This window comes from Sporomusa malonica (assembly GCF_900176355.1).
Lineage (GTDB): Bacteria > Bacillota > Negativicutes > Sporomusales > Sporomusaceae > Sporomusa > Sporomusa malonica.
In genome coordinates this window covers 57672-113775 of record NZ_FWXI01000010.1, presented here as the reverse complement: position 1 = coordinate 113775, position 56104 = coordinate 57672, and the positions used below count along the sequence as shown (strand labels likewise).

68 protein-coding genes and 1 tRNA gene (2 of these 69 only partly in view) are annotated in these 56104 nt (G+C 45.1%); 58 read left to right on the top strand and 11 right to left on the bottom strand.

Annotated features, from left to right (window positions below; translation table 11 throughout):
• The 28 genes from B9A22_RS13190 to mrdA form a co-directional block, all read left to right on the top strand.
• Positions 1 to 245, top strand: partial view of a cobalamin B12-binding domain-containing protein gene (locus tag B9A22_RS13190; protein WP_084576197.1) — the 3' portion only. Its footprint begins 148 nt before the window's first position; the window shows 245 of its 393 coding nt (coding positions 149–393); its start codon lies off the left edge, out of view; its stop codon occupies positions 243 to 245.
• 45 nt (positions 246 to 290) lie between these two features.
• Positions 291 to 1229 (top strand): methylmalonyl Co-A mutase-associated GTPase MeaB, encoded by a 939-nt coding sequence (meaB, locus tag B9A22_RS13185; RefSeq protein ID WP_084576196.1) that lies wholly within the window; start codon positions 291 to 293, stop codon positions 1227 to 1229.
• 136 nt (positions 1230 to 1365) lie between these two features.
• Positions 1366 to 1809, top strand: a complete 444-nt coding sequence (mce, locus tag B9A22_RS13180; protein WP_084576195.1) for a methylmalonyl-CoA epimerase — start codon at positions 1366 to 1368, stop codon at positions 1807 to 1809.
• Between the two features lie 165 nt (positions 1810 to 1974).
• Positions 1975 to 3504 carry a methylmalonyl-CoA decarboxylase subunit alpha gene (gene mmdA / locus B9A22_RS13175; protein ID WP_084576194.1) on the top strand — a complete coding sequence of 510 codons (1530 nt, stop codon included), beginning with the start codon at positions 1975 to 1977 and terminating at the stop codon, positions 3502 to 3504.
• Positions 3505 to 3550: 46 nt separating this feature from the next.
• Positions 3551 to 3823 carry an OadG family transporter subunit gene (locus B9A22_RS13170; RefSeq protein WP_084576193.1) on the top strand — a complete coding sequence of 91 codons (273 nt, stop codon included), beginning with the start codon at positions 3551 to 3553 and terminating at the stop codon, positions 3821 to 3823.
• A gap of 40 nt (positions 3824 to 3863) precedes the next feature.
• Positions 3864 to 4265: a biotin/lipoyl-containing protein gene (locus B9A22_RS13165; RefSeq protein ID WP_084576192.1), complete on the top strand. Its 402-nt coding sequence runs from the start codon at positions 3864 to 3866 to the stop codon at positions 4263 to 4265.
• 137 nt (positions 4266 to 4402) lie between these two features.
• Complete coding sequence (locus B9A22_RS13160) at positions 4403 to 5560, top strand: sodium ion-translocating decarboxylase subunit beta (RefSeq protein WP_084576191.1); 1158 nt, start codon at positions 4403 to 4405, stop codon at positions 5558 to 5560.
• Positions 5561 to 5573: 13 nt separating this feature from the next.
• The gene (locus B9A22_RS25450) at positions 5574 to 5735 is read left to right on the top strand and encodes a hypothetical protein (protein WP_176215507.1); all 162 of its coding nucleotides are present in this window, start codon (positions 5574 to 5576) and stop codon (positions 5733 to 5735) included.
• Positions 5736 to 5861: 126 nt separating this feature from the next.
• Positions 5862 to 7163, top strand: coding sequence for an SLC13 family permease (locus B9A22_RS13155; protein WP_084576190.1), 1302 nt, complete (start codon positions 5862 to 5864; stop codon positions 7161 to 7163).
• Positions 7164 to 7486: 323 nt separating this feature from the next.
• A complete protein-coding gene (locus tag B9A22_RS13150) occupies positions 7487 to 8836 on the top strand; it encodes an SLC13 family permease (RefSeq protein WP_084576189.1) in 1350 nt (449 codons plus the stop codon).
• Positions 8837 to 9016: 180 nt separating this feature from the next.
• Positions 9017 to 10201 (top strand): CaiB/BaiF CoA transferase family protein, encoded by a 1185-nt coding sequence (locus tag B9A22_RS13145; protein ID WP_084576188.1) that lies wholly within the window; start codon positions 9017 to 9019, stop codon positions 10199 to 10201.
• 194 nt (positions 10202 to 10395) lie between these two features.
• On the top strand, positions 10396 to 10941 hold the full coding sequence (locus tag B9A22_RS13140) for a hypothetical protein (protein WP_084576187.1): 546 nt from the start codon (positions 10396 to 10398) through the stop codon (positions 10939 to 10941).
• Positions 10942 to 11321: 380 nt separating this feature from the next.
• Positions 11322 to 11747: a SoxR reducing system RseC family protein gene (locus tag B9A22_RS13135; protein WP_342747834.1), complete on the top strand. Its 426-nt coding sequence runs from the start codon at positions 11322 to 11324 to the stop codon at positions 11745 to 11747.
• Between the two features lie 50 nt (positions 11748 to 11797).
• Positions 11798 to 13123 (top strand): electron transport complex subunit RsxC, encoded by a 1326-nt coding sequence (gene rsxC, locus B9A22_RS13130; RefSeq protein ID WP_084576185.1) that lies wholly within the window; start codon positions 11798 to 11800, stop codon positions 13121 to 13123.
• Positions 13124 to 13135: 12 nt separating this feature from the next.
• The gene (locus B9A22_RS13125; RefSeq protein ID WP_084576184.1) at positions 13136 to 14110 is read left to right on the top strand and encodes an RnfABCDGE type electron transport complex subunit D; all 975 of its coding nucleotides are present in this window, start codon (positions 13136 to 13138) and stop codon (positions 14108 to 14110) included.
• 6 nt (positions 14111 to 14116) lie between these two features.
• Entirely contained in the window at positions 14117 to 14692 is a 576-nt protein-coding gene (locus B9A22_RS13120) for an RnfABCDGE type electron transport complex subunit G (RefSeq protein WP_084576183.1), read from the top strand.
• 11 nt (positions 14693 to 14703) lie between these two features.
• Entirely contained in the window at positions 14704 to 15375 is a 672-nt protein-coding gene (rsxE, locus tag B9A22_RS13115; protein ID WP_084576182.1) for an electron transport complex subunit RsxE, read from the top strand.
• Positions 15372 to 15953: an electron transport complex protein RnfA gene (locus tag B9A22_RS13110; RefSeq protein WP_084576181.1), complete on the top strand. Its 582-nt coding sequence runs from the start codon at positions 15372 to 15374 to the stop codon at positions 15951 to 15953. The genes rsxE and B9A22_RS13110 overlap by 4 nt, the downstream gene beginning before the upstream one ends.
• A 27-nt stretch (positions 15954 to 15980) precedes the next feature.
• Positions 15981 to 16835 carry an RnfABCDGE type electron transport complex subunit B gene (gene rnfB / locus B9A22_RS13105; RefSeq protein WP_084576180.1) on the top strand — a complete coding sequence of 285 codons (855 nt, stop codon included), beginning with the start codon at positions 15981 to 15983 and terminating at the stop codon, positions 16833 to 16835.
• A 227-nt stretch (positions 16836 to 17062) separates the two neighbouring features.
• Positions 17063 to 17443 carry a NusG domain II-containing protein gene (locus B9A22_RS13100; protein ID WP_084576179.1) on the top strand — a complete coding sequence of 127 codons (381 nt, stop codon included), beginning with the start codon at positions 17063 to 17065 and terminating at the stop codon, positions 17441 to 17443.
• Positions 17444 to 17445: 2 nt separating this feature from the next.
• Positions 17446 to 17988, top strand: a complete 543-nt coding sequence (locus B9A22_RS13095) for a Gx transporter family protein (RefSeq protein WP_084576178.1) — start codon at positions 17446 to 17448, stop codon at positions 17986 to 17988.
• Positions 17989 to 18090: 102 nt separating this feature from the next.
• Positions 18091 to 18381: a DUF4321 domain-containing protein gene (locus B9A22_RS13090; protein ID WP_342747833.1), complete on the top strand. Its 291-nt coding sequence runs from the start codon at positions 18091 to 18093 to the stop codon at positions 18379 to 18381.
• A gap of 12 nt (positions 18382 to 18393) precedes the next feature.
• Positions 18394 to 18963, top strand: coding sequence for a Maf family protein (locus B9A22_RS13085; RefSeq protein ID WP_084576177.1), 570 nt, complete (start codon positions 18394 to 18396; stop codon positions 18961 to 18963).
• On the top strand, positions 18960 to 19649 hold the full coding sequence (gene radC, locus B9A22_RS13080) for a RadC family protein (protein ID WP_084576176.1): 690 nt from the start codon (positions 18960 to 18962) through the stop codon (positions 19647 to 19649). Before B9A22_RS13085 ends, radC begins: the two co-directional genes overlap by 4 nt.
• A gap of 30 nt (positions 19650 to 19679) precedes the next feature.
• A complete protein-coding gene (locus tag B9A22_RS13075) occupies positions 19680 to 20714 on the top strand; it encodes a rod shape-determining protein (protein WP_084576175.1) in 1035 nt (344 codons plus the stop codon).
• Positions 20715 to 20751: 37 nt separating this feature from the next.
• Positions 20752 to 21672 carry a rod shape-determining protein MreC gene (mreC, locus tag B9A22_RS13070; protein WP_084576174.1) on the top strand — a complete coding sequence of 307 codons (921 nt, stop codon included), beginning with the start codon at positions 20752 to 20754 and terminating at the stop codon, positions 21670 to 21672.
• Positions 21669 to 22163, top strand: a complete 495-nt coding sequence (gene mreD, locus B9A22_RS13065) for a rod shape-determining protein MreD (RefSeq protein ID WP_084576173.1) — start codon at positions 21669 to 21671, stop codon at positions 22161 to 22163. Before mreC ends, mreD begins: the two co-directional genes overlap by 4 nt.
• Positions 22164 to 22199: 36 nt before the next feature.
• The gene (mrdA, locus tag B9A22_RS13060) at positions 22200 to 24032 is read left to right on the top strand and encodes a penicillin-binding protein 2 (RefSeq protein ID WP_084576172.1); all 1833 of its coding nucleotides are present in this window, start codon (positions 22200 to 22202) and stop codon (positions 24030 to 24032) included.
• Between the two features lie 122 nt (positions 24033 to 24154).
• Here the strand turns inward: mrdA and B9A22_RS13055 are convergent, their stop codons facing one another.
• Entirely contained in the window at positions 24155 to 25117 is a 963-nt protein-coding gene (locus B9A22_RS13055) for a bile acid:sodium symporter family protein (RefSeq protein ID WP_084576171.1), read from the bottom strand.
• A 174-nt stretch (positions 25118 to 25291) separates the two neighbouring features.
• On the opposite strand from B9A22_RS13055, the gene minC reads away from it, so the two are divergent.
• The 24 genes from minC (at position 25292) to B9A22_RS12940 (ending at position 44479) form a co-directional block, all read left to right on the top strand.
• Positions 25292 to 25948 (top strand): septum site-determining protein MinC, encoded by a 657-nt coding sequence (minC, locus tag B9A22_RS13050; RefSeq protein ID WP_084576170.1) that lies wholly within the window; start codon positions 25292 to 25294, stop codon positions 25946 to 25948.
• A gap of 32 nt (positions 25949 to 25980) precedes the next feature.
• On the top strand, positions 25981 to 26772 hold the full coding sequence (gene minD / locus B9A22_RS13045) for a septum site-determining protein MinD (RefSeq protein ID WP_084576169.1): 792 nt from the start codon (positions 25981 to 25983) through the stop codon (positions 26770 to 26772).
• 28 nt (positions 26773 to 26800) lie between these two features.
• A complete protein-coding gene (gene minE, locus B9A22_RS13040; protein WP_084576168.1) occupies positions 26801 to 27079 on the top strand; it encodes a cell division topological specificity factor MinE in 279 nt (92 codons plus the stop codon).
• A 209-nt stretch (positions 27080 to 27288) separates the two neighbouring features.
• The gene (gene rodA, locus B9A22_RS13035; protein ID WP_084576167.1) at positions 27289 to 28395 is read left to right on the top strand and encodes a rod shape-determining protein RodA; all 1107 of its coding nucleotides are present in this window, start codon (positions 27289 to 27291) and stop codon (positions 28393 to 28395) included.
• Positions 28396 to 28635: 240 nt separating this feature from the next.
• The gene (locus B9A22_RS13030; RefSeq protein ID WP_084576166.1) at positions 28636 to 29385 is read left to right on the top strand and encodes a M23 family metallopeptidase; all 750 of its coding nucleotides are present in this window, start codon (positions 28636 to 28638) and stop codon (positions 29383 to 29385) included.
• 136 nt (positions 29386 to 29521) lie between these two features.
• Entirely contained in the window at positions 29522 to 30403 is an 882-nt protein-coding gene (locus B9A22_RS13025; protein WP_084576165.1) for a site-2 protease family protein, read from the top strand.
• Between the two features lie 55 nt (positions 30404 to 30458).
• A complete protein-coding gene (locus B9A22_RS13020; protein WP_084576164.1) occupies positions 30459 to 32318 on the top strand; it encodes a TIGR03960 family B12-binding radical SAM protein in 1860 nt (619 codons plus the stop codon).
• Entirely contained in the window at positions 32318 to 33025 is a 708-nt protein-coding gene (locus B9A22_RS13015; RefSeq protein ID WP_084576163.1) for a TIGR03936 family radical SAM-associated protein, read from the top strand. The genes B9A22_RS13020 and B9A22_RS13015 overlap by 1 nt, the downstream gene beginning before the upstream one ends.
• 17 nt (positions 33026 to 33042) lie before the next feature.
• The gene (locus tag B9A22_RS13010; RefSeq protein ID WP_084576162.1) at positions 33043 to 34479 is read left to right on the top strand and encodes an Rne/Rng family ribonuclease; all 1437 of its coding nucleotides are present in this window, start codon (positions 33043 to 33045) and stop codon (positions 34477 to 34479) included.
• A 138-nt stretch (positions 34480 to 34617) separates the two neighbouring features.
• Entirely contained in the window at positions 34618 to 34929 is a 312-nt protein-coding gene (gene rplU / locus B9A22_RS13005) for a 50S ribosomal protein L21 (protein ID WP_084576161.1), read from the top strand.
• 9 nt (positions 34930 to 34938) lie between these two features.
• Positions 34939 to 35259: a ribosomal-processing cysteine protease Prp gene (locus tag B9A22_RS13000; RefSeq protein WP_084576160.1), complete on the top strand. Its 321-nt coding sequence runs from the start codon at positions 34939 to 34941 to the stop codon at positions 35257 to 35259.
• 22 nt (positions 35260 to 35281) lie between these two features.
• A complete protein-coding gene (gene rpmA, locus B9A22_RS12995) occupies positions 35282 to 35575 on the top strand; it encodes a 50S ribosomal protein L27 (protein ID WP_084576250.1) in 294 nt (97 codons plus the stop codon).
• 128 nt (positions 35576 to 35703) lie between these two features.
• A complete protein-coding gene (locus tag B9A22_RS12990; protein WP_084576159.1) occupies positions 35704 to 35919 on the top strand; it encodes a Spo0B domain-containing protein in 216 nt (71 codons plus the stop codon).
• Positions 35920 to 36007: 88 nt separating this feature from the next.
• Complete coding sequence (obgE, locus tag B9A22_RS12985) at positions 36008 to 37279, top strand: GTPase ObgE (RefSeq protein WP_084576158.1); 1272 nt, start codon at positions 36008 to 36010, stop codon at positions 37277 to 37279.
• 11 nt (positions 37280 to 37290) lie between these two features.
• Positions 37291 to 37599 carry a ribosome assembly RNA-binding protein YhbY gene (gene yhbY, locus B9A22_RS12980; protein ID WP_245823980.1) on the top strand — a complete coding sequence of 103 codons (309 nt, stop codon included), beginning with the start codon at positions 37291 to 37293 and terminating at the stop codon, positions 37597 to 37599.
• A gap of 22 nt (positions 37600 to 37621) precedes the next feature.
• The gene (proB, locus tag B9A22_RS12975; protein ID WP_084576157.1) at positions 37622 to 38749 is read left to right on the top strand and encodes a glutamate 5-kinase; all 1128 of its coding nucleotides are present in this window, start codon (positions 37622 to 37624) and stop codon (positions 38747 to 38749) included.
• A gap of 15 nt (positions 38750 to 38764) precedes the next feature.
• The gene (locus tag B9A22_RS12970) at positions 38765 to 40018 is read left to right on the top strand and encodes a glutamate-5-semialdehyde dehydrogenase (RefSeq protein WP_084576156.1); all 1254 of its coding nucleotides are present in this window, start codon (positions 38765 to 38767) and stop codon (positions 40016 to 40018) included.
• Positions 40002 to 40178 (top strand): hypothetical protein, encoded by a 177-nt coding sequence (locus B9A22_RS25445; RefSeq protein ID WP_176215506.1) that lies wholly within the window; start codon positions 40002 to 40004, stop codon positions 40176 to 40178. Before B9A22_RS12970 ends, B9A22_RS25445 begins: the two co-directional genes overlap by 17 nt.
• Positions 40179 to 40354: 176 nt before the next feature.
• Positions 40355 to 40969 (top strand): nicotinate-nucleotide adenylyltransferase, encoded by a 615-nt coding sequence (nadD, locus tag B9A22_RS12965; RefSeq protein WP_084576155.1) that lies wholly within the window; start codon positions 40355 to 40357, stop codon positions 40967 to 40969.
• A gap of 111 nt (positions 40970 to 41080) precedes the next feature.
• Positions 41081 to 41332 (top strand): RNA recognition motif domain-containing protein, encoded by a 252-nt coding sequence (locus B9A22_RS12960; RefSeq protein ID WP_084576154.1) that lies wholly within the window; start codon positions 41081 to 41083, stop codon positions 41330 to 41332.
• Between the two features lie 142 nt (positions 41333 to 41474).
• Positions 41475 to 42047: a bis(5'-nucleosyl)-tetraphosphatase (symmetrical) YqeK gene (yqeK, locus tag B9A22_RS12955; RefSeq protein ID WP_084576153.1), complete on the top strand. Its 573-nt coding sequence runs from the start codon at positions 41475 to 41477 to the stop codon at positions 42045 to 42047.
• Between the two features lie 42 nt (positions 42048 to 42089).
• Positions 42090 to 43094, top strand: coding sequence for an LCP family protein (locus tag B9A22_RS12950; protein ID WP_084576152.1), 1005 nt, complete (start codon positions 42090 to 42092; stop codon positions 43092 to 43094).
• A gap of 138 nt (positions 43095 to 43232) precedes the next feature.
• Entirely contained in the window at positions 43233 to 43583 is a 351-nt protein-coding gene (gene rsfS, locus B9A22_RS12945; RefSeq protein ID WP_084576151.1) for a ribosome silencing factor, read from the top strand.
• Positions 43584 to 43591: 8 nt separating this feature from the next.
• A complete protein-coding gene (locus tag B9A22_RS12940) occupies positions 43592 to 44479 on the top strand; it encodes a CvfB family protein (RefSeq protein WP_084576150.1) in 888 nt (295 codons plus the stop codon).
• 23 nt (positions 44480 to 44502) lie between these two features.
• On the opposite strand, the gene B9A22_RS26335 is transcribed toward B9A22_RS12940, so the two are convergent.
• Positions 44503 to 44637, bottom strand: coding sequence for a hypothetical protein (locus B9A22_RS26335; protein WP_281252394.1), 135 nt, complete (start codon positions 44635 to 44637; stop codon positions 44503 to 44505).
• Positions 44638 to 44692: 55 nt separating this feature from the next.
• Complete coding sequence (locus B9A22_RS12935; RefSeq protein WP_084576149.1) at positions 44693 to 44893, bottom strand: hypothetical protein; 201 nt, start codon at positions 44891 to 44893, stop codon at positions 44693 to 44695.
• Between the two features lie 152 nt (positions 44894 to 45045).
• Here B9A22_RS12935 and B9A22_RS12930 point away from each other — a divergent pair, with 152 nt between their 5' ends.
• Positions 45046 to 45234: a hypothetical protein gene (locus B9A22_RS12930; RefSeq protein ID WP_084576148.1), complete on the top strand. Its 189-nt coding sequence runs from the start codon at positions 45046 to 45048 to the stop codon at positions 45232 to 45234.
• A gap of 23 nt (positions 45235 to 45257) precedes the next feature.
• On the opposite strand, the gene B9A22_RS12925 is transcribed toward B9A22_RS12930, so the two are convergent.
• The 5 genes from B9A22_RS12925 to B9A22_RS12905 all read right to left on the bottom strand — a co-directional run bounded on the left by B9A22_RS12925 (position 45258) and on the right by B9A22_RS12905 (position 49157).
• Positions 45258 to 46136, bottom strand: coding sequence for a DMT family transporter (locus B9A22_RS12925; protein WP_084576147.1), 879 nt, complete (start codon positions 46134 to 46136; stop codon positions 45258 to 45260).
• Between the two features lie 119 nt (positions 46137 to 46255).
• Positions 46256 to 47590 carry a hemolysin family protein gene (locus tag B9A22_RS12920; protein ID WP_084576146.1) on the bottom strand — a complete coding sequence of 445 codons (1335 nt, stop codon included), beginning with the start codon at positions 47588 to 47590 and terminating at the stop codon, positions 46256 to 46258.
• A 75-nt stretch (positions 47591 to 47665) separates the two neighbouring features.
• Positions 47666 to 47995 (bottom strand): YnfA family protein, encoded by a 330-nt coding sequence (locus B9A22_RS12915; protein ID WP_084576145.1) that lies wholly within the window; start codon positions 47993 to 47995, stop codon positions 47666 to 47668.
• 55 nt (positions 47996 to 48050) lie between these two features.
• Entirely contained in the window at positions 48051 to 48638 is a 588-nt protein-coding gene (locus tag B9A22_RS12910; protein ID WP_084576144.1) for a YqaA family protein, read from the bottom strand.
• 443 nt (positions 48639 to 49081) lie between these two features.
• Positions 49082 to 49157: transfer RNA gene (locus B9A22_RS12905), tRNA-Ala, on the bottom strand.
• A gap of 216 nt (positions 49158 to 49373) precedes the next feature.
• On the opposite strand from B9A22_RS12905, the gene B9A22_RS12900 reads away from it, so the two are divergent.
• The 5 genes from B9A22_RS12900 (at position 49374) to B9A22_RS12880 (ending at position 53857) form a co-directional block, all read left to right on the top strand.
• Entirely contained in the window at positions 49374 to 50567 is a 1194-nt protein-coding gene (locus tag B9A22_RS12900; RefSeq protein WP_245823984.1) for a metal-dependent hydrolase family protein, read from the top strand.
• On the top strand, positions 50560 to 50868 hold the full coding sequence (locus B9A22_RS12895; RefSeq protein WP_217805949.1) for a SemiSWEET family sugar transporter: 309 nt from the start codon (positions 50560 to 50562) through the stop codon (positions 50866 to 50868). Before B9A22_RS12900 ends, B9A22_RS12895 begins: the two co-directional genes overlap by 8 nt.
• Positions 50852 to 51715: an AAA family ATPase gene (locus tag B9A22_RS12890; protein ID WP_084576141.1), complete on the top strand. Its 864-nt coding sequence runs from the start codon at positions 50852 to 50854 to the stop codon at positions 51713 to 51715. The genes B9A22_RS12895 and B9A22_RS12890 overlap by 17 nt, the downstream gene beginning before the upstream one ends.
• Positions 51712 to 53082: a VWA domain-containing protein gene (locus B9A22_RS12885; RefSeq protein ID WP_084576140.1), complete on the top strand. Its 1371-nt coding sequence runs from the start codon at positions 51712 to 51714 to the stop codon at positions 53080 to 53082. Before B9A22_RS12890 ends, B9A22_RS12885 begins: the two co-directional genes overlap by 4 nt.
• A 94-nt stretch (positions 53083 to 53176) precedes the next feature.
• Positions 53177 to 53857, top strand: a complete 681-nt coding sequence (locus B9A22_RS12880; RefSeq protein WP_084576139.1) for a TerC family protein — start codon at positions 53177 to 53179, stop codon at positions 53855 to 53857.
• 33 nt (positions 53858 to 53890) lie between these two features.
• Here the strand turns inward: B9A22_RS12880 and B9A22_RS12875 are convergent, their stop codons facing one another.
• From B9A22_RS12875 to B9A22_RS12865, 3 genes are all read right to left on the bottom strand, one after another.
• On the bottom strand, positions 53891 to 54787 hold the full coding sequence (locus tag B9A22_RS12875) for a hypothetical protein (protein WP_084576138.1): 897 nt from the start codon (positions 54785 to 54787) through the stop codon (positions 53891 to 53893).
• 91 nt (positions 54788 to 54878) lie between these two features.
• Positions 54879 to 55490: a 4Fe-4S binding protein gene (locus B9A22_RS12870; RefSeq protein WP_084576137.1), complete on the bottom strand. Its 612-nt coding sequence runs from the start codon at positions 55488 to 55490 to the stop codon at positions 54879 to 54881.
• Positions 55491 to 55668: 178 nt separating this feature from the next.
• Positions 55669 to 56104, bottom strand: the 3' portion of a protein-coding gene (locus B9A22_RS12865) for a metal-dependent hydrolase (protein ID WP_084576136.1). The gene runs 512 nt beyond the window's last position; only the last 436 of its 948 coding nucleotides appear in the window; its start codon lies beyond the right edge, outside the window; its stop codon occupies positions 55669 to 55671.

Genomic DNA, 56104 nt, shown 5'->3' with positions numbered 1-56104 from the left:
CAGCTCTGCAAGAAGACGTAAATGTTGTAGCTTTAAGCCTATTATCAGGTGCTCATAACCACCTTTTCCCGCGCATTGTTGAACTGAGCAAACAAAAAGGTATGAGTGATGTGCTGATTGTTGGCGGCGGCGTTATTCCTGACGCTGACATCGCAGGCCTTAAAGCTGCTGGTGTATCAGAGGTATTTACCCCTGGCACCCCGACTACCAGCATTGTTGAGTATATCAAAACCAACGTAAAGTAAGATTTGCAGTTTTATGCGACTAGCGTAACTGTGCAGGTGATAAAGATGAATATAGTTGAAGAGGTGCTGGCAGGGTCCAAACGGGCCCTGGCCCGCGCCATCACCGCTGTGGAAAACGAATATGATGAAGCAGCTGAGATCATGCAAAAACTCTATCCCCACACCGGCAAAGCCCATGTTATTGGTATTACCGGTCCCCCTGGGGCTGGCAAAAGTACCTTGACCGATAAACTGGCCAAGGAATATCGTCGTCAGGGAAAGACCGTTGGGATTATTGCGGTTGACCCGACAAGCCCTTTTTCCGGTGGCGCTATTTTAGGTGACCGTATCCGGATGAACGAGCTTACCTTGGATGAAGGTGTTTTCATTAGAAGTATGGGGACTAGAGGCAGTTTGGGTGGTTTGTCGCGTAAAACGGCAGAAGCTGCCAAAATTATGGATGCCGCTGGTAAAGACATTATCTTTATTGAAACAGTAGGTGTAGGTCAGTCTGAAGTCGATGTCATTAAAGCCGCTGATACGACAATCGTTGTATTAGTGCCTGGCCTTGGCGATGATATTCAGGCCATTAAAGCAGGTATTTTGGAAATTGCAGATATATTTGCAATTAACAAAGCCGACAGAGATGGAGTCGATCGCTTAAACACCGAAATCGAGATGATGCTTGACCTCAATCAAAATATGGTTGACTGGCGGCCCCCGGTAAAAAGGACAGTAGCCAGCAAAGGCGAAGGCATTGCTGAGCTCATAGCCGCTGTTGAAGACCATATAAGCCATCTTAAGCAATCAGGACAGCTGGCTGTTCGGCGTACCGAACGGACAAAAAATGAACTGCTTGCCTTATTGGATGAACATATTGGCCGGTATATTCTCAAACATATTACAACTGGCGGAAATTTTGACTCATTAGTAGCGTCGGTGGAAAAACGGGAACAAGATCCCTATACTGTTGTCGCCAACCTATTGCGCCAAACTCTACGATAATCCGGAATACTTATGGTGCTTAATAGGAAAAACTGATAGCAAACCGCTGGGAAAATATAGTACCTGATATTAAAATATGGTATCATGTATATAGATTGGATATAATCAATCGAATTTTTAACAGGAGGTAAAGAATATGTGCCAAGATTGTAACTGCGGCGTAAACGCCCGCAAATTTAAAGTTCTCAGAGTTGACCATATCGGCATTGCGGTAAAAGATATGGAACAAGCAAAAAAGTTTTACACTGAAGTGCTTGGTATGACTGCTATGGGCGAAGAAGTTGTCGAGCAGCAGAAAGTAAAAGTTTGCTTTATTCCTTGCGGCGACAGCGAAGTTGAGCTGCTAGAATCAACCTCCCCTGATGGCCCAGTAGCTAAGTTTATTGAAAAGAACGGCGAAGGCATCCAGCATGTCGCCCTTCGTGTAGACAACATTGAGGCTGCTCTTGCTGATCTTAAAGAACAAGGCGTTCGCCTGATCGACGAATCCCCACGCTATGGCGCTGGTGGTGCCAGCATTGCTTTCGTTCATCCGAAAGCAACCGGCGGCATCCTGCTCGAACTTTCCGAGCGCAAGTAGACATGCTCATAAACGCCCATCTGCGTTGTTGCTCCTCAGACGCTTTGCTTGTGTACGTCCGTGTACGCGGCGCTGCAGCGTCTTCCGGTGCGCCTAGCAGCTGAGCATTTCTGAGCAGTCTCATTAGGAACATTTAGTTTCCAAGTAATGGAGGTGTTTTTCTAAATGGCTACAATCCAAGAAAAAATTGCGGATCTGAAACAACGCCAGGAAAAAGTGAAATTGGGCGGCGGTCAAAAGCGTATCGAAAAGCAACATGCGTCCGGTAAGCTTACTGCCCGTGAACGCGTAGAAAAACTATTAGACCCTGGCACTTTTGTTGAACTCGACCAATTTGTTAGTCATCGTTGTACCAATTTTGGCATGGAGCAACAAGAAGCTCCAGGAGAAGGCGTAGTAACCGGCTACGGCACGGTTGAAGGTCGTCTAGTCTATGTATTTGCTCAAGATTTTACCGTAATTGGTGGATCCCTGGGCGAAATGCATGCTGCTAAAATCGTAAAAGTACAGAAATTGGCTCTTAAAATGGGCGCTCCTTTAGTTGGTATCAACGATTCAGGCGGTGCTCGAATTCAAGAAGCAGTTGATGCTTTGGCCGGTTATGGCAAAATCTTCTATGAAAACACCCTGGCTTCGGGCGTAATCCCGCAGATCTCGGTAATCATGGGACCATGCGCTGGTGGCGCCGTATATTCCCCTGCACTGACTGACTTCATCTATATGGTGAAGAACACTAGCCAGATGTTTATTACTGGACCACAGGTTATTAAATCAGTAACCGCTGAAGAAGTGACTGCCGAAGCATTGGGCGGCGCTATGACTCACAACTCAACTTCTGGTGTGGCTCATTTCGCAACCGAAAATGACGATGACTGCATGCAGCAGGTTCGTTATCTCCTCAGCTTCTTGCCAAGCAACAACATGGACGATGCTCCTATTGTTGACACTGGTGACGATGCCAACCGGATGGACGAAGGACTAAATACTCTTTTACCTGATAATCCTAACCAGCCTTATAACATGAAAGATGTTATTAAGTCTGTTGTCGATAATGGTGAATTCTATGAAGTCCTTGCTCATTATGCACAAAACATTATCACCTGCTTTGCCCGCTTTGATGGTCAGCCGGTAGGTATTATTGCTAATCAGCCTAATGTTATGGCCGGTTGCCTTGATATTAACGCTTCAGACAAGTCCTCACGCTTTATCCGCTTCTGTGATGCTTTCAACCTGCCATTGGTTAATCTTGTTGACGTTCCTGGCTTCTTGCCTGGTACTGATCAAGAATACGGCGGTATTATTCGTCATGGCGCTAAAATGCTGTACGCTTATTCTGAAGCAACTGTGCCTAAAATTACAGTTATTACCCGTAAAGCATACGGCGGTTCGTATCTGGCTATGTGCTCCCAAGATTTGGGTGCTGACCAGGTTATGGCTTGGCCTTCTGCTGAAATCGCTGTTATGGGCCCAGCTGGTGCCGCTAACATCATTTTCCGTGGCGATGCTGAAGCTGAAGCCAAAACTGCAAAATATGTGGAAGACTTCGCAACCCCATATAAAGCGGCAGAACGCGGTTTCGTTGATCTAGTTATCGAACCGAAAGAAACCCGGCCGCGGATTATTACTGCGCTCAACATGTTAGCTAGCAAGCGCGAACAGCGTCCTGCCAAAAAGCACGGCAATATTCCGCTATAATTCTCTCGCTTAAACTTTCAGAGCGGAAAGAAAGGGGATAGTTAACGTGGGCTTTTTTGACTCATTATTTGGCAAGCCTGAGCCACCTAAGGCTAAGAAAAAGAAGAAAAAAGCAGTCGCAGCAGCAACTGAAACAGCGGATGAATCTTCAATAGCTATAGAAGCTGAGGGGCTTAGTCCAGAAGTAGTTGCCGTTATTACCGCTAGCATTTATGCCATGATGGGTACCGGCAACCTAGCTGTTAGGATTACCCGTACTGGTAACCAGTGGGCCAATGTGGGACGGCAGAAGATTATGGATAGCCGTCAGTTTGCCTAAACGTATATAGAACACCATCAATGAATGGAGGTCTGTTTGAATGAAAAAATTCAATGTAACAGTTAATGGTAATACCTATGAGGTAGAAGTAGAAGAAGTAGGTGGCGCTGTTTCCGCCCAACCGCGTGCAGCAGCCCCTGCAGCAGCTCCTGCAGCCCCTGCAGCTGCTCCGGCAGCCGCACCTGCTCCAAAAGCCGCAGCCGCAGCTCCTGCACAAGTTTCTGCTGGTGATTCCCCAGTAGCCGCTCCAATGCCGGGCAAAATAGCTAAATTAGTTGCAAAACCTGGTCAGAAGGTGAAGAAGGGTGACGTCATCCTTATTCTTGAAGCCATGAAAATGCAAAATGAAATCGGCTCACCTGCTGATGGTACTGTTAAGTCCATCAACGTAACTGCCGGACAAAACGTAAAACCTGGCGAGGTTATGGCCGTTATCGGTTAATTTTTCAAGGGGAAATTGGTGCGGCTTATATAGCGCCGCACCAATTCCTAATGTTTCCTGTTGATATATTATGTAAGGTTCACTATGATTAATATGATGATTTTTCACAAACATTTATTAGGAGGTAAAAAACACACATGGAAGCATTGATTCACCAGTATCCCTGGCTTGACGAACTCCTCATGGGTTTCATTGGTCTTAGCTGGAAGCATGTCGTCATGTGGGCTGTCGGCGCCCTGCTCATCTATCTTGCCGTAAAACATGACTACGAACCGGCTCTCCTTCTCCCAATCGGTTTTGGCGCAGTTTTGGCCAATATTCCGCACTCTTCGGCAGTTTCGACTCACCCAGGTGAAGAGGGGTTCCTCATTGTTCTCTACAATGCAGGTATTGCTAACGAACTGTTCCCTGTACTTATCTTTATTGCCATTGGTGCTATGTGCGACTTTACACCGCTGATCCGTCGCCCATCGGTAATGCTGTTTGCCGCTGCTGCTCAGTTTGGCATTTTTGCTACAGCCGTTGGCGCAACTTTGGTAGGTTTCTCGTTTGAACATGCTGCATCCATCGGTATCATTGGTGCCGCTGACGGCCCTACTACCATCTATGTAGCCAGCCGTTTTGCTAAAGAACTGCTAGGACCTCTGTCTGTTGCCGCATATTGCTACATGTCACTCGTTCCGGTAATTCAGCCGCCTGTTATTAAAGCGTTGACTACTGAGAGTGAACGTAAGATTAAGATGGGTTTTGAAGGGGAAGAACCTGTTTCCCAAACCACTAAGTTCTTTTTCCCAATTATGATTGTAGTTATCGCTGGTATTGTTGCTCCTATCTCTGTTGCTCTTATCGGCAGCTTGATGTTTGGCAATCTCTTAAAGGAAAGCGGCGCTGTTGAAAACCTTTCAAACTGCGCTCAGAACGAACTTGCCAACCTTGTTACGCTTGTACTTGGTATCACTATCGGCGGTACTATGACAGCTGAACGCTTCCTGACTTTCGATGTTCTTCTGATCATGTGCCTGGGTGCTGTAGCCTTCGTGTTTGATACTGCCGGTGGCGTACTCTTCGCCAAGCTCTTAAACACTTTCAGCCCGACCAAGATTAATCCTATGATTGGTGCTTGCGGTATTTCGGCTTTCCCAATGTCTGGCCGCGTAATTGCAAAAATGGCTCTTAAAGAAGATCCCACTAACTTCATTATCCAGCATGCTATTGGGGTAAACGTAGCCGGACAGGTTGCATCTGTTGTGGCCGGTGGTTTGGTACTCGCCCTGATTCCGGCACTGGCGAAATAGGGGAGGTAAATAAATGGAAAGCGCAACTTCAAAAGCTATAACTCTAATGCTAATTGCATTGCCGACCATGTTCGCCGTTATCGGCGTTTTCATTGCAGCCACTAAGGCTCTACATGCCGCATTTCCTGCGCCGGTAGAAGATGAAGATGACGAAGAATACGAAGACGAAGAATAGGAATTAGCTTATATAAACCAGCAAACTTGCCCCGTATGCACCTGAATTTTGTCAGTTGAATTCTCTTGCTGAAGTATTAGACATAGTTTAGCTGGACTACTGTATGCAATAGGAGAGGGAAAACTTATGGAAATCAGTACCGCCGCGTTGGCGTCAATTACTGCTTTGGTTATTGTTGTTCTCATTTCTTGCTTTAAGGAAATGAATGTTGGTATTCTTGGTATCGCATCTGCGTTACTTGTTGGTATCGTGTTCTCTGGCATGAAGGTTGCAGCCATCTTTAAAGGCTGGCCAGTGGGACTGTTCATGATCTTGATTGGTGTAACCTTTATGTTTGCTTGTGCTCAGGTAAATGGTACTATGGAAAAATTTAGTGCCTATGCTGTACGGCTTGCAAAAGGCAATACTGCCTTAATCCCAATTATCCTGTTTGTGCTTATCACAATAGTGACAACTATTGGCCCTGGTAACATTGCCGCTACTGCGCTTATGGCGCCGGTAGCTATGGCCATTGCAGGTCGTATTGGTCTGCCGGCCTTTGCTATGACCCTGTTGGTTGTTGGTGCCGCAAATGGTGCAGCATTCTCGCCGTTTGCGCCAACCGGTATTATCTCAAATGGTATCATAGCCAAGATGGCTCCAGGTCTCGGTATACCAGCTGACCAGCTCAATAGTCTGGCCTGGAAAGTACATTTTAACTCGGAAATTGTGCAAGGGTTAGTAAACTTCGGCGGCTTCTTCTTACTTGGTGGCTTAGCTTGGATGCGCAAACAACGCGGTTCATCTGCACTCAATATTGATGAGATTGCACCTAAACCTGAGCCTTTTACATCTAAACAAGTAGCCACATTAGTGGGTATTGCTGCGTTAGTGCTTTCAGTAATTGTTCTTAAATGGGATGTTGGTGCGGTCGCCTTTGGTATTGGCGCAATCTTTATGCTGTTCGGCATTGCCGATGATGCTAAAGCCGTTAAGGCCATGCCGTGGGGCGTAATCCTTATGGTGTGCGGTATGTCTGTGCTGATCGATATCATGGATCAAGCCGGTGGCTTAAGCGCTCTTGTTAAGATGATTGCTATTATCTCTAACCCCACCACCGTTAATGGGGTATTAGGATTCATTACCGGCCTTATCTCCGCATACTCAAGTTCTTCAGGTGTGGTAATGCCGATGTTCCTGCCTATGGTTCCTGGCATCATTAAGCAGATTGGCGGCGGTAACCCAGTGGCGCTTATCTCGTCAATTAATATTGGGTCTCACATTGTTGATACATCACCGCTGTCAACTCTTGGCGCGCTCTGTATAGCCTGTGCAGCTGACCATGAAGACAAAGCCAAGCTTTTTAGAAATTTAATGCTGTGGGGTTTGTCAATGGCGGTAGTCGGTGCTCTGGTGTGCTATGTAGCCTTCGGTATCCTCGGGTTATAATTTAGAATAAACAAGACGGGGGAGGTTTCTCCCTCCTTCGTCTTATTATTTTTCGCCAAATTTAAAGAAAAAAATATCGAATTATGTCTGAACAAAAAGGATTATATCTTTTATTGTCGAATAACCATAAGGCGTAGAAGATACAATTTTTTTTACTCAGAATTTTTCAGATAAGTGTGTATTTACCTAATAATTGTGAAATAAGAAAATTGTTGGTGAAAGGGGGTATTGAGTTCAGGTTAGTGTGGAATAGTATAATAAATAGTTCGCGGCTTGTCTAAGTAATATCTTCAATAAATTCAAGATGCGGGGAGGAATTGTAAATGGATATTTCACTAGCAGCAATAATGTCCATTGTTGCATTGGCAATCGTTGTAATTATCAGCTGTGTCAACGAAGATCTTAACGTAGGTTTTCTTAGCATTGGTTTTGCCATAATCGTCGGCGGTTTCTGGGGAGGAACTACAGGCGCAAAGGTGCTTGGCTATTTCCCTACCAGTTTGTTTATGATTTTAGTTGGGGTAACCTTCTTATTTGGTATGGCTCAGACCAACGGTACTATGGAAAAACTAACAGCCTATTCTGTTCGCCTATGTAAAGGCAATACGGCGATTGTACCGTTGATTGTATTTGCACTTACAACTTTTGTTACAACTATTGGGCCTGGTAATATCGCAGGTACTGCCCTGATGGCTCCTGTGGCCATGGCAATTGCTACCCGGATTGGTATGCCTGCTTTCTTGATGACTTTATTGGTTGTCGGCGCAGCTAACGGTGCGGCCTTCTCGCCTTTTGCTCCTACTGGTATTATTTCTAACGGTATTATTGCCAAAATGGCTTCCGGGCTCGGAATTCCGGCTGACCAACTTAGCGGTCTGGCCTGGAAAATCCATTTTAACTCTGAAGTTGCGCAAGGTTTAGTAAACATTGGCGGTTTCTTTGCACTTGGTGGTTGGGCCTGGATTCAAAAGCAACGCGGCCAGGCTCTTAACATTGATGAACTGGCTCCTCAGCCTGAACCATTCAATAAGCATCAATGGCTGACTCTTGCCGCAGTTGGTATTCTTATCCTCTTAGTTGTACTGCCTGGTTTGCCTGCAACCAAGGGGCTGTTCTCAAAATCAGTGATGAATCTCTTATCTAATGTCGGTACTGTCGCTTTCATCCTTTCCGGCATACTTATGTTGACTGGTTCTGGCGACAGCAAAGCTGCCATCAAAGTTATTCCATGGGGCGTAATTATGATGGTGTGCGGCGTAACTGTATTGATTGAAGTTATGGATAAGTCTGGTGGCCTTAAGGCTATGGTAAAAATGATTGGCGCAATCTCCAATCCGACTACCATTAACGGTGTTCTTGGTTTCGTAACCGGTCTTTTGTCGGCTTACTCCAGCTCTTCAGGTGTTGTAATGCCGATGTTCCTGCCAATGGTTCCTGGGCTTATTAAAGAAGTCGGCGGCGGTAACCCGATTGCCATGATTTCCTCGATTAACATCGGTGCCCACCTTGTTGACACTTCACCGCTTTCCATTCTTGGCGCGCTGTGCATTGCGTGTGCCGGTGAGCATGAAGATAAGGCCAAACTATTCCGCAATCTCTTAATGTGGGGCTTAGCCATGTCGGTAGTAGGTGGTATCGTCTGCTATGTATTCTTCGGATTACTTGGCTTCTAATTAGAAGTGTGCAATAGGCCGGGATTTTACCCCGGCCTATTGTTTTTTATTGCATGTTTGCGTATTTTTTTATAGAGCATAATAGAAAAGTAGGTTTTAGTTTCGGTTGAGATTCCCATACCCAAGTACCAGCTTTTGGTAATTTATGTAGTAAAAATTACGAGCTAGGGGGATGGTTATATGAAACCGCTTCAAGATTTAATTGTTTTAGATTTGACAAGGGTACTTGCCGGCCCGTATGCTGGTATGATGTTGGCCGATTTTGGGGCTAATGTCATTAAAATCGAACCTCCTGGGATAGGAGACGATTCTCGGGCGTTTGGACCGTTTATCGGGCAAGAAAGTGCTTATTTCATGAGCCTTAATCGCAATAAGCGCTCAATGACGCTTAACTTAAAAAACCCAGGAGCGCGTGCTTTATTTCGTCAAATGGTAGAAAAGGCTGACATTGTCGTAGAAAACTACCGCCCTGGGACTATGGAAAAGTTTGGTCTTGATTACAATATGTTAAAAGCGGTTAATCCACGCATAATTTATGCGGCTTGCTCAGGTTTTGGACAAACCGGCCCTTACCGGGATAAACCGGCGTATGATGTAATTGTTCAAGCTATGGGGGGGATTATGAGTATTACCGGTCCAGCAGGGGGGCCGCCTACTCGGGTAGGTGCTTCCATTGGTGATATTATTGCCGGCTTATTTACTGTAATTGGCATTGAGATGGCGTTATATCACCGGGAAAAAAGCGGGCACGGTCAAATGATTGATGTTGGCATGCTTGACTGTCAGTTGGCCGTTTTAGAGAATGCCATAGCTAGGTATATGGTAGCAGGAATCATCCCTACTCCGTTAGGGAACCGTCATCCGTCAATTACTCCCTTTGAGGCTTTTACGGCTAAAGATGGTTCAGTTATTGTCGGTGCAGGTAATGATAAGTTGTTTGAAAAATTATGCACCCTGTTAGGTAAACCTGAGCTGGCGAAAGATCCTCTGTTTGCAACAAATGCATTGCGTACGCAAAATGCTCAACAATTAAAAGGAATTTTAGATGGTATTTTTGTGCATAAAAACATTGCTGACTGGCTTGATGCACTAGAGGCTGCAGGTATTCCGTGCGGACCCATTAATACCATTGATAAAGTGATTGGTGATCCTCAGGTCATTGCCAGAGACATGATTATGAGCACCAAGCATCCTACAGCTGGTATTGTTAAAATGCCAGGAATTCCAATTAAACTATCAGATACTCCCGGGGCGGTTGAAAAACCGGCGCCGCTATTAGGCCAGCATACTGAAGAAATTTTGCAGGAATTGTTAGGGCTAAGTATACAGGAAATCAACAAGCTTAAGGAGAATAAAGTAATATAAAGGATTACTTTATTCGATGACTAACCCGCTCTAAGACTCCACTTTCCTGTGCCCTTTAGGGTATACAAGTGGGAGTTAAAGAGCGGCTAAGTCCCTGGATAAGGGCGACTAACCTCAGGTGGGGTTAAAACCCCATCTGAAGCTAAGTCTACTTTATAGAAAAAACAAAAGTTTTTACGGAGGATTCGGTTAAGTTGGAAAAAGTAGTAGTACAATCTGAGGCCAGCAAAAAAAACTTTATTGTGATGACAATAGCCATAACGGCCTTTGCGGCTCTTGCCATTTTTTCACTGTACAAATGGTTTGTTCTAAACCTGTTTCAACCATTGGAAATCATGGCTGCATCCATGATTCTATTTGTGCTAGTCGAGCGCATGACAGCCAAGTATACCTACGAAATGGATAAAAAAGTTCTTAGACTTACCAAACGCGGCTTGTTAGGCAGTATAAGCCATGAAGTGCCGTATCGCGATATTTTTGGGGTATATCGTTATAAACCTCAGCTTATCGGCGTACTCAAATTTCGTCGCACTTACCGTTTTAATTCAGCGCTTGATGCGCGGGATGTATGGACATTAGCTTATTCTGTATCTGACAATAAGGGGAAAACACAAAATAGACGTTTTTATTTTAAACCAGGTGACAAGTTATTGGCGGCGTTGCAGTCAAAGTTACCAGATAAGGTTATGATTCCTGAGGAGCAAGTTATTAGAGATGTATTGAGTAAAGAAAAAGATTGAGATAATACTGATGGTAGAAATTACAATAGATGCCAATAATTAAAATTTGATTAATTCGTAAAATTATATATAATTGTATTAGCAAAAACCATTCCCAACATTACAAATGATGCTGAGGAATGGTTTTTTTATAATAAGGTATGTAATTTATTAGAGATTTTGTACAAAATTTCACAAAAAACTATAGTAATTTTTTTGAAAATCTGGTATTGTAATTACAGTTGGAATTTTTCAAATATACCGAATGCGGTATTTTGTCGAAAAAGTGAAAAAAGTAATTTGTGCCAAATTGAAGGTAATCAACTATTTTAGGCGAATATATTAATCCGTTTTCAGCAAGAATTTAATTATTTTATTTACCTAATCCTGCGAAGGGGGGAATAACACTGGACAAAGAGCAGGAAGGCATAGTATTAGAAGTCTACGATGGAATGGCCAAAGTAAAAGCAAGTCGGCATAGTGATTGTGAAAACTGTGGAACATGCGCAGGCAATGAAGCCATCGTGGCCGAAGTTCTCAATCCGGTGGGGGCCCAAAGAGGCCAGCGAGTAGTTATTGAAATCAAGGAAGCAAATATGCTCAGAGCGGCTTTTGTTGTATATATGTTGCCGCTCATCGCAGCTGTTGGTGGAGCATTTGTTGCTACTTATTTTACCGATCTCCATCAGGTGGCAAATCCACTGTGGTATCAGATTGGTGGCGGCTTTGCAGCCTTTGGTTTGTCTATTATGTATGTCAGGTATTATGATCGCAATGCCAAAACTGATGACAAAATGAAACCAGTCATTATCCGTATTTTGTCATGAGCCAGGCTTTGATAGGCGATTAAACTGCACCAAGCAAAAGGAGTGAAAGTATGGCAAAAAGCTTTCGCGGGGGAGTACATCCCGACGACCGCAAACGGTATACGGCTGCCAAATCGATAGAAGTGGCACCATTACCGCAAAAAGTCATCATTCCTACCAGGCAGCATCTGGGCGCGCCTTGCGCACCGGTAGTCAAGGTGGGCGATTTGGTCAAGAAAGGACAGGTAGTAGCTGAGGCCCAAGCCTTTGTCGCCAGTCCTATTCATGCCTCAACCTCAGGAAAAGTTGTTGAAATTGCCGAATACCCTCATCCGGTTTTTGGCACTTGTCAGGCAGTTGTCATTGAAAGCGATGGTCAGGATGAGTGGGTTCCTGGTTTGCCGCTGAGCCGTGATTGGCAGTCAATTGACACTAAAGAACTTAAAGAGCTTGTCCGTCTGGCAGGTATTGTGGGCATGGGTGGCGCAACCTTCCCGACCCATGTAAAAATGTCACCGCCGGCAGAAAAACCCATAGATTCTTTTATCTTAAATGGGGCAGAGTGCGAGCCGTACCTGACTGCCGACCATAGAGTCATGCTTGAACAAACCGAACGTATAATTACTGGTATGAAAATTGCCATGAAGATTCTCGGTGTTAATAAGGGCTATATCGGAATTGAAGAAAATAAACCTGATGCTATTGATGTCATGCGCAAAGCCTGTGCTGGCTCTAGCATTGAGGTAGTTCCGCTTAAGACTAAATATCCTCAGGGCGCTGAAAAGACCCTGATTAAGGTGATCATTGACAGGGAAGTTCCTTCCGGCGGACTGCCTATGGACGTAGGCGCTGTTGTACAAAACGTAGGTACTCTTGTAGCCATGGCTGATGCTGTTGAAAAAGGAATTCCTCTTATTGAACGCGTTGCTACTGTCACTGGCGGTGCCATCGCTGAGCCGAAAAATATTTTGCTAAGAGTAGGGGCAACCTTTGCTCAAGCTGTAGCAATGTGTGGTGGCTTTAAAGATCAGCCGGTTAAAGTAATTATGGGTGGCCCGATGATGGGTATGGCGCAACGTACTCTTGATGTACCTGTAATCAAAGGTACGTCTGGTATTCTGGCACTCAGTGCTTCTGATGTCAATATGGGCCCAGAACAACCCTGTATCCGCTGTGGTCGCTGCGTTGATGCCTGTCCAATGGGACTTGTACCAAGTATGTTGAGTATTCTTGGTGAACGCGGCGTATTTGCCAAAGCGAAGGAAGAATATGACCTGCTTGACTGCGTAGAGTGTGGTTCCTGTGTATATGTATGTCCGGCTAAACGTAATATTGTTCATTATGTTAAATTATCAAAAGCACAAAACGCAGCAGCTGCGGCTGCACAAAAGAAATAGGAGGTGGGCGGTATGAGCGCAGAAGTAAAACTGGACGTTGGTACCTTAACAGTTTCGGCATCACCGCACATCAGGTGCGACGAATCTATCGCTAAGATTATGTGGGCAGTTAATCTGGCATTAGCACCGGCGGCTTTGTTCTCGGTGTACCGTTTTGGTATGCCAGCCTTGACGACCATGGTTATCTGTATTCTGGTGGCCATGGCTACAGAATATCTTATTCAGAAGTGGCAGAACAAACCAATTACTATCAATGATGGCAGTGCCTTTTTGACTGGACTCTTACTGGCCATGAACATTCCGGCGACTTTACCTTGGTATATGCCAGTGTTTGGTACTGTGGCAGCAATTGCTGTAGCCAAGCACACTATGGGCGGCCTTGGCTACAATATCTTTAATCCGGCGCTTGTTGGTCGGGCAATTCTATTAGCTTCCTGGCCGGTGGCCATGACTACCTGGCCCGAGATGACGAGTAAATTGGATGGAGTTACTTCGGCTACTCCTCTTGGTATTTTGAAACTGCAGGGCTATGAAAAACTTGTTGCTATTTTTGGTGACAAAGTTGAAATGTACAAAGCCCTCTTTATCGGCTCCCGCAGCGGTAGTATGGGCGAGACCTCAGCGCTGCTCTTAATTCTCGGCGGACTATTCCTTATTTATCGTGGCTATATCAAATGGCAGATTCCGGTATTTATGATTGGTACTGTTGGTGTTTTAACGGCTGCATTTGGTCATGATCCTATCATGCATATGATGTCAGGTGGACTTATTCTGGGTGCATTTTATATGGCTACCGACATGGTGACCATCCCCATTACTGTTAAAGGTCAAATCATTTTTGCCGTAGGCGCAGGCTGTCTTACAGTGTTAATCCGTTTATTGGGCGGTTATCCTGAAGGGGTTTGCTACGCAATTCTACTCATGAACTGTGTAACGCCGCTGATCGACCTTTTGGTTAAGCCTGCAAAATTTGGGGCAAGGAGGTAAATGACCATGTCACATGATGCACACGCACATGACGATAAAAATAATGGTATCTTTAAAATTACTATGAGCCTAGCCATAACCTGTTTTATTTCAGGGGTCATCATTGCTGGGGCATACGCGATCACTGAACCAGTTGCGGCTGAACAACGCGTCAAAGCCAAAAATGATGCAATGAAAGAACTTGTTAAAGATGCCGAATCCTTTAAAGCTGTTGATGGCAAAGAAGGTTGGTATGCAGGGATAAAAGGCGGTAAAGTGATTGCTTATGTAGTACCTGCCAGTGGTAAAGGGTATGCTGGTAAGATTGACATGCTTGCCGGTGTGACAACCGACGGTAAGGCAATTGACTTTAAGGTTTTAAAACATGCTGAGACTCCTGGATTGGGCGATAAGATGGTGGGAGATAAGTTTCGGAAACAGTTTGCCAACAAAGATCCAAAAGACATGGAAGTAGTCAAAGTTCCCACAGATAAAAACATCCAGGCGCTGACTGGCGCAACGATTACCTCCCGGGCCGTTACTAACGGCGTGCGAGAAGCTGTAGAAGCCGTTGCCGCATATGCGGCCAGCCAGAAGAAGTGAGGTGTGTGAATATGAATTACTGGGAAATATTTAAAAAAGGTATTTTTGAAATGAACCCCATATTCCGCCTCGCGTTAAGCCTTTGTCCGGCGCTGGCGGTTACTGCTACAGTATTTAATGCCTTAGGCATGGGGTTTGCAGTTATGGCAGTTATTACTGTCAACAATATAGTTGTTTCGCTTGTTAAAAACTTTGTTAATCCTAAAGTTCGTGTACCTATGTTTATCACTATCATAGCTACCATTGTTACTTTAACAATCTTGGTTCTTGAAGCCTATGCCCCCGCCGTTTATAAAGAATTAGGCCTTTACCTCGAACTAGTGGTGGTATTTGCTATCATCCTGGCTCGTGCTGAAGTGTTTGCTATGAAAAATGACGTAATATCTTCTGCTGTTGATGGTTTGGGTATGGGTGCTGGTTTTGCTCTGGCTATGTTGTTTATCGGTGCTTTTCGCGAATTGTTTGGGACTGGCACAATCCTGAGTGGTACTTCAATGGTTATGCAGGTGTTTCCCCAGTCATATGACGGCCCTATGATTATAATTCTTGCGCCTGGTGCGTTCCTGGTAATCGGGCTGATGATCGGCATGTTTAATGTTATCGGCGAATATCAGGATAAGCAAGCTGCGGCCAAAGCCAAAGCCGCATCACAGCTTAACATGCAAAGGAGTGAGGCTGTATGATGGAGTATTTTACCCTGTTTATGGGCGCGGCAATTGTTAACAACTTCGTGCTTACGCGCTTTCTCGGTCTTTGTATCTTCTTTGGGGTTTCCAAGAGCTTAAGCGCTTCGGTCGGTATGGGTATGGCAGTTGCATCCATTCTTACCATATCATCGTCTCTTGCCTGGCTAGTTTATCACTTTGTGCTCGTTCCCTATGACTTGGTTTTCCTGAAAATTGTAGTGATCGTTGTACTAATGGCCTGCTGTGTACAGTTTTTAGAAATTGCCATTAAGAAATATGCGCCTGCACTCTATGAGATGTGGGGTATTTACTTAGTGTTAATTGCTACCAACTGTGTTATTTTGGGTGTACCGCTCATTAATGCTACCGAAAACTTTGGTTTTATTAAAAGTGTTGTCAACGCCTTTGGTTCAGGCGTAGGTTTTGCTCTTGCGCTTATTCTTATGGCCAGCCTGCGGGAAAAATTGCAATTTGCTGATGTTCCCAAAACCTTGCAAGGCCTTGGAATTGCCTTTGTGCTGGCAGGTATGCTGGCCTTATCCTTCCTGGGTTTTTCAGGTATGATTCCGCTATAGGTGAATAGAAAGGAGCGTGAGAAATAAATGCATGGAGTTGTTCAACATTCGCTGATAATACTGGCGGTTCTGACAAGTCTGGGCGTTATATTTGGACTTGTTCTGGCTTATGCCAATAAAAAGATGGCTATTGAGGTTAATCCTTTAATACACATAGTAGAAGATGTACTGCCGAAGGGACAATGCGGCGCCTGTGGTTTTGCCGGCTGTATGGCTTATGCTGAAGCAGTGGTAACAAACCCTGATGTACCGCCTAATCTGTGCACACCTGGTAAGGACCCTGTCGCTAAATTGGTTGGTGACCTGACAGGTAAAGCTGCTGCAGCTGTTGAGCCGCGCATTGCTCAAGTTAAATGTGCAGGTACTCATACCAAAGCGGTTAAAGCCAATGAATATCATGGCGTACAGGACTGCGTCGCTGCCAACCTGTTATTTGGAGGGCCTAAGAGCTGTAAATTTGGTTGTTTAGGTCTTGGGACTTGTGTTAAAGCTTGTCCATTTGGTGCAATGACTATGAGCGAAGATGGTTTACCTATTATCGATCCTGATAAATGTACTGGTTGTGCCAAGTGCGAAACAGTATGTCCGAAAAAAGTAATTGCCATGATGCCGATTGGTGCTCATGTGCGTGTTAACTGCAACTCGCATGACAAAGGTGCTGTTGCTAAGAAAGCATGTAGCGTATCGTGCATTGGCTGTACATTATGCGTTAAGGAATGTCAGTATGGAGCCATAAAAATGGATAATAACCTAGCTGTCGTTGACGCAAAAGTATGTATGGAAAAATGCGATAATCCTACTTGCCTGGCGAAATGCCCGACAAAGGCCATCAGACAGGCCGTGCTTGGCATAGTTCCTGGCAATGAAGAAACTGTAGCTTAATACCAAATTGGACATAAGTACGAGTGGAAGGGAAACTTTCCTCTCGTACTTTTTTTCCTGTAAGAAAGTATAACTTTCCGTCTGGATAAGGGCAACATCGACTTCCGCTTTCGCTAAGGCTCGGCGCAAGCCGTGTTTTCTTTATGTACTGGTTTAATTTGGTATTATTTGCATAAACCAATTTTTTAATGTAAAATATAATAGAATATGAATAGGGTGGCAAACTAATGCTGACAAAAGCTGACAAATGGCTTGTTATTGCTTTATTGACAGTAGCACTATCTGGCATTGGACTGAATATGTATTACATATCAGCGAATGGTCAGGGACAAAGTGTGGTTATTACCGTAAATGGTCAAACTGTAAAAACATTCCCTTTACGTCAGGGGTATGTTGGAGAATTTAGAATTGACGGTGATCACGGGTTTAATATTATTGAGTATAAAGATGGGCGCGTGCGAATCAGGGATGCTGATTGCCCTGACCAGATCTGTGTCAAATCAGGCTGGATCAATACTCAGCCACAGCAAATAGTCTGTTTGCCATACCGGGTTGTTGTCAAAATAGTATCAGACAGTCCTGCTGACGTTGATGATATTGTGAGGTAACCATGAATAAAACAAGACGCCTAGTCCTTTTAGCATTGCTAGTGGCTATGGCAGCAACTCTTCATGTTGTAGAAAGCTGGTTGCCTGTTCCAATGCCTGTACCTGGTGTTAAATTGGGTTTAGCAAATATAATTTCGCTTTTTGCACTCATTATATTTGGTTGGAAAGAGGCTTTCTACATTGCTGTTGCCCGCGTTCTAATAGGTTCCTTGTTCGGCGGGACACTGTTTGGACCTTCCTTTATCATGAGTATGGGCGGATCGCTTATTAGTATTTTGATTATGACATATATTCACAAAAAATATGGACATGTGTTTTCTCTAGTCGGTGTTAGCGTTTTTGGTGCAGTTGCTCATAATATAGCCCAAGTCGCTTTAGCCGCTCTCCTGGTCTATAGTTTGGGGTTATTATGGTATATACCGTATCTATTACTTTTTGCCGTGCCTACCGGTTTATTCACCGGCTTGGCAGTCAATTATTTTTTTGCCAAAGCTCCAGCAAAATATGGATTCAAGTTAAAAATGCTGAGCCACCCAAATAAATAATTCTTCCTTGTTGAGTGCAAGGATTTATTTGTTTTCTATAATTGTAAGCGCCGACAGCAACAATCGGTATGAGCGTTTAAAATCATCCCGGGGGGGATTAGTTTGAAGACTAGCAGTAAGAGAGGCAGCTCAACCAGCAAGGGTATGGGAATGATGGCACTATTTTTGATTACTGGGGCAGTAGTTGGTGGTATTTTAGGCGAACTTGCCGCTAGTTCCAGTCTGCTTTCCGGTATTGCTCCATATCTGATAAAACCGTTTCCTATATTTGATTTACCTCCTGTAGCAATTGATCTATATGTTGTTAAGTTCGTCATTGGATTTGCATTATACCCGAATTTGATGAGTATATTGGGAATCATAGCAGCAATTATTCTTTTCCGGCGCTTTTAGGAGGATGCAAGCATGGGAATAATCCTGGCATCATCGTCACCCAGGCGGCAGCAACTTTTGGAATTAATTGGTGTTGATTTTGAAGTTATAGTCAGCGATGTAGAAGAAGATAATACAAAAGATATGCCGCCGCATGAACTCGCGTTGACGCACGCGCGCGACAAAGCAGTTGATACTGCTAAACGTGCTTCTAACAGTGATATAATCATTGGTGCTGATACCATTGTTGTGCTGGATGGCCAGGTATTTGGCAAACCGGCAGACCGTGCAGAAGCTATACGAATGCTGACTGCCTTAGCGGGAAGAGAGCATAGTGTCATTTCTGGAGTAGCAGTGGTCATGGGGCAACAGGTTTTTAGCGGATTTAATACCACCATTGTTAGAATTAGGCCGCTCTCGCCAGCACAAATCAAACGCTATGTTGACAGTGGTGAACCTATGGACAAGGCCGGTGCGTATGCTATCCAAGGGCAGGGGACATTGCTGGTGGAAAGCATTAACGGTTGCTACAATAATGTAGTGGGTTTACCACTTGGTACATTGTCAGAACTTCTACAGCAAGTTGGAGTTGATCTATTATGACAATGGACAAGCCCCTTATGATGAAAGAACTGCCTGAGACTGAACGTCCGCGCGAAAAAATGCTGGAAAAAGGAGCTCAGGCTCTTAGTAATGCTGAGCTATTAGCCATACTTCTTCGCACAGGAACTAAAAATATGCCTGTTAACCGCCTAGCAGAACAGCTGTTGACCAAATATGACTTGACTGGCTTTGGTAGCATATCGCCGCAGGAATTGAGTAAAACATCAGGGATTGGGATGGTTAAAGCCGTAACTGTAGTCGCCGGTATTGAACTGGGGCGCAGGTTAAGTCATAAAGAACCAGGGGAGCGACCTGTGATCAGAAGCCCCCAGGATGCTGCCAACTTAATGATGGGAGAACTAAGATATCAGGCTAAAGAGCATTTTGTTGCTTTGTTGTTGTCGACTAAGAACCATGTTATTGCCCGGGCAATCATCTCTGTCGGCAGCTTGAACGCCTCGATCGTCCACCCAAGGGAATTATTCCGGGAGGCTATAAGCCATAGTGCAGCCGCTGTTATCCTAGTCCATAACCATCCAAGCGGTGATCCGGCGCCAAGTCAGGAGGATATTAGCCTGACCAAGCAACTTGTAGAAGCGGGTATTTTACTCAATATTTTAGTGCTTGACCACGTAATAATCGGCGATGGCAAGTATGTTAGTTTTAAAGAAAAGGGAATAATATAAATAGGTTGTAAATGAAAGGGGCTAAATTCTATGTTCAATTTGTTCGGTTCACTGTCACGTGACATGGGTATAGACCTTGGCACTGCCAATACTCTGGTTCATGTTAAAGGAAGGGGTATTGTTCTCAGGGAACCGTCAGTAGTAGCCATCCAGCGTGATACTGGTGAGGTGTTGGCTGTCGGGGAAGAAGCCAAACAAATGATTGGCCGTACACCTGGTAACATTGTGGCTATTCGACCACTCAAAGACGGTGTTATTGCTGATTTTGACGTAACCCAGGCTATGCTCAAGTATTTTATCAGGAAAGCCATGGACTCTAAGTCCTTTATTCGCCCAAGGGTTATTGTTGGTGTGCCTTCAGGCGTTACCGAGGTTGAAAAAAGGGCTGTAATTGACGCTACCATTCAGGCTGGGGCTCGAGAAGCTTATTTGATTGAAGAACCTATGGCGGCGGCCATTGGCGCGGGGTTACCTGTTCATGAGCCAACAGGCAATATGGTTGTTGACATTGGCGGTGGAACGACAGAGGTAGCTGTTATCTCGCTTGGCGGTATTGTTACTAGCCGCTCTATCCGAATTGGCGGCGATGAAATGGATGAAGCTATTGTTCAATATATAAAACGCACTTATAATCTAATGATAGGCGAGCGTACTGCTGAAGAAGTAAAAATTAAGATTGGTTCGGCCATTCTTCCTAAAGTCGATGAACAGCTAGATGTACGTGGTCGCGACTTGGTAACAGGTTTGCCTAAAACACTGACAATTAAAGCCAGCGAAGTGCAATTAGCTCTAAGCGAGCCAGTGGCAGGGATTATTGAAGCTGTAAAAGTAACACTGGAAAAAACACCACCAGAACTGGCCTCTGATATTATGGACAGGGGTATTGTTATGACTGGTGGCGGATCGCTTTTGAAGGGGCTAGATCTACTTCTGAATAAAGAGACCGGTATGCCAGTACATATTTCAGAAGACGCCTTATCCTGTGTTGCTGCAGGTACTGGCGGTGCGTTAGAAAGCATAGATTTATTGAAACGTGTATTAATGACGCCCAAAAAGCTAGGATAGCGAAGTAGTATACTTGTGTAAGGAAGGAGCTCAGAAAGTGCGATTTATTCACAAAAAGGCGGTCATCCTCATAGTGGCGGTGCTTACCGTCTTTTTGCTGGCCAGTACAATATCCCAGGGAAAGCATCAGTTTACTTTTATGGAACGGGTTGTAGTTACACTATTAATACCGGTGGAATATGTTCTGGGGAAGGTTGGGCATGGGCTGCGCCAAACAGGATTATTTACCGGGCAAATTATGACAGTGTACCAGGATAACCAGACGCTTAAAGCTGAAATTGCTGAGCTTCGCCAAAATAATGTCAGTGTTACTGAGGTTTTGGCAGAGAATGCGCGACTGCGGACCATGCTTGATTACAGAAAAGGGGCTCCGCAGTTTGATTTTGTCACCGCACAAGTCATTGCCCGTGATCCAGGAACCTGGACCAGTGTAATTATGATTAATCGTGGTACTGTTGACGGGATAGCCAAGGACATGGCGGTAGTAACTGCTCAAGGGCTTGTTGGTAGTGTCGTAAGCGTATATAATAATGCTGCTAAAGTGCAGCTTATCTTAGATCCGCGCAGTGCGGTGGGCAGTCTTGTGCAGCGCTCTGAGTCGCGGGTAGCAGGCATTGTGGAAGGTAATGGTTCTAATCCGGTGTCGCCGCGAATGATCAATATTGCGCGTGATGCCGATATTATTAAAAGTGACAAAGTAATCACCTCTGGTTTTGGTGGCATATATCCTAAAGGCATATTAGTGGGCGAAGTGCTGGATATTATTAATGACGAAGGCGGATTGTTAAAATATGCTGTCTTGAAGCCGGCGGTAGATTTTGATCGACTAGAAGAAGTATTAATCATTGTACGTTCACGAGAACCTGTAGCTATGCCACAGCCAGCGGTGCAGCAGACTGTGCCTGGGCAAGCTATCCAGTCTGGTCAGCCTACCCTGCCGAAAGGGGCAGGACAATGAAAACAACACTAGGCTGGGCTGTAATACTCATTGTATCCCTTGCTGCTCAGGCTGTGCTGTTGCCGCTTGTCTTTACCAAGGGTGTTAAGCCTGACATCCTTTTAATTATTATAGTGGCAGCCGGTTTACTTGCAGGACGGGAGCGGGCTATCGGCGTGGCTTTTTTTGCCGGGCTGATGCAAGATTTTGCTTCAGGCAATGTTTTTGGGTTAAACACGTTATCAAAGATGGCTGTAGGCTATGCTGCTGGTTTAGCTGAGCGTAAGGTATTCAAAGAAAGTATTCTGCTGCCTGTATTGGCTACTATTATAGCTACTTTCTTTAACAGCGCTATAATGCAAGCGCTGCTTTTTCTATTAGGCTATAAAATTGAACCTGGCTCGATGATGCTGAACCAGGTATTGCCTTCGTTAGGCTATAATATTTTGTTTTGTATTCCTATACATAGGCTGATCTACCGGATGACTTTTGGCAACCGCAGTCAGTTTTAGGTAGTCTGCCATACCTTTAGAAAGGAGGTTGTCGTTATGCTTACTAAGCGATTAAATAGCAGACTTGAAATACTGAGTCTGGTCATGATCTTCATATTTGTTGCGTTAGTGAGCCGACTGGGTTATTTGCAAATGGCCCAGGGGCAATATTACGGGCGGTTGGCCGACGGCAACCGAATCAGGCTGATTCCTATCATGGCTCCCAGGGGTGTTTTTTATGACCGGAATGGTGTCATGTTAGTATCTAATCGTCCGGGTTTTACTGTATCCTTACTCCCTATAAGCGGCCCTGTGCCTGATGAAGTCATTATTAAGCTGTCTGGTATTCTTAATATGAACATTCAGGAAATCAAAAGCAAACTGTCTCAACATACCGGTTCTTTTGAACCTGTGCGAGTTAAGACTGACGTCGGTCCGGACATTGTTACCAAGATTGAAGAACGCCGGGCCGAGTTGCCAGGAGTAGTTATTGAAATTCAGCCACTCAGAAACTATGTTAATAATGAGCTTGCCGCTCACATCTTTGGTTATGTCAGCGAAATTAATGATGTTGAGCTGGAGAAACGCAAAGCTGAAGGCTATAAATCCGGCGACATTGTTGGCAAATTCGGTTTAGAAAACGTATATGACAAAGAAATCCGCGGCACTGACGGCGGCAATCAGGTCGAGGTAGATGTTAACGGCCGTCCAGTACAAGTACTGGGTAAGAAAGACCCGCTGCCAGGCCACAATTTGGTGCTAACGATCGACTACCGGGTGCAAAAAGCGGCAGAAGCTGCTATTGATGAACAGCTCGCCTATTTGCAAACTAAGACTGAGTTTGCAAAAGCAAAAGCGGCAGCTGCTGTAGTCTTAAACCCGAAGACTGGCGAAATTTTGGCTATGGTTAGCCGTCCGGCTTTTAATCCTAACTTATTTAACGGTGGTATTTCGGAAAAAGATTGGAAGTTACTTAACGATAATCCCTATCATCCTATGGACAACAAAGCAATCTCCGGGGAATATCCGCCTGGCTCAACCTTTAAAATTGTTACAGGAACGGCTGCTTTAGAGCTTGGAAAGGTAACGCCGGAAGAAAAAATCCTTGATACTGGTACTCACTGGATTATTCCGAAAGGCAATGCTATGGGCGAAGCTCTGGGGTGGATTAACTTCCGTGAAGCCTTGTCTAAGTCTGACAATGTATACTTTTACGAGATGGGTAACCGTTTAGGTGTTGATAACTTGGAAAAGTATGCCCGGATGTTTGGTTTGGGGGCATTTACAGGGATAAATCTGCCAGGAGAGTCTGACGGTTTGGTGGCTAACCGGCGCTATAAGGAAAAAGTGTATGGTGAAGACTGGTATCTTTCAGAAACTTTTGACGCTGCGATCGGCCAGGGGTTTCAGCTGACTACACCACTGCAAATGGCTATGGTTATCGGCCAAATTGCCAATGGTGGTCATCGCTATAAACCTAATCTTGTTAGCAAGATTACCGGTTATAATGGAGATGTAATCAAAACATTTGCACCTGAAGAGATAGGGCAGGTTAGTATTTCTAACAGCACCCTTAATCTGATCCGCGAATCACTTAGAGAGGTAGCCCAGGAAGGCGGTACAGCTGCTGCTGATTTCGGAGATTTTCCTATTGCCATCGCGGGTAAGACAGGTACAGCCGAAAATTCGCATGGACATGATCATGGCTGGTTTGTGGCTTATGGTCCCTACGAGGATCCACGCGTGGCAGTCGCTATTATTGTTGAACAGGGTGGTTTCGGTGCATCATCTGCTGTTCCTATTGCTAAAAAGATTATGGAGGCTGCTTTTAACATTAACCAGGCTCCGGCTGAATCAGCAAAAATTCACCGTCCGCAAACAGCGTTATAACATTAATACGTGATAAAGAAAACACGGCTTGCGCCGAGCCTTTGGCGAAAGTGGAAGCCGATGTTGCCCTTATCCAGACGGAAAGTTATACTTTCTTACAGGACAAAGAACGGGGTCAGGCTCTAGGAAGCCTGACCCCGTTTAGCAGCATGCCGGAATAAATAGGGAATCACTGCGGCGAAAGGCTGCTGAAATAGCATAAACATGGTGATTGGCACAGCAACCGATGGGGGGAAAAAGGATAAGGCCAGTACCATGCCAAAACTGGCGTTGCGCAGGCCGACACAATAAACAATCGCCAATGTTGTTTCTTTCGACCTGTTTTTAAATACGTATGAGCCTAAAAAGCCTGTCATGAAACCGCCTATTACCAGAAACATGGTTGTCAGAACGATTTTAAGTGTTGATAAATCCCAGGTGATATCCGGACCGATTATTGCGGCATTGATAAAGATAACAATAAAAAAAGCAATTTTAGAGATAAAGTTGGTAACTGTTTTAGTAACTGGTGTAAGTATCCCGCTGCTATAATCGTGGAGAGCCATGCCAAGTATGCTTGGTATGGTAATCATTAACAGTAATTGAACCATCATTTGCATATAGTCAATTTGCAGTGCCTGACCAATAACAATTTTAAAGAAGAAGGGCAGCATTACAGGAACAATGAAGGTGTCAAGGGTTACGGCCACCAGCGCGATCGACACATTACCCTGGGCCAGAGAGGTCCAGATGACTGAAGTTACGCCAATCGGGGTAGATGCGCCGACTAAATATCCCAGTCGTGTATAAGGCTCTTGGGGAAACAGAATGAAACCTGTCAGCCAGGCGATGAGCGGTGATGCTACATGAATTAATACCAATATCCATATGGGAACAAAAGGCTTTTTTAGTACTCGCAGAAACTCCTTTAAACTTGTGCCAAGTGCAGTAACAAAGGTCATATAGGCAAACGAACCAACTACAACTGTGCGGAGTGCTGGAGAATCAACAACAGGTGTAATAAAACCGATAAACAGGGCAGACAGTACGATAAAGAACATATGTCGCCCAAGCCAATCGGTTATTTTTGCTAAATAATGTATCATAAGCAACCTCCAGTAACAAGACGTGAATTAAATAATATTCCCCTTTACTTTGTGATCCCCTTTTTTTCAGCAAATTTAAATAGGCATTATAATTAGCCTGCAGGAAATTTGCTAAAAGAGGCGAATTTTAGTTGACATATAGATAATAATTCGTGGTAATATTTAGGAGAAGATATGCGGGAGGATATAGTGTTTAAGGGCGGCAAAGGCGGTCTTGAGCTGGTTATCAACGAGTCGGCTGATTTTACTGCCATATTAGAGCAGCTCAAAGAAAAACTAGAATCGGCAGCGCACTTTTTTACTGGCAGTGCCGGTGTCAAGGTGGTAGCTGGCTCAAATCTGTTTACCGGCGATGAGCGGCGACAGCTTATTAGTCTGCTGGGTGAATATGGGTTAGCTCTGGATGAGCAGTTGCCAGCTTCAACATTGCCGGCAGAACCGCTGACAGAGGAGATTAGTGTTCAAGTTGCTGACATTCCGATTGAATATCGACAGGAGCCTGAAGGGGGCCAAACACTAATTGTGACAAGAATGCTGCGTGGTGGCCGGCGAGTCGTGTTTAGCGGGTCAGTCATTGTAATGGGTGATGTAAACCCTGGGGCTGAGATAATTGCCGGCGGCAATATTACTGTGCAGGGAACCTGTCGGGGCTTGGCTCATGCCGGCGTCAATGGTGACCAGACGGCAACGATTACAGCTGATAAGTTGATTGCAGGTCAGTTGAGAATAGCAGGGCTTATTGCTAGAGCACCCGATAACCAGGACGAGCCTACTTACAGGGAGACAGCCCGCATTGCTAACGGCATTGTTATTATCGAACCAGCAGAATAAATAAAGTGATTGAATAAATAGGAGGTACATAGATGGGGGAAGTAATTGTCATCACGTCAGGTAAGGGTGGCGTAGGTAAAACAACGACAACAGCTAACCTTGGCACCGGTTTTGCTCTTCAGGGCAAAAAAGTGGTGTTGGTAGACGCTGATATTGGACTTAGAAACCTTGATGTAGTTATGGGGCTTGAGAACAGAATCGTTTATGATTTAGTGGATGTAACAGATGGTAACTGTCGATTAAAGCAGGCGCTGATCCGGGACAAGCGGTATGAAACGCTGTATCTGCTGCCAGCCGCTCAGACCAGGGACAAAAATGCCGTGACTCCAGACCAGATGCGGCAGTTATGCAAGGACTTGGCACAGGAATTTGATTATGTAATTATTGATTGTCCTGCTGGCATTGAGCAAGGTTTTAGAAATGCTATTGCTGGCGCTGAGCGTGCCATTATTGTCACAACGCCAGAAGTGTCGGCCGTTCGGGATGCTGACAGAATTATTGGTTTATTAGAGTCCGAAGGAAAACATAATCCTAAACTTATTGTCAATCGCATTCGACCGCTTATGGTCAAAAAAGGTGACATGATGGATATTGATGATATCATCGAGATCCTGGCTGTTGATTTGTTGGGGATAATTCCTGAAGACGAGTATATTGTTATCTCGACCAACCGTGGTGAACCCGCCGTTGTCAATACCTTAGCCTTGGCCAGTGTAGCCTACCGGAACATCGTACGGCGGCTGATGGGCGAAAATGTGCCGCTTATGGCGCTTGAGGTTAACGATAGCCTGTGGGGCAAGTTTAAAAAGGTATTAGGATTTTAAAATTAGATAATTGGGGAGGGGAAACAAGGTGTTTGAACTTATTCAGAAACTGTTTGGCAGAGAGTCGCAAGGTTCAAAAGATATCGCTAAAGAACGCCTCAGGTTTGTCTTGGTTCATGACCGAGTCAATGTATCACCTCAGTTTATGGAAGTCATTAAAGATGATATGATTAAAGTCATCTCTAACTATATGGATATCAACGAAACTGAGATGGAAATAAGTCTGACCAAAACCAATACCCAGGTAGCCTTAGTAGCCAATATTCCGGTAAACCGGATGAAGCGGAGCACCATGAAAGGCGAGTAGAATTTTCAAAGCAGAGTAGAAATTCTTGCTCTGCTTTTTTCTTGTCCTGTAAGAAAGTATAACTTTCCGTCTGGATAAGGGCAACATCGACTTCCGCTGTCGCCAAAGGCTCGGCGCAAGCCGTGTTTTCTTTATCCGCTTTTACTGGACTAAGGCGGGAAATACTATTATAATATATAAGATATTGTTAGAGAGAAGGTTAGTCTGTTATGCTTAACCAGCGCCTCTTGCGGAACCTGGACTTTATCCTTATTGGTGTTACAGCTCTCATTATTCTTATTAGTCTAGTTATTATTGGCAGTGCCACTCACATCAACGGCCCAAGTGAAGACAGGTACTGGTATGTTGAGCGTCAAGGCCTGTTTGCCTTAGCTAATATTGCCGTTATTTTCATAATGCTAAACTTTGACTATAAGTCACTAGAGAAGTTTTCGGGATTTTTGTATGCCTTCAATCTGGCGATGCTGCTGGCCGTTATGTTTGTCGGCCAATCAGCACTAGGCGCACAACGCTGGATCCAGATTGGCCCGATCAGTCTTCAGCCATCTGAATTCTCTAAACTTATTATGATTATTGCGTTGGCGCAAATCCTAGACAAACGTACTGGTAAGCTCAATAGCTTTAGAGACATAATCCCCGTGTTTATTTATGTCGGTATACCATTTGTCCTTGTCCTGAAACAGCCTGACCTAGGAACTTCACTGGTATTTCTGGCCATATTATTTGGCATGATTTTTGTGGCTGGCATTAGTATGCGCCATCTGATGGTGATCATCGGTGCCGGTGCCGCCTTCATGCCGATTTTTTGGCACTTTTTAAAAGACTATCAGAAAAAAAGATTAACAGTATTTATCGACCCTAATGTCGACCCCTTGGGTTCTGGTTACCATATAATTCAATCCAAGATCGCCATCGGTTCGGGCATGCTGTTTGGTAAAGGCTTATTTAACGGCACACAGAGTCAACTAAACTTTTTGCCAGAGAACCACACAGACTTTATCTTTGCCGTTATCGGGGAAGAATTGGGATTTGTTGGTGCAACTTTAATCTTGCTGCTGTACCTTATTATGCTGTACCGTGGTGTTAAAATTGCAGGGGCAGCCCGTGACAACTTTGGCATGCTTGTGGCAACAGGCATTACTTCTATGCTGGCTTTTCACTTGCTGGTCAATGTCGGTATGACAGCAGGCATTATGCCGGTTACTGGTATTCCTCTACCGCTTATGAGCTATGGCGTAAGTTCACTAACTACTAATTTAATTAGTATCGGGATATTGTTAAATATTTATATGCGACGGCAAAAGATACTGTTTTAACCATCAGCGGGCTTGTGGCCCGCTGATTACTTTTTATCCTGTAAGAAAGTATAATTTTCCGTCTGGATAAGGGCAACATTACCCAAAGGGCACAGGCGGCTTTTCCGCTTTCGCCAGAGGCTCGGCGTAAGCCGTGTTTTCTTTATTGCTCAAGTTTTACTGTTTCCATAGTTATAAATCTATAGTTTTGTCATATATATTCCATAAGAATACTTGAGCCGGTGTTATGGAGGGCTTATCATGACAAAGCTGTGGAATCGTTTAAAAAGTCGCTGGCATTTTACTATGTACAACAATGATAAAAATTGGCAGTCATATTATGAAGAGACACCGGATTATACCTGGCTAAAAAAGATAATAATGGCTATGGCAATATTTGCCATGGTTTACGGTGCCCATGTATCAGACACCAGGATTGGACAGGAAGTCACTGGTGCAGTTAGACAAATGCTGATAACCCAGACAGATTTTGTTTATTATACGGTGAGAACAATAGATTATGTGAATACATATTGGCCAAATGCCGCGCAAGTTTCAGGCATTTCGGTTTTAAAACAAGTTCAGGCGACGATTTCGCGGCCGGCTGATCCGTTACTCTACATGACGAAACCTGTAGAGGGACAGGTAATAACAGGATACGGTTGGCGGACAAATCCGGTGATTAAACAGGAGACAATGCACGAAGGCGTAGAACTTGCCGCCCAGGTAGGAGCAAGTGTGCGAGCTGCCGCTACGGGAAAAGTTAAGTTAGTTACTGACAGCGCTCAGTTCGGGAAAATGCTTATAATCGATCATGGTCAAGGCGTTGAAACCATTTATGGACATTTGGCTGACGTCTTAGTCAAGGACGGCGATGATGTGAGCCAGGGACAGGTAGTGGCGCGTGTCGGCAAAACAGGGGCAACCGCGCCTGTACTTTATTTTGAACTGAGGGAAAACGGCAAAGCCATTGATCCTCTATCTAGAATAAAAGGTGAATCTATAAAGTAGACTTAGCTTCAGGTGGGGGGTTAACCCCATCTGAAGGTTAGTCGCCCAACTTCCAGAGAAGCCTCCTAAACTCCCACTTGTAGAAGAGGGAGTCTTAGAGCGGGTTAGTCATCGGATCAAGTAAAGGATGTGAAATATGCGGGCCGGTAAAGTCGCAGGAGTTGAGATTGTATTAAATAATTGGTTCCTAGCGCTGATTGCGTTATTTGCAGCTGCCGGCCTTGTTAGTAAATTATTGCTGGTGTTTAGCGCTGTTTTGTTACATGAACTTGCCCATATGCTGATGGCTGGCGGTTTAGGTTACAAGGTTAGACAGGTTGAGGTTTTGCCGTTTGGCGCAGTGGCACGCGTTGAACGCCTTGCTGATGCCGGAGCGGCCAGTGAAATAATGATAGCAGCCGCCGGACCGCTGGCAAGCCTGGTTCTGGCGGCTGCGTGTTATGCCCAGCTGACTGACTCAGGCAGTTGGCAGGAGGTGGTTAGATTTTATGGTGAAGTCAATCTTATGTTGGCTCTTTTTAATCTGTTGCCAGCTTTACCGCTTGATGGCGGGCGAATCTTACGGGCCATGCTATCACGGCGGCGGGATTATCGTGAGGCCACAGCCATTGTGGTTACCATCAGTCATATGATTAGCTGTATGCTAGTAATACTTGCTGGGATGGGTTATTGGATTTATCATACAATAAATCTGACGATGCTGATTGCAGCCGGTTTTCTCCTGATCACAGCCCGGGCTGAAAACAACCTGGCTGGGTTTCGGGCCATGAGAGTTTTAGCTGGTAAAAAAGCCGAGCTTTCAGGCAGCGGCGTTATGCCTACCAGCCACCTCACGGCCATGGAGAGCGCAGCTATCAGTGACGTAATTCAGTTGTTCAGACCAGAAGAGTATTATATCATCCATATTGTTGACCACGATTTTCGTCTGTGCGGGGCTTTAACCGAAACCGAGGTATGGGAGAGACTACTTGAGCGGGGAATTAAGGCCAAAGTAAACGATTTTTTAAATAAGTCTTGATATTTCCAGCTAAAAAATACATAATAATTTTTATAGCTATATTTTGGAGGTACATATGCATCCCTTAGACCCTGTAAGCCCTGCTATTTTGAGCCGGGTGATGAAACCGGCCCGCTATACTGGCCACGAGTGGAACAGTGTGGTCAAAGATCCTAGTGAAGTCACAGTGAGTTTTGTCCTAGCTATGCCTGACGTGTATGAAGTCGGTATGTCTAACCTGGGGCTTAAAATATTGTATCAGGTATTGAATAATCGCCCTGATACCTTTGCCGAGCGTGTCTATGCGCCGTGGGTAGATATGGAAGCAGAAATGAGAAACGCTGGGATTGGGTTATATACCCTGGAAACAAAACGGCCAGTCGCTGAATGTGATATTATTGGATTTTCATTACAATATGAGCTGAGCTACAGCAATGTGCTTAATATGCTTGAATTAGCTGGTATTTCACTATTGGCAGAAGAACGTGATGAGGCGCAGCCGCTGGTAGTGTGCGGCGGGCCATGCACTTTTAATGCAGAGCCTATGGCTGACTTTGTTGACTTGTTTATTTTGGGAGAAGCTGAAGAAGTTATTGATGAAGTGGCGGCCGTCATTGCCGCTTGGAAACAGGCTGGCAAACCAGAGGGCAAAACAGGTATATTGAAACAGCTAGCCAAGCTTCAGGGTATCTATGTGCCGAGTTTTTATGATGTAGATTATACCTCAGACGGACGGGCTAACGCTTTACGGCCGCGTGTACCGGAAGCTAAACCAGTCATTACTAAACGGGTAATACAAGACCTTGATCAAGTGATGTTTGCGACAAAGCCCATTGTGCCGTTTATCGAAATTGTCCATGACCGTATCATGCTTGAACTATTTAGAGGCTGCACCCGAGGCTGCCGTTTCTGTCAGGCAGGGGTGCTCTATCGCCCTGTACGGGAGCGCAAGATGGAAACCCTTATAAACTATGTCCAGGAACTTATCGACAATACCGGTTATAACGAAATTTCGCTGGTGTCGTTAAGTTCAGCCGACTATTCCTGTCTAAGCAATTTAATTACTGAGCTTACCACGCGGTTTAAGCAGCAAGGGGTAAGCGTATCGCTGCCATCTCTTAGAATCGACAGTTTTTCTATCGACCTGGCCAAACAGGTACAGCAGGTAAGAAAAAGCGGCCTGACTTTTGCGCCAGAGGCAGGCACGCAGCGGCTGCGGGATGTAATTAACAAAGGGGTTACTGAGGCCGATCTTACTGAAGCGGTAAGCGCTGCCTTCAGGTCAGGCTGGTCAACCATTAAGCTCTATTTTATGATCGGTTTGCCAACCGAGACTGATGAAGATGTAGCCGGTATTGCTGGAGTAGCGCAGCGGGTAGCTGATCTTTATAAACAGATAAAAGGCCGGAAAGGCGCTAAGGTAACTGTTAGCGTATCCTCATTTGTGCCAAAACCGCATACTGCTTTTCAATGGTTTGGGCAAAATTCGGTTGAGGAAATTGAACGTAAGCAAAGGTTACTACGCTCACTGATCAAAGACCGTAGCATTTCGCTTAGCTGGCATGATGCGCGCACAAGCTTCCTTGAAGGTGCATTTTCTCGAGGTGACCGCCGTTTAGGCAAGGTAATCCTTAGAGCGTGGCAGAATGGCGCTAAATTTGACGGTTGGTCTGAACATTTTAAGTATAACGTGTGGATGGAAGCTTTTGCCGCTGAGGGAATTGATCCTGCCTTTTATGCCAGTCGTGACCGGGATCAGGATGAATATTTGCCATGGGAACACCTATCATCAGGAGTGGCCAAGTCTTTCCTGGCACGCGAATGGCAAGCATCCCGGCAAGAAGCCCTTACACCTGACTGTCGCCGAGAATTGTGCAGAGCCTGCGGCGTTTGCCAGGAGCTTGGTGTAAAAGTCGTTGATTGGGGGCAGGCATAATGGCAAAAATACGGCTTAAAATAACCAAAGGTAACGAAATTGGCTATGTATCCCATTTGGATTTTGCCGGGACAATCGAACGGGCCGTTCGCCGTGCCAAACTACCGGCTGCTTATTCTGAAGGCTTTAATCCTCATATGAAATTAGCGTTTGCGTCTGCTTTGGCGGTAGGTGTGACAAGTGAAGCTGAATACCTTGACCTTGACCTAACAGAGGAGCTGGATATTGCCAGCATCGAGGCGCAGCTTAAGCCGCAGCTGCCTGCTGGCATTGAGCTTAAAGCGGCTAGATATATGGGCGAACGCAGTCAGGCACTTATGGCCATCGTCAATCTGGCAACTTATGAAGTTACCGTCCCGCTAACGCCAGAAACAGGGTGGGAGATTGCCCAGGAAAGTATAAAAAATTTCAACAGTGAGGTCGAAGTTATTTATATCAAGGAAACGCCCAAAGGACGCCGCGAAATTGATATTAAAGAATATCTCGCCGCCCCAGTTACCGTTAAACTGGCAGCAGATAATCAGCCGACGATGATAATAAACCTGTCAATAAAAATAACACCAACCGGCAGTGTTAAACCGGCAGAGGTGCTTGCCGTTCTCACCGGTAGTTTTGGTCTGCCGGCTGATAAAGATAGCGCACTGATTCACCGTAGTGGGCTGTTTGTTACTGACGGGCGAGTGCAAAGGTCGCCGATTGAACTATAAAATTAAGAGGAAATAGTATGAATAAAAGTATCATTGCCAACGTTATGCCGGAAGAGACCAGGGTTGCCCTTTTAGAAAATGGGGAGCTCATGGAAATATCGGTCGAGCGCAGCGAAAGCGGACATTTAGTTGGTAATATCTATAAAGGTAAAGTAAAAAATGTTCTTCCAGGCATGCAGGCTGCCTTTGTTGATATTGGGCGGGACAAGAACGCTTTTTTATATATGGGAGATGCCGGGCGTCAGGCCGCCTGTCAACATCTAACGGTCGGCCAGGATGTTCTTGTACAGATTGCCAAAGATGCCATGGGTGACAAAGGTCCTCGCGCCACCATCAGCCTGACATTGCCTGGGCGGTATATTGTGCTTATGCCAACTGTTGATTACATTGGCATTTCACGCCGTATTGAAGATGAACATGAACGCGAACGGCTGCGCCAGCTTGCTGAAAAAATCCGGCCGGCTGGTATGGGAGTTATCGTTAGGACCGTGGCAGCAGGCAAAAGTCAGGACGAGCTAATGGAAGACATGGCCTATCTGGCTAACCTGTGGTTAACCCTGAATGCCAGAGCCAAACGGACTAACGCGCCAGCGCTCATTTACCGGGATGCTGATCTTGTTGTACGGATTGTTCGCGATTACTTAACAAACGATGTTACCGAATTTATCATCGATAGCCAGGAGGCTTACAACCGGGTTATTGATCTACTGAAATATATATCGCCTGAGTTTATTGAATGTGTCAGACTGCACGAAGCAAATGGCCCTGAGGGTGATGTGTTCAGCCGGTTTAACATTGATACTAAGCTGGAAAGCCTGCGCAACCGGCGGGTGGATTTAAACTGTGGTGGTTATCTTGTTATCGACTACACGGAAGCGCTAACTGTTATTGATGTGAATACCGGAAAATTTGTTGGTAATACCAATCTGGCGGAAACTGTATTCCAGACTAATTTGGAGGCAGTTGCCGAAATTGCCAGACAGCTTAGGCTAAGAGATATCGGTGGCATTATTATTATTGACTTTATTGATATGGCTAAAGCTGAGCAGCGCTCAGCTGTGCTCAACGCGCTAGAGCTAGAGCTTAAAAAGGACCGAACCAAATCGAATGTTTTAGGTATTACCAGCCTGGGGTTGGTAGAAATGACCCGAAAAAAAGCCAGACAAAATATCAATAGCATGCTTTACAACCAGTGCCCGTGCTGTTTGGGCAGAGGCCGTATCAAATCTCCGGAAACAGTAGTTATAGATATCAAACGGGAGCTGAGAAAACTAAACAAACGCCCGCGGACAGGCGGGCGGCTATTAATTCAGGTCCATCCCCAGGTAGCTGAGTTCTTAAACCGGCCAGGCGAGCTTAAGCGGCTTGAGCAGGAAACAGCCAGAACCCTTGCCGTAGAGACGGCGCCAACCATGAGCCCGGAGATGTTTTCCCTGCTCTGGAAACCTGATTGACAAACTATTACCGTTATGGTAAAATTTCATGATGTAGGCTATGTGTCTACTTTAACCGCGCGGAGAGGTTTCCTAAAAACGAAACTGCGTTTCGTTTACCGTATTCGGCGAGTCCTACGTAGGGGAGGTGCAATATTAATGTACGCTATTATTGAAACAGGCGGTAAACAATACCGCGTTACTGAAGGCGATGTGCTCATGATCGAGAAACTCGAAGCGGCTGAAGGTCAGACTTTTGACTTTGACCGTGTTCTAACGGTGGTTAAAGACGGCGAAGTAGTTATCGGCAAACCGCTGGTGGCTGGCGCTAAAGTTACTGCTGAAGTAGTTTCTCATGGCAAGGGCAAGAAGATTTTGGTTTTCAAATACAAAGCCAAGTCTAACTACCGTCGTCGCCAAGGCCATCGTCAACCGTTCACCAAAATCCGCATTGAGAAAATTTTTGCTTAAGGCCGGATAATGATTACGGTTACATTGGTTCGTGATAACAATCAGGCAATTACAGGATTTAAGGTTAGCGGACATGCGCAAGCTGGACCGCATGGTCAGGATATTGTATGTGCGGGAGTGTCTACTCTTGTCCAAGCGTCCATCATGGGAATTGAACGCTATTTGAAGCGGGAAATTAACCTTGTGCAGGACGGAGGCGGAATTAAGATGGAACTTGCCTGTCAGCCTGACAGCCTTACCGGCGCAGTCCTTGAGACGATGCTGCTGGGTTTAACCGAAATTGCCAAACTATATCCTAAGAGTGTTCGAATTATTGAGCACAGGAGGTGAAAGCAACGTGGAAAAATTTAAACTGAATTCTTTTGACTTACAGTTATTTGCTCATAAAAAAGGTGTGGGTAGCTCCCGTAATGGTCGTGACAGCGCGGCTCAACGTTTGGGTGTTAAGCGTCAGGCTGGTGAGATTGTTACTGCAGGCAGCATTTTGGTGCGCCAGCGTGGAACTCATTTCCATCCCGGAAATAACGTCGGCATCGGCAAAGACGATACCTTGTTTGCCACAGTTCCCGGCAAAGTCGCTTTCGAGCGTAAAGGCCGTTATGATCGGCAAGTTAGTGTGTATCCTGCAGCTGAAGAAGCTATCTAAAGAAATGCCTGCGGCCCACAAAGCCGCAGGTTTTTTAATTTTTACCAAAGTTGCCGAAATCCGACAGGTATTTTGGCTGATGGGAGCGAAAGACATATCATTCTGCAGTATATCGGAAGGATGATTGTATGACAACCACAGCCTGTTCTGAAGTAACGTCATGTACTGACGTAATCAAACTGCTCCGTATCCAGCGTCACGATTTCTTAAACCATCTGCAGGTGATTCATGCCATGATTCAACTGGGACGAGGTGAAAAGGCGCTGCAGTATATCGAAAAGCTGGCGCACGACCCTGAGATGATATCAAATGTGCTGGCAGCCTACAAGGATGAGCACATTTAACTATATATGTGTAGCGTGGTATACTTTATAACAGGATAAAAATGGGCGCAATAGCGCATATTACATATAAAAACGCAAGGGGATTTCTATGTTTATCGACAGAGCAAAAATAACCGTTACAGCTGGCAATGGTGGCAACGGTATGTCCAGTATGCGCCGGGAAAAATACATTCCTAAAGGCGGCCCAAACGGCGGCGACGGCGGCCGTGGTGCCAATGTAGTGTTAATTGGAGATGCAAACCTTAATACCCTTATTGATTTTCGCTATAAACGTCTGTTTAAAGCGGACAGTGGCGGTAAGGGACAAACGTGCAATATGCATGGCCGGGGGGCCGAAGATCTCCTGATTAAAGTGCCACCAGGAACCATTATTAAAGATGAAGCCACAGGGCAGGTGCTTGGTGACATTACTGAAGTTGGTCAAACAATCGTGGTAGCTAAAGGCGGTCGCGGCGGTCGTGGTAATGCCCGCTTTGTTAACAGTGTGCATAGAGCACCTACCTTTGCCGAGTTAGGTGAACCAGGTGAAGAACGCACACTGCTGCTTGAGCTTAAACTGCTCGCTGATGTTGGTCTTTTAGGCTATCCAAGTGTAGGCAAGTCGAGTATCTTGTCCATGGTGTCGGCAGCCAAGCCAGAGATTGCCGCATATCACTTTACTACCTTATCACCGGTACTGGGTGTTGTCAGTATTGCTGAGGGACAAAACTTTGTTTTGGCTGACATTCCAGGTCTGATTGAGGGTGCACATGAGGGCGTTGGTCTAGGGCATGATTTTCTCCGCCATGTCGAGCGTACCAAAGTGCTCATTCACGTACTTGATGTTTCGGGCATGGAAGGCCGCGATCCGATTGATGATTTCCACAAAATTAACAATGAACTTAAGCTATACAATGAAAGGCTGTTCAAACGGCCGCAAATTATTGCTGCCAATAAAATGGATTTGCCCGAGGCTCAAGAGAATTATGATAGGGTGGCAGAATACATGACTGGATTAGGTCATGAGATTTATCCGATTTCAGCCGCCACTGGTGATGGGTTAACTGCCCTGATGCAGCGAGCGTCCAAACTTTTGGCTGATTATGTGGAAGAACCAGAAGAGCTCGAAGAAGCCAAAGTATATGAGGCTAAACCTGAAGATGCGTTTTCGATTAAGCGGGATGATGATGGTGCTTTTGTTGTCGAAGGTGCTGGTATTGAGAAACTTGTCGCTATGACGCGCTTTGGTGATGAAGAAGGCGTACAACGCTTCCAGGCCATCTGGCGTAGACTCGGAATTGATGCGGAACTTAGAGAACGCGGCATCAAGGAAGGCGACACTGTTCGAATTCGGGATATGGAATTTGAGTTTAGACCATAGGAGGAACTACTTTGCAAGCAGAAAAAAATATATTATCAGGCAAGCAAAAACGATTTTTACGGTCGCTTGGCAGCACACTTGATCCTGTCGTTCAGATTGGAAAAGGCGGTGTAATCGATTCTGTTATCGAAAGTGCTGAGCAGGTACTGGCGGCCCGTGAGATTATTAAAGTCCGGGTGCTGCAAAACAGCCCAGAGGAGCCAAAAGCAGCCATTGCTGCCCTGGCCCGGGCCACTGGTGCAGAGCTTGTGCAGGTAATTGGCCGGAACGGCTTATTATATAAGAAAAATGAGGAAAAACCAAAGATAGAACTGCCGTAAATTATGGGGGAGTATCAGTATCATGCTTACCAGAGAGAATTTGGACAATGCAAAACGAATTGTCGTAAAGGTTGGCACCAGCACATTAACTCATGCTACTGGAAAACTTAATCTATTAAGAATTGAGAAACTAGCTCGTGAATTATCTGATCTTGCTAATCAAGGGAAACAGATTATTCTGGTTAGTTCCGGCGCTGTTGGTGCTGGCGTCGACCGCCTGGGGTTAAAAGAGAAGCCCAAAACGATTCCGGAAAAACAGGCTGCAGCCGCAGTCGGTCAGGGAATTCTACTCCATATTTATGAAAAAATGTTCGGAGAATATGGCCAAATTGTTGCCCAGGTGTTATTGACTCGCGCCGATTCAGTGAACCGCAAGCGATATACCAACTCCCGCAACACATTAATGGCGCTCTTAAATCAGGGCGTCATTCCCATTATTAATGAAAATGACGCCGTTGCTATAGATGAACTGAAAATCGGTGACAATGATACGCTTTCGGCGATGGTTGCCAGTATTATCGATGCCGACCTGCTCATCATTTTGTCAGATGTAGAGGGTGTTTATACTGCTAATCCGCAGACCAATCCAGGTGCCACACTGCTTAGTGAAATTACCGATATTACCCCGGCAATCGAAGAATTAGCCGGTGGTCCTGGAACATTATGCGGTACAGGCGGTATGTATACCAAAATTCAAGCGGCCAAGATTGCCGTTAATTCTGGTGTAACCATGGTTATTGCCTCAGGTGGAAGTGATGGGGTAGTCCGTGAAGTACTGAAGGGAAACAAGGTGGGCACGATTTTCATTTCAAAGGAAAATCGCCTGCAAATCAGGAAACGCTGGCTGGCATTTGGGGTTAGTGTGAGTGGCTGGGTTACAGTGGACAAAGGCTGTGAGCAGGCCCTCTTAAACGGCGGATCAAGCCTTTTAGCTGCTGGGATCGTTGCTGCAGACGGTGATTTTGAATTAGGTAATACCATTAGTATAAGAAGTGGCAGCGGGCGGGAATTGGCTCGTGGTATATCTAACTATAGTGCTGAAGACGTAAAAAAAATCATGGGGGTTCATACCCATGAAATTACTAATATATTAGGGTCTAAGCCGTATGATGAGGTTGTGCATCGCGATAATCTGGTACTTTTGGTTTAAGAGGGGAGAGGGAGTATGGACTACATAACCGAGCTTGCAGAAAAAGGCGCAGTGGCCAAACAGGCGGCCCGCCAGCTGGCTACGCTATCAACGGCTGTGAAAAATCAGGCATTGTTAGCCATGGCAGATGCCTTAGAGCGAGAGCAAGCTGTAATTGTTGCTGCTAATGCAAAAGATGTTGAGCAGGCTGAAGCAAACGGTATGGTGAGGCCACTTATTGACCGTTTGCTGCTGAATGAAGCTAGAATAAAAGCCATGGCCGAAGGCCTGCGGCAGATTACGACATTGCCTGACCCTATCGGCGAAGTTTTATCAGGCTGGGTTAGACCTAATGGTCTTTCAATCACCAAGTTACGTGTACCGTTGGGCGTTATTGGCATTATCTATGAAGCCAGGCCTAATGTTACTGTCGATGCCGCTGGGCTCTGCCTAAAGTCCGGCAATGCGGTGATTTTGCGTGGCGGCTCAGAGGCCATTAGCTCTAATACCGCAGTTACGGCTATTATTGCTAAAGCTGCAACGGCTGCTGGTATTCCGGACGGGGTGATTGCGCTTGTCGAGACGACTGACCGGCAGGCCGTAACGGCCATGCTGAAACTCAATAAGTATCTTGATGTAATTATTCCTCGTGGTGGGGCTGGTCTGATTAGGACTGTTGTTGAAAATAGTACTGTGCCGGTGATCGAAACAGGTACAGGCGTATGTCATACTTTTGTTGATGCTACTGCTGACCTCACGATGGCTCAGGACATTGCTTTCAATGCCAAGGTATCGCGTCCAGGAGTGTGCAATTCCATGGAGACCTTGCTGGTACATAGTGGCATAGCAGCTGAGTTTTTACCTGCCATGTTGGAGCGTTATCACCAGGCTGGCGTTGAATTAAGAGGCTGTCCTGAGACTATGAACTATCATCAGGCTGTTAGACCAGCAACCGAGGAAGATTGGGCTGCCGAGTTTCTGGATCTAATCCTGGCCGTAAGAGTGGTAGATAGCTTAGACTCAGCCCTTGAGCATATTGCAGCCTATAGTACTCGCCATTCAGAAGCAATTATTACCCGTGACTATAATAATGCCCAGCGATTCCAACAGGAAGTCGACGCAGCAGCTGTTTATGTCAATGCCTCAACCCGATTTACCGATGGCTGTGAATTCGGTTTTGGTGCCGAAATCGGTATAAGCACTCAGAAGCTTCATGCCAGAGGCCCTATGGGTCTAGCTGAGCTTACCAGTATTAAGTATGTGGTAAATGGTAATGGGCAGATTCGGTAAAATAAGACAGCTGGCAGGGTATTGTTACGCTGTAAAGAACTACTTGCGTACGCCCAAAGGCTGTCACGATGCTGTTGATTACGCTCGGGCAGCAGTCATAATGGCAAGCGTTAGCGCAATAGTGGGGCTGGTCATAAATTTAGTCTACCAGAATTTATAACGCAATTCTGTTGACATAAGAACGACTAAGGCTTCTGCCGGCGTCCTGAAGGACTTGGCACAAGCCAAGTCTTTTCTTATGGTGTAACCCTTAAACAGCTTTGCATAAGGCCAGACATTTGCTATAATAGTAGGTGAAGTTTTGGAATTTTTTGCATATTTGAAAGGCAGATAATCATGGCGCACGCAAAAGCGAAAGTTGGTATTATGGGCGGGACGTTTGACCCCATTCATGTAGGTCATTTAGTCACGGCTGAAGCTGTTCGTATTGAATATAAGCTTGATAAAGTCTTGTTTATTCCGGCGAGTAACCCGCCGCATAAACAAGAATCAATGGTTACACCAGCCATTCATCGCTATATTATGACCGTAATGGCCACATACTCTAACCCGCATTTTTTTGTTTCAGGCATTGAGCTTGAGCGCTCTGGCCCCTCGTATACGGTGGATACTGTCAGAGGGTTGATTGATTGTTATGGTGCCAGCACTGAATTTTACTTTATTACAGGCGCTGATGCAGTGAAGGATTTGCCAAGCTGGCAGGAAATTGATCAGCTCTTAGATTTATGTTACTTTGTGGCTGCTACACGTCCTGGCTGTATTAGTTATATCGACCAGGTCATCAAGCAATTTGGTGTAAAAGGACGGCGTAGTATCCAACGCTTAGCTACGCCGGAGCTAGAGATATCTTCAACTGACATTCGGGAAAGGATAAAAAAAGGCCGTTCCATTAAATATATAGTCCCCGAAAGCGTAGAAGATTATATTTATAAAGAAGGGTTATACCGCTAGCTCCCAAATTAAGGCAGCGTTTTGGCAAGCATAAAACCTGTATTTTTGCAGATAATGTTAACGTAAAATCTATTTTGTTTAAGTATCCTGATGTAACGGAGGTGATTCCTTATGGCAAAAACACTCTATGTCGGTAATCTGCCTTGGAACACCACAGAAACAGCTCTTGCCGATGCTTTTCGTCCGCATGGTTCTGTGGTTTCAAGCAGAATAATTACTGATAAAGAAACGGGTCGTTCCCGTGGTTTCGGGTTTGTGGAAGTGGAAGATGCTGACGCAGATAAAATGGTTGAGGCCATGAACGGCTTTGACTTCGCAGGCCGCCAGATTGTTGTTAATGAAGCTAAACCGAGGCAAGGATAAATTTAAAGTAGCCTTATACTTAGATGATTGTTTTCTGTATGCTCTATTCACCTCCTATTTTTAGGAGGTTTTTTATTTATATAAAGAGGAAATCTGCACAAACTGACGAATTTTAGTAATTGAGAATAGGTGGTGTCAAATATTGGACTATAATCAGGCAGTAGGCAAACTGTCACAAACCTTATCGGCTAAACGGTTCAGCCATTCGCTTGGTGTGAGTCAGACGGCTGCAGAACTCGCCGCCCGCTTTGCAGAAGATGTGGCTAAGGCCAAATTGGCTGGATTACTTCACGATTGTGCTCGGGCTATACCCAGCAATAACCTATTGCAAATGGCCGAAGTCTTTGCTATAGTGGTGAATGATGTCGAGCGTTGTCAGCCGGTGCTTTTACATGCGCCGCTTGGTGCTTGTCTGGCCCAAAAGGAATATGGGGTTGACGACCCGCACATTTTGAAGGCCATTGCGCTTCATACCACAGGCGGACGTGATTTATCAAACCTTGATAAGATTATTTACCTGGCTGATTTTATTGAGCCAAGCCGGGATTTCCCAGGCATAGACAAGCTTCGCAGTTTAGCTTCAGATAATTTAGACGCGGCAATGCTTGCCGCATATGATAAGTCCCTTCACTATGTGATTGAGCAGGGTGCGCTTATACATCCGGCTACTGTTGAGGGTCGGAATTATTTACTATTACAAAGACAAACAACTTAATTTAAGTGAAGGGTGTTGTCTTTCGGGAGAGGAGATGATACCATGAACGATCGTCGGAACAAATCGGGCCAGCGGCGGCGTACAATTCGTTGGGATAGGGTGCTAATCCTGCTTGTCATGTTGTTGGTTGCTGTAGTGGCATTAGCTGGCGCTACTGTATACGCTTACCTTAATATTGTTCGTACTCCGCCGGCAACGCAAGTCGTCAAGTCTACTCAACGTATGCCAGAAACGCTAAGCAACAGAGTAAATATTCTGCTCCTGGGAGTGGATGATAAGGATCATGAGAATCCTTATGATACGGCTAGGCGCTCAGATACCATGATGGTAGCAAGCATTAGCCCGCAAGACGGGACTGTGAATTTATTGTCATTACCGCGTGATACTAAGGTCAATATTCCAGGGCGCAAAGGCTATGACAAGCTAAACCATGCGTATGCCTATGGTGGAGCTGAGCTGACTCGCAGCACTGTTGAGCAATTCTTGCACATTCCGATCAATTACTATGTAGTCATTGACTGGCAGGCGTTTATTAAGGTGATTGATATCCTGGGCGGAGTTGACCTCTATGTTGAGCATGATATGAACTACGAGGATCCCTACGCTAACCTTGATATTAATATTAAGAAGGGGTATCAGCACTTAGACGGAGAAAAGGCTGGCCAATATGTACGTTTTCGCAGCGATGAGCTTGGTGACATTGGCCGAGTGCAGCGCCAGCAGCGTTTCTTAAAAGCGCTAGCTAAAGAGATGATGCAAGTAGGTACCATTTTGAAATTACCTGCGCTAGTTAATACCCTTAACCAATATGTTGAGACAGATATGTCGGCAATCACCATGGCTAAAGTGGCCAACAGTCTCAAGAGCTTTAGCTCAAGTAACCTTCATACTGAAATGTTGCCTGGAGATTTTGCGACAATTGAGGGGCTTAGTTATTGGGTACCTGACAAGGAACAGACAAAGCAGTTGGTCGAAACAATGTTTATGCTTACAGCCAAAGTTAGCGGGGTATATCAGGAAAATCTTGGTTCTACCCGTAAAAATTAAAGATTATGGACGGTAAAGTGCATTTTATTGCGCTTTACCTTTTTTTTGCAGGAAAATTGGCTTCTTAGCCCGAATAAAATAAATTTGGAAAGAAAAAGCTATTTAAAGAAGAGTGTTCCAGGAGGTATTTTTTAACGAATGATTCAAACGGACAATAATTTAGCTGAATTAGTAGCTAAGGCTGCCAGCGACAAAAAAGCACGCGATATCGTGATTATGGATTTAACCGGCATCTCACCGGTGACTGACCACTTCGTCATCTGTAGTGCTAACTCAACTACCCAGGTGCAAGCCATTGCTGATAACATTGAGGAACAGCTTGCCGAGCAGGGGATTAAAGTACTACACAAAGAAGGCTACCGTGATGCGCATTGGGTGCTTCTGGATTATGGCCACTGTGTAGCTCATGTATTTGTCGAAGATGATCGGCAATTCTACAAGCTTGAGCGTCTGTGGGGCGATGCCAAACAAGTAGTTTATCAAGGTTAGGTGTAATCATGGATAACCGTAAACATAACTATAAACCGGGCGATGTAGTTGATTTGACTGTAGTCCGTAAAAGTGAAATGGGGGCATTTCTCGACGCTGGCACCGGTAATACCAGTGACGATATATTGCTGCATAAGGTGCAGCAGGCTGAAGAAGTCACCGTAGGACAAACTGTCAAGGTATACCTGTATGCAGATCCTAAAGGCCGGTTGACAGCCAGTATGCGACTGCCTCAGATGCGGGAAGGACAAGTTGCCAGAGTTGAAGTGATTAACACAACTCGCGATGGAACCTTTGTCAATATTGGCGCTGAGCGGGGAGTATTTATGCCCCATGCTGGCAGAAGAGGGATGCCGCGCCGCGGGGAAAAGGTATGGGTCAAGCTATATCGCGATAAATCCGGTCGTCCTGCTGTTACGATGGAAGTGGAAGATGAGCTCAGACAGGCTTCCAAACCGGCTGAAGGCGTAAAAGTTGGTGATACTGTTATTGGTTCAGTGTACAATTATAGCGACCAAGGAGCCTTTCTTTTTACTAAAGACAGGTTTATTGCGTTTCTTCATAATGATGAGATGACTGAGCGTCCACGCGTTGGCGAGGAACTTGAGACCCGGGTTACCTTTCTTAGAGAAGATGGACGCCTTAATGTCTCCATGCGTCCGGTCAAAGAAAATGCCATGGATGTTGACGCTGAGAAAATACTTGAAGTACTTCGGGCTAGAGGCGGCCAGATGCCGTATAGTGACGATTCACCTCCCGAAATTATTAAGGAAAAGTTTAATATCAGTAAAGCATCTTTTAAGCGGGCTATCGGACGTCTCCTGAGAGCCCAGCTTATTGAACAAAAAGAGGGCTGGACCTACTTAAACGCAAAAGAAACAGAAGGTGGCGATTAAGCCGCCTTCTGTTTCTTTTGCTTTTAAGTGGGAAGAGAATTCTTGCAGGGCATATGCTTTTTTTGGCTAGCCTTGTTCGCATTTTTTTCGTTATTCATGCTAGCTGCCGGCTTATTATTTTTTGCATTGTTGGAATCTAATAAGTCTTTAGTGGCCATAAAATCCCTCCTTAGCGACTTGCTTGCGGCAAACTGCCACTTATCTTCTGGGAGGTCAGCCGCCCTCTTTAGTTATCTCTTTGGCAGATTGGGCAGAAGGCTGCAGGCCAGCGGCAGAAATAGTATCATTACTTACCTCATATTTTGCTTGGGTTGGGCTTGTCCGAGGGCCTTCGCTGATTAAACTGTTAGCTCCCACCTGCGATTCACCAGCAAGATTTTTGCCATTCCAGAAAGCCGTTTTTTTGGTTGTCAAATTATCACCTCCCAATGCTGAAATTAGTTTTCCCGCTTGATAGATTCACATGAGCGACAATGATTACTAGTTTTGTAAAGTGTAGATGCCGATTACATGATTTTTCAATTTTGCGGAAAAACTAATAGAAACATAAGTAGGGAGGTACATGCATGGATCAACAACTACAGACCATCTCACTGCAAGTTAAGGCGCTTAGACAGCAGCTTAGCGAGCTTATGCACAATTCTAATTCAGCAGATGCTGAGATAATACTGGCAAGCAGTACTTTAGATACCCAACTTGAGGATTATGGGCATACCATTAACGAGAAACGCTACCCATCGATGCGGACCTTCTAGCCACCGGTCAGGTGGCTTTTTGATTAACTATGCTTAAAGCTGAGATAAACACCGGCAACAATAAGAGCTGCACCAGAGAAGAAGGCGACTGTCAGATGCTCGCCCAGCAGCGCCCAGCCAAGCAGGCTGCCGACAATAGGTTGAAAGAAGAAGAACGGCCCGGCTTGATGAGAAGATAAGAGTGATAGGCCCTTATTCCAGGTGAAGAAAGCTACTGCTGTGGATGCAATACCAATATAAAGAATGCTGAGAATAATAGGCCAAGTTGTCAGCACATTGTAATTCCAGCTTCCTAATTCGGTTAAAGAAGCCACCCCGGTAAATAGTGTGGCAATGAGAACGCCAGCTGTTGTAACTGTGAGCGGTGAATGGATAAAAGAGGCCTGACGCGCTAACACAGATTGATAGCCCCAAAACAAAGCTGCCAGCAGCAAGATAAGATTGCCCCACAAAGCACGGCCGACACTTTCGCCACTAGCACTTGTAAGAATAATAACCAATACACCGGCAAACGCGATAGCCATAGCAATTCCCGCACGATGGGACATGCGTTCTTTAAGTAACCAGATAGCAAAGAGTGATTGAAAAATGGGAGATAGTGTGGTAATCACTGCTCCCATGTGGGCAGACGAAAGGTTGGTTCCGATAAATTGAGAGCTAATTGATAGAAAATATCCAATGAATCCAACCTGAAGCAATGCTTTACGCTCATGGACAGGGAAAATTGGCATACCGCTTAGACGGCAGGCTAAAATAAGGGCCAGAGATGCGGTCAAATAACGTAAAAACAAGAGTGTAAAAGGGGGAACCGCATCCATAGCATATTTACTGACAACATAAAGGCCGCCCCAAAGGCTGGCAGCCAGCGATAGGCAAATAGCACCAATATATGTTTTGCGCATAATTCACCTCAGTAGTTTATATATAAAAGTTAATTATTCTCCTATATTGGCGTTAATCCTTTACTAATTGCAAAATATATAAAAACCCTGCGACTTTTTGTTCGCAGGGTTTTGTGGTCCTATTCAGATTGATGCGTATTTTCGTCTTGCATGAATGATCGGGTAATAAGAACTTTATCAACCCGCGCCTTATCCATATCTACAATTTCAAAGCGGTATCCGCTCCAGATAAAGTAGTCTGCGGCACTAGGTATATGGCCGAGATATGAAACAATAAACCCACCAAGGGTCTGAAAGTAACCTCGCTCTTCGCCAGGTAAACGGTCAATGTCAAGCAGCTCTTTCAATTCCTCTGCTGACAGCATTCCGTCGACTAGCCATGATCCATCGTCGCGGGCAACAATATCAGGGTCTTCATCTTCACCGAGATATGGCATATCACCGACAATATGTTCAGCAATATCGTAGAGGCTGATTAAACCAGAGATGCCGCCATATTCATCTACCACGAGCGCAACATAAATTCCAGTTTCCTGAAATTTTTCCAGTACCTTTAAAGCAGGGGTGTTCTTTGGTATATAGAGAGGCTGGCGGGCAGCTTTTTCAAGTTGTAAAGGCCGGCCGGGGACATAATTTGATAAGAGTTCGTTAGAGTAAACAACACCCATTATGTCATCTAAAGTGCCGCGCGCTAGCGGAAAGAACAGATGATTCGTGTTCCTGATAATGCGCAGGTTGTATTGATCGTTATCTTCAATATCCAGCCATTTAATCTGGGTGCGGGGCGTCATGAGTGCGCCTACACGCATATCACCAAGGACAAAAATCTTTTCTACCATTTCACGTTCAGACTTTTCAAAGACTCCATGCTGTGCGCCCTGGCCAATTAACACTCGTACTTCCTCTTCAGTGACTGGCGGTTCTTCCGGCGGTTTAGCGCCTAACAGCTTCATTACCATATTAGTTGACAGGCCTAAGAGATGAACAAGAGGCCTGTTAATCCGTACAAACGCTGACATTGGTCTAGCAACGGCTGTGGCGATTTTCTCAGGATTATTGAGCGCTAATTTTTTTGGTACCAATTCACCAATGATCAGTGATAAATAGGTGATGGTGCCTACGACAATGGCAAGACTGATGGCATCACTGTAGCCACGAAGGAACGGAAGTGTATTTAATAGGGAAGCAAGAAAAACAGATAATTTGGCGCCGCCAAAAGCGCCTGTAAGAATACCAATTAGCGTAATGCCAATTTGCACAGCAGATAAAAGCGGCGTGGGTTCTTCTGTTAGCTTGAGCGCGGCTTGAGCACCTTTGCTGCCGCTGGCAGCCATGTTTTCTAAACGGCTCTTCCGGGAAGATACGATAGCCATTTCAGTTAATGCAAATAATCCATTCGCAAGAATAAGAACCAAAATAATAACAATCTCGGTACTAATCGAGGCTGTGTCCAAAATTACGATAACACTCTCCCTGTAATGAAATAATATGTATGATTACAAGTATATCATATCCGTTTACTCACTGCATCAAACCCGGGGCCAATACATAATTATCAAAACCCCCACAAGAGCTACCAGGCCGCCGATTATATCAAATTTGTCAGGTGCTACCTTATCGACACCCCAGCCCCACAAAATGGAGAGTACAATAAAAACACCTCCATACGCCGCATATACTCGGCCAAAATTAGCTGGTTGAAGGGTAGGGATGATTCCATAAATAATGAGGATAACGGCTCCAGCTACAGCGTACATTATGCCTTTTCCCTCACGTAGCCACAGCCAGATAAGATATCCACCGCCGATTTCACACACACCAGCTAAGATAAAATACAGAATCGATTTGCAAAAATCCACGTGAATCCTCCTTAAATAAGGAGCCCGCAAGCTTTTAACAGCAGCGGGCAAAAAATTATAACTCATTGACCATGGGTTTCGCCTTTTTACTCTTTTTCATAACGTACGCAATTAGCCCTATGCCTGCTATAACGATAAGCGAGATAATCATCAAATCATCTTTATGTTGGTTAAACATTGCTACAGCTTGGGGACCAAAATAGTAAATCAGTACTCCCTCAAGTAAGAAGCGTTTACCGCGACCAAGGAAAGAAATGGCAAAAAATAACGGCATGTTTATTTTTAGTGCTCCGGCTGTTATGCTGACAAACTTATACGGAATAGGGGATAGGGAGGCTAAAAATACAGCCCATAAGGCATTTTCTTTTACTGTTCCGTATATCTTATCTATATATCGGTCAGGTATAAACTTGCGGGCCGCAGGCAGTCCAATCTTTAGTCCCAGCATATAGCCGATCACACCACCTAAGACAGATACAACAGTAGTGGCCAAGCCATAGTATATAGCATTTTGCGGGTTGGCCAATGCTAAGGGGATGAGAAGCAGGTCAGGCAATACAGGAGAAATAAATGACTCTGTGAACGCGGCAATTAAGAGGCCGGTAAGACCCCATTCTAAAAGTATTTCTACGATTGCTTCCATTGACACGCTCCCCTCTATTTAGATTTTTTCTATTTCGCAGTTTAAACAATAAGAAAACACGGCTTGCGCCGAGCCTTTAGGCGACAGCGGAGGCCGATGTTTGCCTTATCCAGGAGGAAAGTTATACTTTCCTAACAGGACTAAAAAGCGAAACACTTTGGCATGGCCTAAATCCATACTAAAGGTCTCGCTAATTGGTATTTACCAATGGTAGGCCAGACTGAGCGATGTGTGTTGACGCTACCTCACAAGTGCTGCATTTGCAGGCTACTTCCCTTTAGAATATAGCATGGGTTGATACTAGTTTATCTTACAGACGCATATCAGTCAAGGTATTATATACAGCAAAAGCTGGATCAGTTTGAATATTCCTATACGAGCTGCAACTCGGTTGAGAGAAAGTAAAAAGCCTGCAAGGTAAAAACCTTACAAGCTTTTTAACTTGGTGGAGATAAGCAGGATCGAACTGCTGACCTCTTGAATGCCATTCAAGCGCTCTCCCAGCTGAGCTATACCCCCATGATTGAATTATCTATATTACATTTGTAATTATACTTAGACAGTGACATAATGTCAAGGTCGGTTTTCTAAAATATTCTGTATAGATTTGGCAGGTACTTGGTAAATGTATGCAGAATATTTCTGCATACACACCGCAATAATGTTGATGTCGGCGGGAAACCCAAAATATATCCTGCTGCATGAAGAAATATATGGAAGAGGGAACTTGCTGTGATGCTAATAAAAGCTGGTTTATTGATTGATGGTACAGGCGGGCCAGCTCAAGCTGCCTGTTATCTGGCGGTCAAAGACGGATTTATTGTCGGCAGAGGACAGGCGGGAGACTTTGCTGCAGACCAAGTAGCTGCAGCCGTAGACTATTCTGCGTACACTGTTATGCCTGGGCTCATTGATCCGCATGTGCATTTATTTCTGGAAGGCATCTCTGATCAAAAAGTCCGTACCTTACGGTGGAAAGAAGACAAAGAAACAACTCTTATCCGAGCGGTTAAGAATCTGGCCCTGACGCTTAAACAGGGTGTGACTACTGTTCGCGATTTAGGCGGACCTTATGGGATCAATTCATTAGTAAAAAAGGCTATTAATCAAGGCGTCGTTTCCGGTCCCCGGGTGCTGACTTCCCGGCAAGCCATTTCAATTACCGGCGGTCATTTTCATTATGCTGGCGGACGGGAAGCTGATGGGCCAGACGAGATGATTAAAGCAGTACGCGAACAGGCCAAAGGCAATGCGGACTGTATAAAATTTATGATGACAGGCTGTGTAAATTTTGTTCGCCAGGATGCCGGTTTTGTCGAACTGTCATTGGCTGAGGCCCAAGCTGTTGTAAATGAGGCGCAACGGTTAAAAAAGCCGGTTGCTGTGCACGCCAACGGCATAGATGGTGTTCGTCAGGCATTAGCGGTGGGTGTAACCACCCTGGAACATGGTGCGCTCATTGACGAGGATACCACGGATTTAATAACTGAGAGCGGGGTATATTGGATACCAACATTAGTTCCCTTTGAACGGATGCTGGATTATGGCCGGACCCACCAGGCTAAGACACTCCCAGAAGATAACATTGAGTCTGTGTATTTACGTCACCAATCCATGGTACTTAGGGCATTTCAGGCTGGAGCCAACATTGTTGCCGGTACTGATGCCGGGGCTCTGGGGGTAATGCATGGTGATATGTGGCGGGAAATCTGTTTATTGGTCGAGTGCGGCCTGCCGCCATCTGCTGCACTGCAGTCGGCTACCCGTTTGTCGGCTCAAGCAATAGGGCTGGGGGATGAAGTAGGGACAGTTGAAACAAATAAACGAGCAGATTTGCTGGTACTCAAAGGTAATCCGTTAAAAGACATAGCCTGTGTTAGAAACATTGTAAAAGTGCTCAAGGATGGGAAGGAGTATCCTAATGATTGAATTTATCGGCAGTCTGGCCGGAATTCTTACGACCGTATCCTTTTTTCCACAAGTATTAAAAACAATCAAAAGTAAATCGGCAGGCGATTTTTCAACTGCGTGGATTGTCATGATGACAACTGGTGTTTTTTTCTGGATGATATACGGCTATTATATCAGCAGCATACCAGTATTTCTTGCAAATGTTGTAACTTTGGGCTGCATGTCTATATTGACATGGATAAAATTTTTCGGCAGTAAAGATGATCAATCGGTAAGTAATCAAAGTGACGGAGTTGGTAACAGTGAACGAAGCAATTAATGAGTTGAAGGCAGGGTTAGCCGCCATTGGCTATCTAGCTGATGATAATCTGGCTGCAGCCCTGTATTTAGCGGAAAACCTGGAAAAGCCGCTGTTATTGGAAGGCCCAGCCGGTGTTGGTAAAACTGAATTGGCCAAAGCGTGGTCTCGCTTGCGCGGTTGCCAGCTGATTCGGCTGCAATGCTATGAAGGGCTTGATGAAAGTAAAGCCTTGTATGAATGGAACTATCAGAAACAACTGCTCTATATCCAAATCGAAGCCTTGGCTGAGCGTGGATGGGAAAATGGGAGACAGCAAATCTTTGACCAGGAATTTTTGTTAAAACGCCCGCTCTTAACGGCGCTTACCAGCACTGAACCGGTAGTTCTGCTCATCGACGAAATTGACAAGAGCGATCAGGAGTTCGAAAGTTTTCTCTTAGAAGCGTTATCAGACTGGCAGGTAACTATTCCTGAGCTTGGCACGATAAAGGCTGCTACCCGGCCGCATGTTGTACTGACCTCTAATAGTACTCGGGAACTAGGTGATGCCCTGCGCCGTCGGTGCCTGCACTTTCATATTGATTATCCGGATTTTGAACGGGAGCTGGCCATTGTTGAAATCAATGTGCCGGACGTTGACCGTAAATTCGCCAGCCAACTTGTCGAATTTATCCAAAATATTCGCAAACAGCCACTTAAAAAGCCACCCAGCGTCACTGAAAGTATTGATTGGGTGCAGTCGATGAATATATTAGGGGGCGAACTGACGGCTGATGCAGCGCGCGCTACGCTAACTGCTTTGCTCAAATATACCAAAGACCGCGATCTTATTGCCGATAAGTTGCCCTACTTAATAAAACCATGAAACAAATGCTTGTTGATTTTGTTCGCTTGCTGCGCGAAGCCGGTCTATCGGTAACGACAATGGAAGCAGCTGATGCCCTGAAGGCCGCCGAACTTACCGAGTTTGACCCAGTACTATTACGTGGTGTGCTTGAGACAACACTGGTTAAGAGCATGTGGGAGCGTCCGGTGTTTACTGCGTTGTTTGATTTATACTTTGACCTTACGCCCCCGGTAGAACAAGTCAAGCCAAAGCAAGAGGCACTTACAATCAAAGGCGCGACTGCTGATGGTAGTGGACGCAGTTCAGCTGGTGCCGGAGGAGATGCCGACGGCTTACTAGAAATGATTGACAACCAGCCGGCTGCTGTACTGGAAGAATTGGCAAGACAAGTTACCGCTGAAATGCCGCTTGATAATGCTCAGCCTGAAGAAATATCAAATAAACTGCGCCAAGTTCAGGTAGGGTTAAGATGGTTTGAGGCTGTGAACAAGGTTGAGCGTCGTTATGTTACAGAACAGATGAAAGAGAGCGCATTTCAAAAGTGGCAAAAAATCTTTGCCCAATTAGAGGCACTTATTCGCCGGGAGCTTGAACGAAAAGCCGTAAGGCAGTTTGGCCGGCAGCATATAATTAAACTGGTTGAGTTTGCTAATATCCGCCGTCGCGAGTTCGATTGTTTGACAGCAGCTGAAATAACAGCCGTCGAACAAGAGATTACCAAATTGGCGAAAAAGCTAGCCGAACGGCCAGGTATCCGTTTGCGTCATGCTAAACGCGGCAAAGTTGATATCCGCCGCACTTTTCAGGAAGTTGTGCGTACCGGTGGTTGTCCTTTGCGACTAAAATATAGGGACAAGGTGAAAAGTAAAGTTGACTTATGGTTGTTCTGTGATGTCTCCAACTCGGTAGAGCGATTTAGCCGGTTTATGCTGCAATTAGTGCAGGCGGCGCACAGGCGTTACGCCAATATCCGCTCTTTTGTCTTTGTTGATGAAGCTGTCGAGGTGACTGACTGGTTTAAAAATCAGGACGTGAACGCTTTTTTCCAGGCCAGACATCTAAGAGACCGCTTTAACCGGCGAGTAGGCTTATCCCGCTACGATTTAGTGTTTGAGCAGATTGCCAGACATGAACTCCCCGCGATAACGGCTCGCACTAAAGTGATTATTCTAGGTGACGGCCGCAATAACTGGCATCCAGGTGGCAGCGAAGAATTGGCAAAGATTACAGAACGGGCACAAGCGGTTTATTGGCTTAACCCACTGCCGGAAAGTGACTGGCTTGAGGGCGACTGCCTGATGAAAGAATACCAACCGTATTGCAGACAACTATTTGAATGCCGTAATCTAGAGCAGTTGACAGATGTAGCCAACCGGATTTTGTAAAATCCAGGTTGGCTATATCTGTCAGGTACAATTATTAGAAAAGCGGTAATACTAATATTGTTATAGGTGCGGCCAGATTAATGGAGGTGAAGTTGTGGATTGGGCAGTAGCGCTTCTTAGTATTATTACGGTTAATTTGCTCTTAAGTGGCGACAATGCCTTGGTTATCGCCCTTGCCAGCCGCAAGCTACCGCCAGAACAACAAAAAAAGGCCATATTTTGGGGCGGTGCCGGGGCCATTGGATTAAGGATACTTCTAACTTTTGCAGCCATTATTTTGCTTAAGATTCCGTACTTACAATTGATTGGTGGTCTAGCCTTGCTTTGGATTGCTATTAATCTTTTAGCTGGCGAAGAAAACCATGAAGAATTAGAGGCTAAAAACAGCTTAGGCGATGCTATCAAAACCATTATTATAGCCGATCTGGTGATGAGTATTGATAATGTTATTGCAATTGCTGCAGTGGCAAAAGGTAACGTAACTTTACTGGTTATTGGCTTGGCTATTAGTATTCCTATTATTATTTGGGGCAGTAAAGTAATCCACATGCTTATGGAACGCTGGCCGATTATTATTACCATTGGCGCGGCATTTCTGGGGTGGACTGCAGGTGAGATGGCGATCGCCGATAAAAAAATCTTGCCGCTCATAGAACCTTATCCTTGGACACACTGGGCAATACCAGCTGCCTTTGCGATTATTGTTATAATTGTTGGTTCAATGCTCTCCAAATCAAAACAGCCAGGCGGCAGTCAGCAAAACAACAACCTGTAGCACACCGGTTGTTGTTTTGCTTTTCGGATGGTATTAAAATTTAAAATCTCCGCCCATGTACCATCCTTGCTGTATTTTAGTGGCGTCTGTCCAGGTAATTGCTGAACTAGTATCTTCAGAACCCGTATATAAACGGTGTTGCTGATAACGATAGCCTAAGGTGAGAGCGTTGTCATGGCGCCCTGCCACAAGATAGCGCAAGCCGATTTTTCCGTCCAGCATTTGGCCTGAGCCGAGATGCTCAAAATCCAGATTACGCAGATTCCACCAACCCTGACCTTGAGCTAACGCGAGTGGTGAATAAGAGATACTGCCGACTAGCGCAAGTTTTGGCGCTAGTTGTTTCGTGCCTGAAAACCCTACATGTGGTCCGTGATAAACCATGGAATAAGTCGAGTTAAGATTAGGCAAAGATGTGGTGGTTTCAACATAATTCATTATTGAATAATAGCCGTTAGTCATGGAATATTGGCTGTTTGAATACCCATACCCGTAAAAGAACTCCGTGTTAGGGCTGGTAGCCTGCTTAACATCAATATTAATAAAGGTACTGCTGCCATTTGTCTGAAAAACGCCATAATACCATAAGTCTTGAGATTTCGAATAATCCCAGTCCGAATCACTGCCGGTTGCCGGTGTTAATGTGCCTAAAATTCCGGCTTCTATGGTTAGCTTACGGTTAGGAGATAGTTCATATTCATAATTGATTGTAGCGTAATTGCCTGAGTGTGGATAATAAAGCTCAGAAGCACCGCTATTAGCCTGCTGTGAGTCAGCTAAGCCGCTGGTATCACCCGGAAAGGTTATGCGCCACATTTGCGAGCCGCTAGCCTGCCAATTGCTGATCGACAACGTGGAGGCTACTGCTCCCAGCGTTTGTGAAAGCGTGAGCGTTGCCACCATCAGGGCAATAACTATAGGTTTAAGCACGATGCCACTCCTTAGTTTGCATAATTAACAATAAGGAGTAGATTCGCTAAGAACGAAGAATTCCCTTTTAGTATTAAGCAGGTAGTTTATGCTAGCTCTTAAATGTAAGGCTTTGTTTCGGACAAGCAGCAACGCACTTTTCACATTTTAAGCAGTCATTGTGTGTATAACCGGTAGATGTTCCTTTTGCATCATAAGGCGTTAAGTCAAAAGGACATGCTTTAGTACATAATTTGCAACTGACGCAAGTAGGCTCTACATTAAGCGGTTTAGCTGTTTTTCGGGTAAGCCAGCTGGCCATTGTACCCATTGGGCAGAATGAGCACCAGGTACGATGGTTGTAGATAAGGCCCAGCACTATGCCAACAACGGTAGTAATAAAGATGATGCGCAGGAACACAAGGCCCATCTCGTCCCAATTGCCCCAAGCATAGTACATCTGAACGCTAAATACCGTCATAATAAAGGCCACCATAAAAGTACGAAAACCTAGTGTGCGGAAAAAAGCCGGGATAGGTTTGCGTGGTGAAAACCTAGACAGAAGGTTATCATACAGGCTGCCGCGCGGGCAATAATTACCACACCAGTAGCGGCCTTTAAATGGAGCTATAAGCACAGGTGCCAGCATGCAAATAAGGGCAACGATACCGGCGGCCGGATAAAAATAACCAATTGCTAGATAAGCAAAAAACAACCAATACATAGGGTGATTACCTCCTTATAATTATACCCCCTCCCCTGGGGGTGTGGTTGTATTATAATACAACCACATTGTTTATGGCAAGAAAAAAATAAAAAAGCTGAGATGCCACGCTACTACTCGCAATGACCAATCGTTGATTGGCATTGATAACGAATTAGTAGTGAAGCAATATCAGCTCTTAGCATGGTACCTTTATTTTTCGCCCATATGTCTGAATATATGAGTCACAGGGCTGTTCATCACGGCCAAATATTATTGTCGCACTATGCAGGAATCCTTGGTTGAAGAAGTAACGTAAATCATAAATGCGTACAAGTTTTGCAGGGTGCTCCTCATCTTGATATTCAGTGAAATAGCTGAAGGGTGTGAAGGACGCAAAGAACTCGCCTAAGACAGTCCGCTGTGCCCCCTGGAGAGCCGGAGAGAGTGTTTGTTTAATTAACTCGGTGTGGAGGGTTAAAACCGGCTGAAGTGCGCCAATTTGACCGACATAATAGTTATCACTGGTCTCAATAACAAAATCCCAGAAAAATATACTTTTAAGTGACGGCATAACCAATATGCGAGTTAGATTATTGTTGGCAAAATGCTGCCTAAGTAATAGAGTTGCCCTT

Bases quoted from the DNA above. Each gene is read 5' to 3' on its own strand.
- meaB (WP_084576196.1), top strand. From the start codon at position 291: ATGAATATAGTTGAAGAGGTGCTGGCAGGGTCCAAACGGGCCCTGGCC.
- mce (WP_084576195.1), top strand. From the start codon at position 1,366: ATGTGCCAAGATTGTAACTGCGGCGTAAACGCCCGCAAATTTAAAGTT.
- mmdA (WP_084576194.1), top strand. From the start codon at position 1,975: ATGGCTACAATCCAAGAAAAAATTGCGGATCTGAAACAACGCCAGGAA.
- B9A22_RS13165 (WP_084576192.1), top strand. From the start codon at position 3,864: ATGAAAAAATTCAATGTAACAGTTAATGGTAATACCTATGAGGTAGAA.
- B9A22_RS13160 (WP_084576191.1), top strand. From the start codon at position 4,403: ATGGAAGCATTGATTCACCAGTATCCCTGGCTTGACGAACTCCTCATG.
- B9A22_RS25450 (WP_176215507.1), top strand. From the start codon at position 5,574: ATGGAAAGCGCAACTTCAAAAGCTATAACTCTAATGCTAATTGCATTG.
- B9A22_RS13155 (WP_084576190.1), top strand. From the start codon at position 5,862: ATGGAAATCAGTACCGCCGCGTTGGCGTCAATTACTGCTTTGGTTATT.
- B9A22_RS13150 (WP_084576189.1), top strand. From the start codon at position 7,487: ATGGATATTTCACTAGCAGCAATAATGTCCATTGTTGCATTGGCAATC.
- B9A22_RS13145 (WP_084576188.1), top strand. From the start codon at position 9,017: ATGAAACCGCTTCAAGATTTAATTGTTTTAGATTTGACAAGGGTACTT.
- rsxC (WP_084576185.1), top strand. From the start codon at position 11,798: ATGGCAAAAAGCTTTCGCGGGGGAGTACATCCCGACGACCGCAAACGG.
- B9A22_RS13125 (WP_084576184.1), top strand. From the start codon at position 13,136: ATGAGCGCAGAAGTAAAACTGGACGTTGGTACCTTAACAGTTTCGGCA.
- B9A22_RS13120 (WP_084576183.1), top strand. From the start codon at position 14,117: ATGTCACATGATGCACACGCACATGACGATAAAAATAATGGTATCTTT.
- rsxE (WP_084576182.1), top strand. From the start codon at position 14,704: ATGAATTACTGGGAAATATTTAAAAAAGGTATTTTTGAAATGAACCCC.
- B9A22_RS13110 (WP_084576181.1), top strand. From the start codon at position 15,372: ATGATGGAGTATTTTACCCTGTTTATGGGCGCGGCAATTGTTAACAAC.
- rnfB (WP_084576180.1), top strand. From the start codon at position 15,981: ATGCATGGAGTTGTTCAACATTCGCTGATAATACTGGCGGTTCTGACA.
- B9A22_RS13100 (WP_084576179.1), top strand. From the start codon at position 17,063: ATGCTGACAAAAGCTGACAAATGGCTTGTTATTGCTTTATTGACAGTA.
- B9A22_RS13095 (WP_084576178.1), top strand. From the start codon at position 17,446: ATGAATAAAACAAGACGCCTAGTCCTTTTAGCATTGCTAGTGGCTATG.
- B9A22_RS13085 (WP_084576177.1), top strand. From the start codon at position 18,394: ATGGGAATAATCCTGGCATCATCGTCACCCAGGCGGCAGCAACTTTTG.
- radC (WP_084576176.1), top strand. From the start codon at position 18,960: ATGACAATGGACAAGCCCCTTATGATGAAAGAACTGCCTGAGACTGAA.
- B9A22_RS13075 (WP_084576175.1), top strand. From the start codon at position 19,680: ATGTTCAATTTGTTCGGTTCACTGTCACGTGACATGGGTATAGACCTT.
- mreD (WP_084576173.1), top strand. From the start codon at position 21,669: ATGAAAACAACACTAGGCTGGGCTGTAATACTCATTGTATCCCTTGCT.
- mrdA (WP_084576172.1), top strand. From the start codon at position 22,200: ATGCTTACTAAGCGATTAAATAGCAGACTTGAAATACTGAGTCTGGTC.
- B9A22_RS13055 (WP_084576171.1), bottom strand. From the start codon at position 25,117: ATGATACATTATTTAGCAAAAATAACCGATTGGCTTGGGCGACATATG.
- minC (WP_084576170.1), top strand. From the start codon at position 25,292: ATGCGGGAGGATATAGTGTTTAAGGGCGGCAAAGGCGGTCTTGAGCTG.
- minD (WP_084576169.1), top strand. From the start codon at position 25,981: ATGGGGGAAGTAATTGTCATCACGTCAGGTAAGGGTGGCGTAGGTAAA.
- rodA (WP_084576167.1), top strand. From the start codon at position 27,289: ATGCTTAACCAGCGCCTCTTGCGGAACCTGGACTTTATCCTTATTGGT.
- B9A22_RS13030 (WP_084576166.1), top strand. From the start codon at position 28,636: ATGACAAAGCTGTGGAATCGTTTAAAAAGTCGCTGGCATTTTACTATG.
- B9A22_RS13025 (WP_084576165.1), top strand. From the start codon at position 29,522: ATGCGGGCCGGTAAAGTCGCAGGAGTTGAGATTGTATTAAATAATTGG.
- B9A22_RS13020 (WP_084576164.1), top strand. From the start codon at position 30,459: ATGCATCCCTTAGACCCTGTAAGCCCTGCTATTTTGAGCCGGGTGATG.
- B9A22_RS13015 (WP_084576163.1), top strand. From the start codon at position 32,318: ATGGCAAAAATACGGCTTAAAATAACCAAAGGTAACGAAATTGGCTAT.
- B9A22_RS13010 (WP_084576162.1), top strand. From the start codon at position 33,043: ATGAATAAAAGTATCATTGCCAACGTTATGCCGGAAGAGACCAGGGTT.
- rplU (WP_084576161.1), top strand. From the start codon at position 34,618: ATGTACGCTATTATTGAAACAGGCGGTAAACAATACCGCGTTACTGAA.
- B9A22_RS13000 (WP_084576160.1), top strand. From the start codon at position 34,939: ATGATTACGGTTACATTGGTTCGTGATAACAATCAGGCAATTACAGGA.
- B9A22_RS12990 (WP_084576159.1), top strand. From the start codon at position 35,704: ATGACAACCACAGCCTGTTCTGAAGTAACGTCATGTACTGACGTAATC.
- obgE (WP_084576158.1), top strand. From the start codon at position 36,008: ATGTTTATCGACAGAGCAAAAATAACCGTTACAGCTGGCAATGGTGGC.
- proB (WP_084576157.1), top strand. From the start codon at position 37,622: ATGCTTACCAGAGAGAATTTGGACAATGCAAAACGAATTGTCGTAAAG.
- B9A22_RS12970 (WP_084576156.1), top strand. From the start codon at position 38,765: ATGGACTACATAACCGAGCTTGCAGAAAAAGGCGCAGTGGCCAAACAG.
- B9A22_RS25445 (WP_176215506.1), top strand. From the start codon at position 40,002: ATGGGCAGATTCGGTAAAATAAGACAGCTGGCAGGGTATTGTTACGCT.
- nadD (WP_084576155.1), top strand. From the start codon at position 40,355: ATGGCGCACGCAAAAGCGAAAGTTGGTATTATGGGCGGGACGTTTGAC.
- B9A22_RS12960 (WP_084576154.1), top strand. From the start codon at position 41,081: ATGGCAAAAACACTCTATGTCGGTAATCTGCCTTGGAACACCACAGAA.
- B9A22_RS12950 (WP_084576152.1), top strand. From the start codon at position 42,090: ATGAACGATCGTCGGAACAAATCGGGCCAGCGGCGGCGTACAATTCGT.
- rsfS (WP_084576151.1), top strand. From the start codon at position 43,233: ATGATTCAAACGGACAATAATTTAGCTGAATTAGTAGCTAAGGCTGCC.
- B9A22_RS12940 (WP_084576150.1), top strand. From the start codon at position 43,592: ATGGATAACCGTAAACATAACTATAAACCGGGCGATGTAGTTGATTTG.
- B9A22_RS26335 (WP_281252394.1), bottom strand. From the start codon at position 44,637: ATGGCCACTAAAGACTTATTAGATTCCAACAATGCAAAAAATAATAAG.
- B9A22_RS12930 (WP_084576148.1), top strand. From the start codon at position 45,046: ATGGATCAACAACTACAGACCATCTCACTGCAAGTTAAGGCGCTTAGA.
- B9A22_RS12925 (WP_084576147.1), bottom strand. From the start codon at position 46,136: ATGCGCAAAACATATATTGGTGCTATTTGCCTATCGCTGGCTGCCAGC.
- B9A22_RS12910 (WP_084576144.1), bottom strand. From the start codon at position 48,638: ATGGAAGCAATCGTAGAAATACTTTTAGAATGGGGTCTTACCGGCCTC.
- B9A22_RS12900 (WP_245823984.1), top strand. From the start codon at position 49,374: ATGCTAATAAAAGCTGGTTTATTGATTGATGGTACAGGCGGGCCAGCT.
- B9A22_RS12895 (WP_217805949.1), top strand. From the start codon at position 50,560: ATGATTGAATTTATCGGCAGTCTGGCCGGAATTCTTACGACCGTATCC.
- B9A22_RS12885 (WP_084576140.1), top strand. From the start codon at position 51,712: ATGAAACAAATGCTTGTTGATTTTGTTCGCTTGCTGCGCGAAGCCGGT.
- B9A22_RS12870 (WP_084576137.1), bottom strand. From the start codon at position 55,490: ATGTATTGGTTGTTTTTTGCTTATCTAGCAATTGGTTATTTTTATCCG.